The organism is Pseudomonas sp. AC172 (assembly GCF_979258595.1).
Genome location: NZ_OZ409868.1, coordinates 3,595,340 through 3,640,000 on the forward strand (window position 1 = coordinate 3,595,340; position 44,661 = coordinate 3,640,000).

Sequence of the window (44,661 nt, forward strand, 5' to 3'; positions counted from 1 at the left end):
GCGTGATGAAACGCTTTGCCCTGACCGCTATGGTCGGTGTGGGTCTGGTGGGGTGCGCTGCGGAGCCAGTGCAACTGCAGCAAAACCGCAGCTACATTCTGGAGTGGATCGGTGAGCGGCCGTTGATGGATTACAGCCATCTGACCGTGACCCTTGGCGATGATGGCCGCGCCTATGGCAACGGTGGCTGCAACCATTGGTTCGCGCCGTATACGCTGGACGGTGACAAGCTGACCTTCGGCAAGATCGGCAAGACCCGCAAGCTCTGTGCACCAGCGCTGATGGAACAGGAACAACGCTTTCTGCAGGCGCTGGAACATGTCGAGCGCTGGGACATCTCGCCGATCGAGCAGATGCGCTTCTGGCCGGCTGAAGGCAAGCCGTTGCGCTGGTGGCTGGAAGAAGGTTGATTTGTTCGTCCGCCAAAGCCCTCATCGGAACGCCGCCCGCCTGACCCTCTCCCAGGGGGAGAGGGGACTGAATGGGGGATATTGGAGAAGTACACCGACCTGAACGGCCATCGCCGAATCCATAATCGATCGAGGCCCGCTCTGGCGACTGCCTAAATGAGCGGATCTGGCTTTGGTGAATCCATAATCGACTGGTTTTTTCAGGTCGATGTAACTCGCCAGACACCTCGGTCGGCTCCCTCTCCCCCTGGGAGAGGGCTGGGGTGAGGGGCTTTTGACGTTACTGGGTCGCCTGTAGAGCCTCAAGCTTGGCCATCACCCCCGCCGCGGTCTGCTCCCCCATCAACTGCTCACGCACCTTGCCCTTGTTGTCGATGATGTACGTCACCGGCAGCGCCTCACTGCGCGGCAACTCGAACAGTTCCGCCGGATCCTGCGCCAGCACGGTGAACTTGATGCCGAGCTTCTCGCTGGCGTCTTTCAGTTCCACACCCTGCACATTGTCGAAGTTCACCCCGAACACCCCAACGTTCTTGCTCTTCAGTTCATCAGCCAAATGATTGAGTTCCGGGATTTCAGTCCGGCACGGGCCGCACCATTCGGCCCAGTAGTTGAGCACCACCCATTGTTTGTCCAAGCGCTCGGACGCAACCTTCTGGCCGTTCTGGTCAATACCGTAATCATTGCCGCAGCCCCCCAGCATCAACGCCCCGAATATCGTCAATGCCGCTGCCAATCGCCGTGTCATGTCGTGTTCCTTGTGAAAATTTGAAGGCGCCTGCGACCCATTGCCTCCGAAGGTTCTGGATTGCGCGCTGCACAGTTAGAATAGCCGCCACTTTACGCCAGAAGCGACCCGCCATGACCGATCTGACGCTTTATCACAATCCGCGCTGCTCGAAATCCCGCGGCGCGCTGGAGTTGCTTGAAGCCCGCGGCCTGACCCCGAACGTCGTGCGTTACCTCGAAACCCCGCTGAATGCGGCGCAAATCAAGGCCCTGCTCGGCAAGCTCGGGATCAGCGCACGCCAGTTGCTGCGCACCGGGGAAGATGAATACAAAATGCTTCAGCTGGCTGACGAAAGCCTCAGCGAAGCGCAATTGATCGACGCCATCGCCCAGCATCCAAAACTGATGGAGCGGCCGATTCTTGAAGTCGGTGACAAAGCCGTCATCGGTCGTCCGCCGGAAAATATCCTGGAGTTGTTGCCGTGAGATCGCCGTACATTCTGGTGCTGTATTACAGCCGCAACGGCTCGACCAACGAGATGGCCCGGCAGATTGCCCGCGGTGTCGAGCAGGCCGGTCTCGAAGCGCGTTTGCGCACCGTGCCGGCAATCTCTACCGAGTGCGAAGCCGTGGCCCCGGCCATACCGGACGAAGGCGCGCTCTACGCCACTCTCGATGATTTGAAGAACTGCGCCGGCCTCGCCCTCGGCAGCCCGACGCGTTTCGGCAACATGGCCGCACCGCTGAAATACTTCCTCGATGGCACCAGCAATCTGTGGCTGACCGGCGCCCTCGTCGGCAAACCGGCGGGTGTATTCACGTCCACCGCCAGCCTGCATGGCGGTCAGGAAACCACGCTGCTGTCGATGATGCTGCCATTGCTGCACCACGGCATGCTCATCACCGGCCTGCCGTACAGCGAGTCGGCGTTGCTGGAAACCCAGGGCGGCGGTACGCCTTACGGTGCCAGTCATCACGCTGGGGCTGACGGTAAAAAAGGCCTCGATCAGCACGAAGTGGCGCTGTGTCGCGCACTGGGTCTGCGGCTGGCGAAAACCGCTCAGAAACTGGTGGGCTGATATGGCGAAGAAGCCGAAGATTCTGCCGAGTGTCGAGTGGCTTGAACCGCGCGTGAAAGCGATGCGGGCGCTCAGCCTGCTGAGTTTTTTCGGGCTGGCCGGTCTGCTCGCGGCCTACTATCTGCTATTCGCCGATCTGCACGGCGCGCGGCCATGGGTGATTCTGCTGGTCGAGCTGATCCCGTGGATTGTTCTCGCACCGGCGATGATCATGGGTAGCGCACGTGGCCATTCGTGGATGTGTTTTGTGGTGAATCTGTATTTCATCAAAGGCGCACTGGCGGCGTATGACCCGAGCCGGCAGTGGTTTGGCGTGCTGGAAATGGTCGCGAGTCTGGCGGTGTTCTGCTCGGCGCTGTTGTATGTGCGGTGGCGGTATCAGTTGAATCGCAAACTGGCAGGTGAAGGCGAAATCTCCGTCGCCTGACAGACCGCCATCGCTGGCAAGCCAGCTCCCACAGTTTTTTGCGTCGATCACAGAATTGTGTTTCAACAGCGATCCTGTGGGAGCTGGCTTGCCAGCGATTCGGGCAACTCGGTTTCAATGATTGACGGTGTAAGCGAGCATCATCGAAATCTGGCTCATCGCCCGCCCACCGCTCTGCTCATGCCACTGGTTGAACGCATCCTGCACAATCGCCAGATCGCGCAGACTGGTCGGCACCTTGTCGACGATCTTCTGCGCGTTCAGCGCCGCGACCACGTCGTAGCTCGGCACAAAGGTATCCTTGCCGACCATGCGCAAAAACCGTGGCGCCGACAGCCCGCCCAATTGATGACCGTGCTTTTTCAGGTACGTCCACAGACCGACGATATCGGTCACCGGCCAGTCGGCGATCAATGCACCGAAACTGCCCTTCTCTTTCTCGACATCAAGAATGAACTGCGCGTTGCGCGGCACGCTCTTGAGCTTGCCCAGGTGGCGGATGATCCGCGCGTCCTGCATCAGACGCTCAAGGTGTTCGGCACTCATCAGCACGACTTTTTCCGGGTCGAACTTGAAAAACACTTCTTCGAAGGCCGGCCACTTGGCGTCGACCAGGCTGTGCTTGAGGCCGGCGCGAAATACGCGCAAAGCCATGGTCGAGAGGTAGCGGTCGTCGCTGATCTTGCGCAGTTGCGCCGGAGTCTTGGGAACGGGCAAATGGGCTTCCAGTTCAGCCGCCGAACCGAAGCGGTTCAGACAGTATTCGTGCAGCCACTTGTAATCGCGCATGCCCTCTCCCGGGAAATGAAAATGAAATTCTATCTTTGAACACAAAGCACTGTGGGAGCGAGCTTGCTCGCGAAAGCGGTATGTCATTCAACATTGATGTCGGCTGACACGACGCCTTCGCGAGCAAGCTCGCTCCCACATGAATCGGGTTTACAGGTTTACGACGTTAACGAAGCGCGAAGCCGCGGTCTCGTCGATCTTCAGGCTGGTGAAGTCGAACAGGTTGCGGTCGGCCAGTTGCGACGGGATCACATTCTGCAGACTGCGGAAGATGCTTTCGGTTCGGCCCGGGGTCTTGCGTTCCCAATCCTGCAGCATTTCCTTGACCACCTGACGCTGCAGGTTTTCCTGCGAACCACAGAGGTTGCACGGGATGATCGGGAACTCTTTCAAATCCGAGTAAGCCTGAATGTCTTTCTCGTTGCAGTACGCCAGTGGACGGATCACCACGTTGCGGCCGTCATCGGCGCGCAGCTTCGGCGGCATGGCCTTGAGGCTGCCATTGAAGAACATGTTGAGGAAGAACGTCTCGACGATGTCGTCGCGGTGATGACCGAGGGCCATTTTGGTCGCGCCGATTTCGTCGGCAAAGGTGTACAGCGTGCCGCGACGCAGACGCGAACACAGCGAGCAGGTGGTCTTGCCTTCCGGGATCAGTTCCTTGACCACCGAATAGGTGTCTTTCTCGACGATGTGATACTCGACACCCAGCTCTTTCAGATAGGCCGGCAGCACATGCTCGGGGAAGCCCGGCTGCTTCTGGTCCATGTTCACCGCGACGATCTCGAACTTGATCGGTGCAACCTTCTGCAGGTGCAGCAGCACATCGAGCATGGTGTAACTGTCCTTGCCGCCGGACAGGCAGACCATGACCTTGTCGCCGTCTTCGATCATGTTGAAATCGGCGACCGCTTCGCCGGCCAGACGGCGCAGACGCTTTTGCAGTTTGTTCTGGTTGACCGTAAGAGTGCCCATGACGCGAAATCCGTGAGGTGTGACGAAAGGCCGGCATTTTACGCAAAAACCCCGGGGTTGTGGGCACAGGTTGTCGTCGTAAGGCAACGGCACTTTTACAGACCCCGAGGCGATTACCCGCCCTGTTTACAGCGCGATTTGCTCTAAGCCCCCAATACCTGTGCGGGTAAGACCTTTCTATACTGCGACATAAGGTCGCACACAATCTGAAGACCTGTATTTGCTCGGCCACCTTGGCCCGTAGGCGCTCCGTTGGGGGGCGATGGCAATAACAAGAGGAGTGACTGGCATGATCCATCACGTAGTGGGACTCTTTACCCACCCCGATCAGGAATGGAAGGAAATTCGTGGCGACCAAGAGGAAAGCATCAGCCACATGTACCTCACCCACACGCTGATCCTGGCGGCGATCCCCGCCATCTCGGCGTTTATCGGCACCACTCAGGTTGGCTGGGTGATCGGCAACCGCGCACCGGTGATGCTCACCGTAGAAAGCGCGATCTGGATGACCGTCATGTCGTACCTGGCGATGCTCGGCGGCGTCGCGGTGATGGGGGCGTTCGTGCACTGGATGGCGCGCACCTATGACGCCAATCCAAGCCTGGCCCGGTGCGTGGCGTTTGCCACCTACACCGCAACACCGTTGTTTGTTGGCGGGCTGGCGGCGCTGTATCCGCATATGTGGCTGGGGATGATCGTCGGTACGGCGGCCATCTGCTACACGGTGTATCTGTTGTATGTGGGGCTGCCGACGTTCATGAACATTCCGTCGGACGAAGGTTTTCTGTTTTCAAGCTCGGTGCTGGCGGTGGGTCTGGTGGTGCTGGTCGCCATCATGGCGTTCACCGTAATTGTCTGGGGGCTGGGCGTAGGTCCCGTTTATACGAACTGACTCGACAAGCTGAATACAGGCCGCCGCAAGGCGGCCTTGTCGTTTGGAGAATGACCATTCGGCAGCTTGGCGATTCGCAAGCGCACAGGGTTGCGGCATACTCGACGCCTCTGGAGATCCATCAAGCATGCCCGAGCAACTCAATACCCGCGTCGAAGATTGTTACCAACTCGCTGAATCCTTTTTCAAACGCTCATTCCCTCGTCCTGTTGTCAGCCTCAAGCTGCGCGGGCAAAAAGCCGGTGTCGCGCATCTGCACGAGAACCTGCTGCGCTTCAATCCGCAGCTGTACCGGGAAAACGCCGAACACTTTCTCAAGCAAACCGTGGCCCACGAAGTTGCGCACCTGATTGCCCATCAGTTGTTTGGCGACCGCATCCAGCCCCATGGCGAGGAATGGCAATTGATCATGCGCGGCGTTTACGAACTGCCGCCGGATCGCTGCCACACCTATGCAATCAAGCGGCGCAGCGTGACCCGCTATATCTACAAATGCCCGTGCGCCGACAGTGATTTCCCGTTTTCGGCGCAGCGCCATGGCCTGGTGCGGCAGGGGCGGCGGTATTTGTGTCGGCGCTGCCGGAGTACCTTGGTGTTCAGTGGCGAGATGCGCGTCGAATAGTCAGCTTGTGTTGCCCTGACTGGCCCCATCGCTGGCAAGCCAGCTCCCACAGGTTCAGTGAGCACCTCGAAAACTGTGGGAGCTGGCTTGCCAGCGATGAGGCCAGAACAGGCACTAGAGAATGACTTTGGCAGAACGCAATTCAGCAATCCGCTCAGCCCCAAACCCCAACTCCGCCAACACCTCATCCGTATGCTGCCCCAACCCCGCGCCCACATGCCGCGGTGCCGGCAACGCTTCAGAAAACTTCAACGGACATGCCATCTGCGCTTGGGTCGAACCATCCCCACGCGGCACTTGCGTCACCAGTTCACGCGCCAGCAGCTGTGGATGGCGCACCGCCTCTGCCAAATTCAACACCGGCTCGACACACGCATCGATCCCGGCAAACAACTCGCACAGTTCAACAAAGTCATGCTTTTCAAACTCGACCGTCAGCGCGTATTTCAACTGTCGCTGCTGTTCAGGCTTGGGCGATAAACCCAGCGCCGCCAACTCCGGCCGCCCCAGCGCAGCACACAACTGCTGCATAAACGCCGGCTCCAAACTGCCCACTGACATCCAGCGCCCATCCCGCGAGCGGTAGTAGTCGTAAAAACTGCCACCGTTGAGCATCTGATCTTCCCATTCAGGTTCTTCACCGCACGCAAGATACCCGGCCCCCGCCATGGCATTTAGGCTGAACGCGCAATCAGTCATGCTCACATCCAGATGCGTGCCCTGCCCGCTCTGCTGCCGCGCAATCACCGCCGCCAGCAGGCCGATCACGCCGTGCAACGAACCACCGGCGACATCCGCCACTTGCATGCCCAGCGGCAACGGCCCGCTGTCAGCGCGGCCGGTGTAGCTGGAAAGCCCGGCCAGTGCCAGATAGTTGATGTCATGCCCGGCGCGATCCTTGTACGGCCCGGTCTGGCCGTAACCGGTGATCGACACATAGATCAGTTTCGGGTTGATCGCCTTCAGCGCTTCATAGCCCAGGCCCAGGCGCTCCATCACACCGGGGCGAAACTGCTCGAGGAGAATGTCGTGATCGGCCAGCAGTTGCTTGACCACTTCCAGCGCTTCGGGCTGTTTCAGGTCCAGCGCCAGGCTGCGCTTATTGCGATTGAGGTAAGCGTGACTGGCCGATACTCCGCCATCATGCGGCGGCAATACCCGCAGCAGATCCATGCGCGTCGGTGACTCGATGCGCAGCACTTGAGCCCCCATGTCCGCCAGCAACAGCGAGGCGAATGGCCCCGGCAGCAATGTCGAGAAATCGAGGATTTTCAGTGAGGCCAGCGGTGCGGACATGGGCGAACTCCTTGGGCGATGCACTCAGCCTAGGCAGCGATGCCGCGCACGGCAATCACCGGAAATGTCAGCGGGTGTGACCGTTACGCTCAAATCGCAGGCAAGAAAAAACCCGCCGGAGCGGGTTTTTCATGAAGCGAGGGTTACTTGACGCTGCTAGGCGTCGGGCCTTCAGCCACACCCAGGTCATCTTCCGGACGGGTATCAGCGATACCACGACCGCCCGAAGCCAACTCGGTTTGCAGCGTGTCTGTGTCCAGCTCTTTCACCCACTTGGCAACCACGATGGTCGCTACAGCGTTACCAACGAGGTTGGTCAGTGCGCGCGCTTCGGACATGAAGCGGTCGATACCGAGGATCAGCGCCAGGCCGGCCACCGGCAGGTGACCTACTGCCGACAGGGTCGCGGCCAGCACGATGAAGCCCGAACCGGTTACACCGGCAGCGCCTTTGGAGGACAGCAGCAACACCACCAGCAGGGTGATCTGGTGAGTGATGTCCATGTGCGTGTCGGTGGCCTGAGCAATGAACACAGCAGCCATGGTCAGGTAGATCGCGGTACCGTCGAGGTTGAACGAGTAACCGGTCGGGATCACCAGACCCACTACCGATTTCTTCGCGCCCAGACGTTCCATCTTGATCAGCATGCGTGGCAGTACCGATTCCGACGAGGAGGTGCCGAGGACGATCAGCAGCTCTTCACGGATGTAACGAATCATCTTCAGCACGCTGAAACCGTGCATGCGGGCGATGCCGCCGAGCACGATCAGCACGAACAGCAGACAGGTGATGTAGAAGCAGATCATCAGTTGACCCAGCTGCACCAGCGAGCCGACACCGTAAGCACCGATGGTGAAGGCCATGGCACCGAAGGCACCGATTGGCGCGAGCTTCATGATCATGTTGATGATGTTGAACATTACGTGGGCGAAGCGATCGATGAAGTCGAGGATCGGCTTGCCGTAGGCGCCCAGGCGATGCAGGGCGAAACCGAAGATCACCGAGAACATCAGCACTTGCAGGATGTCACCGGTGGCGAACGCGCCGACGATAGTGGTCGGGATCACGTTGAGCAGGAAACCGACAACGCTTTGGTCAGCGCCAGCCGCCACGTATGACGCGACTTTCGAAGCGTCGAGGGTGGCAACGTCGATGTGCATGCCGTTGCCCGGTTGCACGATGTTGACCACGACCAGACCGACCAGCAGCGCGATGGTCGAAACGATTTCGAAATACAGGAGTGCGTAACCGCCGGTCTTGCCGACCGATTTCATGTTCTGCATGCCAGCGATACCGCTGACCACGGTGCAGAAGATGATCGGGGCGATGATCATTTTGATCAGTTTGATGAACCCGTCACCCAGTGGCTTTACCGCGACACCGAACTGCGGGTAGTAATGACCAAGCGCAATACCGATGATGATTGCGATGATCACCTGGAAATACAGGGATTTGTACAGTGGCTGACGAGTCGTCATTGCAGGTTTCCTCAAGAGCCTCGCGTGACAACATCCATCTGTTGACCGCGAAACCTGAATTGCGAACCCTCCTGCACTGGAGGGATTTGTTGTTGGAGCAGCATTTTCCATCAGGGCGAAACGCACGCTTCTGTGGCTTGTATCGCAAACGTCGTGCCACTTTGGTGCGATTGCCTGCAAGCCTTTTGATATCAGGGATTACAGGTGCATGGATGTCACCATTCGGTTACTCAAGTGTGGCGGATTTCCGCCAACTCGCCGCTTCTCGTCCTACAATTTGGCGGAAATCCGCCTTGTCGATGCGTCCAGCCCGCCGCTACCATCCGGCGCCTGAGGAAGGATCTGCCGCTTATGCGCGAACGCACCATCGCCAGTCATTTTGCCCGTGCCGCCCTCGGTGGCGCACGCCGCGTGGGTTTCGATTACTCGGGCCTGCTGCTGCAACTGGGCATCAGCCCGGAACTGCTCGACGAGCCCCGCGCACGCATTGCTCCGGAACAATTCACCCGGTTGATTCAGGGCCTGTGGCTGGCGCTGGACGACGAATACCTGGGTTTTGGCAACGCCCCGAGCAAGCCCGGCAGTTTCGCCATGATGTGCCACGCCTCGATTCACTGCCGCAATCTGGAGAAGGCACTGCAACGCGGTTTATTGTTTTATAGCCTATTCCCTGAGGCCCCGCGCCTGAGCCTGACGCGCGAAGACGAATGGGTGCGTTTGAGCCTCGACGATTCGCAGATGTGGGACCCGGATCACTTTCTCACCGAAAGTCTGCTGGTGATCTGGCATCGCCTGGGCAGTTGGCTGATCGGGCAGCGGATTCGCCTCGAACAAGCGACCTTCAGTTATCCGCGTCCCGAACATGGTGCCGAATACGACCTGCTGTTCCCCTGCCCGCTGACCTTTGGCACCGATCAAAGCAGCCTTTTGTTCCACAGCCGCTATCTGTCTATGCCGCTGTTGCAGGACGAACGCACCCTCAAACACTTCCTCGAACGCTCCCCTGCCGACCTGCTCTCACGCCCGGACGACGGTGACAGCCTGAGCAGCCGCCTGCGTCGTTTGCTCAGTCGCGACATTGCGAACTGGCCGGATCTGGAAGCGGTCGCAGCGCATATGCACATCAGCCCGCAAACGCTGCGCCGGCATTTGCGGGAGGAAGGTACGAGTTTTCAGGAGTTGAAGGATCAGTTGCGGCGGGATATCGCCATTTATCATTTGGGCCGGGCGGATCTGTCGTTGCAGCAGATTGCCGAGCAGTTGGGGTTTTCCGAACCGTCGGCGTTTCACCGGGCATTCAAGAAGTGGACGGGGCTGACGCCGGGGGCCTATCGGGCGCAGGAGCAGTGAGGCGCTGAATCAAAAGCCCCTCACCCTAACCCTCTCCCCGAGAAGAGGGGGCTGATTGGGGGATGTTCAGAGTTTCCGCCGACCTTACAGCTCTTCGCTGAATCCATATTCGACTAAAATCGCTCAAGTCGATCATTTTCCAAAGACACTTCGGTCAGTCCCCTCTACCTCGGGGCGGTCCGACGTTTCGGAAGGGTTAGGGTGAGGGCAGCTTTTGATCACACCGCCGGAAAATGAATCCTGAACGCCGCCCCACCCATCGGCGAATCACCCAGCGCGAGTTTGGCGTTGTAGCTTTCAATAATGTCCTTGACCACCGCCAACCCGATCCCCTGCCCCGGATGCTGGGCATCCAGGCGTTCGCCGCGCTCGAGAATCCGCGCGCGCTGATCCGGTGGCACACCGGGGCCGTCGTCTTCGACGCACAATTCAATCCCGGCCAGGGTCTCGCGCACGCTGATGCGCACCTCGCCCAGACACAGGCGATAAGCGTTCTCCAGCAAGTTGCCCATCATCTCCAGCAACGCGCCTTGCTCGATTGGCACATAGCAATGCTCGGGCAGATCAAATGCCACGCGCACATGCTTGTCGCGGTAAACCTTGTCCAGTGTGTCGCACAGGCTTTTGAGTACCGGTTGCAAGCGCACCTGATGGCGCACCAGACCGCTTTTGCGCAAACTGGCCCGCTGCAATTGGTAGCTGATCTGCTGGCTCATGCGCTCGATCTGGCTTTGCAGCACCCAGGCCTGATCGCGTTCTTCGGGACGTTGAGCCATGTCCTCGCTAACACCCTGCAACACCGCCAACGGCGTTTTCAAGCTGTGCGCCAGATCATCGAGAGAATCGCGATAACGACTGCGTTGCTGGCGCTCGCTATGCAGCAAACGGTTGAGCGAGCCGGTCAGGCGCAGCAGTTCGCGCGGATGTTGCTCAGTCAGACTTTCACGGGTGCCGCCCTCGATTTCGTCGAGTTCCTGACTGAGCCGGCGCAAGGCTTTGAGGCCCCATGTCAGGCCGATCCACAACAGCGCCAACAGCACGAGTAACGCGGCACCGAAGCCCAGATAGAGATTTTCACGCAGGCCCTCGAGGGTGGTTTCGTATTCGCGTACCGGTTGCAGGGCGACGATGCTGAACGCCGCGCTTTTGCCCCCGAGCAGTTTGACTTCAACGTCGTAGACGAAGAACTCCTGGCCATTGGTTTCACGAATCCGTGCGAACTCGTTACCGAGGCCGTCGTAGCGCGGCTTGTAGTTGATCTGTTCTTCCTGGGTAGCTTTCGAGCGCCAGACCAGGTGCCCTTCGCGGTCGTAGATATAGCCGAGCAAACGGAAGTCGGTGAGATTGAAACGTTCATCCGGCAACTGATTGGGCATCACCAGCCGACCGTTTTCGATGCGCGCGGCAGAGATCAGCGTAGTGACGTCCGAGGCCAGGCGCTGTTCGATCGAATCCTGCAACGCGAGGCTGAACGCGCCTTGCATCGCCGGGAGCAAGGCGAGCATGAACAACACCGCCAACGTGGTGGCGGCGAGCATCAAGCGAACGCGAAGGGAACGAATCAAGTGCAGCGCTCATTGAACAGGTAGCCGAGACCGCGCACGGTGTCGATCGGTTTGAACCCGGCCGGGCCTTCGAGTTTGCGGCGCAGACGGCCGACCAGCACTTCGATGACATTCGGATCACGCTCGTCGTCATCCGGGTAGAGCTGCTCCATCAAACGATCCTTGGGCACCACTTGCTGATGATGACGCATCAGGTATTCAAGGATGCGGTACTCGTACGCGGTCAGCGCCAACGGTTGCTCATCGAGGGTAGCCTGTTTGCGATTGAGATCGAGCAGCAGCGGCCCGGCGACGATGGTCGACTGAGTGAAACCGCTGGAGCGGCGCAGCAAGGCATTCAGGCGCGCGTCGAGTTCTTCGAACTGGAACGGCTTGACTACGTAATCGTCGGCGCCGGCGGCGAGGCCTTCGACCTTGTCCTGCCAGTTGCCGCGCGCGGTGAGGATTAGGATCGGGAAGGTCTTGCCCCCCGCGCGCAACTGGCGGATCAAGTCGAGACCGCCCATGCCCGGCAGGCCGAGATCGATCACCGCCAGGTCGAAGTTGAACTGTCCGGTCTGGTACAGCGCCTCTTCGGCATTGGCCACGGACTCGACCACGTGACCGCTTTCCGTCAGGCGAGTTTGCAGGTGATGACGCAACAGCGCTTCATCTTCGACGACCAACAGTTTCATGACCTTCTCCTAATCACTTGAAATCTCCACAACCACCTGTGGGAGCGAGCTTGCTCGCGAAGGCGGCTATTCAGTCAACGAGGTGTTGAATGAAACATCGCTTTCGCGAGCAAGCTCGCTCCCACAGGGTTCCAAGGCGATTCGCTCCTTAGAAATTGTAGTTGGCCGACAGATAAGTCTGGGCGCTGCTGGTCAAGTCCAGCGAGCCTTGCTTGCTGCCGCCGCTCTCTTTCATTTCAGTGCTGGCGTTGCTGCGCAGGTAACGGTAACCGAGTTCGACCGAGGTGTTCTGCGAGACTTGCTGCAACACACCGAACTGGCCGCCAACCGCATAACCGATGTCACTGTCGCGGCTGTAGCTCGGCGAATCCTGAGTCAGTTTGGTCAGACCGGCCGTTGCACCGCCGAACAACTTGGTGCTGCCGCCCACCGGGTAGAACAGATCGTAGCTGCCCAACAGGTTTTCCTGACGCAGTTTAATGCCATTGTGCGAGCCCGACACGTTGTCGTAGGTGGCGTAGTAGCGACCCTGGCTGTTTTGCTGACCCAGGCGTACGCCATAGGTGTTGTTACCGTCGATGGCGCCGGTAGCGTTCGGGTGGTCGAGGTTGTTGTTCAGCGAGTTGGATTTGTTGATCTTGTCACTGGTCTGGCCGAAGGTCAGGCCGGCGAAGTTCGAAGTGGTGTCGGCCTGGGCCGCGATACTGGCGCTCATTACGGTCAATGCCAGCAACAGTTTGTTAAAACGAGTCATGGGTATTTCCTCTTTCACAGTGCTGTTTGGGTATGGCGCAAGGTTACTGACCTTCCCCTGTACCGCCCCTGAACCGTCTCTGAACCTGACCTGAACCAAATGAACTAGGCTGATTTGACCTTTTATTGTCAGGAGACCCGACCATGCGCCTGTTCCTCGCCCTAACGTTGCTGGCTGTCAGCAGCCTTGCTCAGGCTGCGATCAAGACTGAAGAAATCCCCTATCAGAGCGCCGACGGCACGAAACTGATCGGCTACTACGCCTATGACGACGCCATCAGAGGCAAACGCCCGGGCGTCGTCGTTGTGCACGAATGGTGGGGCCTGAACGATTACGCCAAACGCCGCGCACGCGATCTCGCCGCACTCGGCTACAGCGCGTTGGCGATCGATATGTACGGCGAAGGCAAGAACACCGAGCACCCGAAAGATGCGATGGCGTTCATGCAGGCCGCGACTCAGGATGCGGCGGCTTCCAGCAAGCGCTTCGAGGCCGGGCTGAACTTGCTGAAGAAGCAGCCGCAAACCGACGTCAACAAAATCGCCGCCATCGGTTACTGCTTCGGCGGTGGCGTGGTGCTCAACGCCGCGCGGCAAGGTGAGCCATTGGCGGGTGTGGTGAGTTTCCACGGTGCACTGGCGACCAAAACCCCAGCGACGCCCGGCAGTGTAAAGGCGAAGATTCTGGTCGAGCACGGCGCGCTGGACAGCATGGTCACGCCGGACAATGTCACCGCGTTCAAGGCGGAAATGGACAAGGCCGGGGCTGACTATAAATTTGTCAGCCTGGAGGGCGCCAAGCATGGCTTCACCAATCCGGATGCCGATCGCCTGAGCCATGGCGAGCACGGTGGCCCGGACATCGGGTACAACAAGGCAGCGGATGAAAAATCCTGGGCGGACATGAAAGCGTTCTTGCAGAAAATCTTCAGCTGATCAGCGACACCGCGGCGCGGCCTTCGCGAGCAGGCTCGCTCCCACACTGGATCTAAGTTGCCCATAAGATCCCCTGTGGGAGCGAGCCTGCTCGCGAAAGCTTCACCGCCAATCTCGACCTTGGCCCGACTAACCGGCAAAATGCCCGCCATGAATCTCACCCCCGCCCTGCCCGCCTGCTGCACCGCACTCGACAGCCACTGGCCGTTGCCGACGGTGTTGCCCGACACTGTGCTGCTCAGCACTCACTTCGATCCGGCTCAACTGCTTGGCGATGACTTTCGCCGTAGCGCCATTGAGCCGCCGCCGAGCATTCAGCGTTCGGTGGCCAAGCGTCAGGCGGAATTTCTCGCCGGGCGGATTTGCGCCCGCGCGGCGTTGCAGCAACTGGAAGGCAGCAGCGTGGTGCCGGCGATTGGCGAAGACCGCGCGCCGATATGGCCCGCACATATCTGCGGCTCGATCACCCACAGCACCGGCCGTGCGGCGGCAATTGTCGCCAACAAGCAACACTGGCGCGGTTTGGGCATGGATCTGGAAAACCTGCTGAATACCGAACGCGCCGAGCGCCTGGCCGGGGAGATTCTGACGCCACCTGAAATGCAGCGCATGAAGGCCGCCTCGCGGGATCAATTGGCGTTGTGGGTGACGCTGACGTTTTCGGTGAAAGAAAGCTTGTTCAAGGCGCTGTACCCGATTGTGCAGCAGCGCTTTTATTTCGAGCACGCTGAAGTGGTGGAGTGGGCTGAGGCGGGTCAGGTGCGATTGCGTTTGTTGACGGACTTGTCGGCCGAGTGGCGTAACGGCACTGAACTGGAGGCGCAGTTCGGGGTGCAGGATGGGCAGTTGTTGAGTCTGGTCAGCATCAAGGCCTGAAATCATCAGCGTCTGTTCAGGCCTCTTCGCGAGCAGGCTCGCTCCCACATTTTGAAATGCATTCCCCCTGTGGGAGCGAGCTTGCTCGCGAAGGCGGCATCACAGCCACCACAAGAATTACCGACGCTCCTGATTCCTCGGCCAACTCAGACTAAAGCACGCCCCACCCAGACTCTTGCTCTTGCCAATAATCGCCCGGCCGTCATGCCAGTGGATGATCCGCCGCACGATCGACAAGCCCAGACCATGCCCGCCCGACGCTCGTGTACGGCTGTCGTCCAGACGCAGAAACGGCGTAAAAATCCGCTCCCACGCCACTTCCGGCACGCCCGGGCCGTCATCCTCGACGTCGACGCGGCAACGCAATTGCCCGACCTGATAACTCACCGTCACCTTCGAGCGTGCATGGCGCATGGCGTTGCTCACCAGATTCTGCAATGCCCGGTGCAGGTAACGTGGCTCGGCTTCGACCCAGGCATCATCGTTATCCGCAGCAGACAGGCACAAACCACGCTGCACGGTGACCTCGGCGCGCAACGGCGCCAGCTCCTCGATCACCTGATTGACCAATGCGTCCAGATCAATGCGCTGAAACGTCAGCGCCGGTGAACCTTGTTCCAGCCGCGCATAGGTGAGCATTTCATCGACCAGCTTATCGAGGTCTTCGATGTCGTGATCCATGCCTTCGCGGTACTTCTCCAGCGCTTGCGGCGTGGTCGCCGAGCCGATCATTTCCAGACCGAAACGCAGGCGCGCCACCGGCGTGCGTAATTCATGGGACACCGCGCGCACCAGTTCTCGCTGGATCGCCAGCAACTGTTGCAAGTGCTCGGCCATACCGTTGAACGCTGACGCCAGGCGCCCCACCGAGTCGGCACCGCGCGCCGGCACACGGGTTTCCAGGCTGCCCTTGGCAATCCGCGTGGCCGCTGCTTCGAGGCCGCGTAAACGGCGTTCGAGCTGACGCACCAGCAAATAAACAATCAGGCCGATCAGAGTCAGGCCGAGCGCCGCAATCAGCACCAGCCATTCCGGCGGGTACGGGTTCATCTGATACAGCGGGCCGATCTCCAGCACCCACGGCGTACCGACCATGCCGGCAAACACGCGGATCGAATCGCCACCCTTGCCCAGCGCCATCACCGTGTCGCCTTCGGCCACGCGGCGGCTCTGGTCTTCGTCCATGTCGGCGTCATTCACCGTGACCAGGCGCAGATCGAAACCGAAACCCTTTTCTTCCTTTATCTGCGCGAGGCGCTTGGGCTGCTCGCCGACCGGTACGCGCACCAGTTCATCGGCCAACAGGTAAATGGTCGCGCGGGCCAGTTGCTCGCTGATCTGTTGCACTTCGCCAGTGAGGACCAACTGCTCTTTGTCGCTGACAATTCGATAGACTTTCGCTGCGTGCGGTCCGGTCTGCTCGACCAGCGCCTGGCCACGCTGCACGCGGGTGCGCTGGGACAGATCAAGATCGGTCTCGGCAAACTTTTTCAATGCCAGCGGAATCCCCAGCAAACGCTCCCACACCATCAGCGCACGATGGCGCTCGGTTTCGTTCATCGGTTGCAGGTTGCCGGCCATCAGCGAGAACGTGCCGTGGGCCAGACGCTCGCGGTATTGCTCGCTACGCACCTGATTGAGCAGATTCAGCGCCAGCACGCCGAGTACCGCCACCAGAATCAGCGCCGCGCACATGCCGCCGTAGATGCGCAGGAAGATCGAGTTCACAGCGGCAGGTCTATGCAGGCTTCAGGAACGAACAGATAACCTTTGCTGCGAATGGTCTTGATCAGGCGCGGATGGTCGGGGTCGTCGCCAATTTTCGGGCGAATGCGCGAAATGCGCACATCGATCGAACGGTCCTGACCGTCATAGCCGATGCCGCGCAGTGCAGTGAAGATTTCTTCGCGGGACAGAATTCGCCCGGCGTTGGATACCAGCAGCCAGAGCAGATCGAATTCGGCGCTGGTCAGTTCGATGCCATTGTCACTCAGCCATGCCTCGCGCAAGGCGTCGTCGACCACCAAGGGGCCAAATTGCAGACGACGGGATTTCCCGGCGACCGGTTCAGGCGTGTCGCTACGGCGCAGCAACGCCTGGATGCGCGCCAGCAACAGACGTGGCCGCACCGGTTTGCACACGTAATCGTCGGCACCGAGGTCGAGCCCCTGGATCTGATCGGCATCGTCGGTGCGCGCGGTGAGCATCAGAATCGGCCCGTCATACTGATTGCGCACTTTGCGGCAGATGCTCAGGCCATCTTCGCCGGGCAGCATCAGGTCAAGGATCACCAGATCCGGCTGCTCTTTGATGATCCGTGCCGCCGCCAGCGCACCGTTGCCTTCGATGTCCACGCACAATCCATTGGCTTGCAGGTAGTCACGCGTCAGTTCGGCCAGTCGCTGGTCATCCTCGACGATCAATACCTGAAAGGCTTGTTGCTCCACCGGTGACCTCTGCTTTCTATTGTTATTAATGAAGGAAGAACATCTGACTCGACACAATTCCCTGTGGGAGCGAGCCTGCTCGCGATAGCAGTGGGTCAGTCGACATCACTTTTAGATGTGCCGCCATCATCGCGAGCAGGCTCACTCCTACATTTTTCGGAATCCTCCCGTGTTTTTGTCATGTTTCGGGAGGATAAGAATGCCTGCACACGGGCCGATTGTATAAACGGCGTACAGCCAGAACACAAGTCGGTAAATGCGTTCGGAGAAGGCAGTTTTTTGTGATAGGGTTCGCGCCCTTAAAAAACCGCTGAAGCGTTTTTCCCGGTGAAAAAACGGAGACAAACGGTCTAGCTCAGCAGGTTCGCGGCCTACACGCTCGTTCCTCGTTTCACACACAATTTACGCACAGGTTTATCCACAGGTAGTACGTTGCAACACCCCTCAAAACGCATTATCTTGTAGCACGGCGAAAAAAAACCCCTACATATAGGGTTTTTGACTTAAACGCCCAACCACATTTCAGACCTGAAACTCAAGCGATTTATTGCCGGTTTCCGGTTGAACCAAGCAAGTTTTTCAAAGCCCAAACCGCACTTGCGGATGGCACCGTTTTTTACCTCGCAGCGGCGAGAACGGTACGGGTGTTGCAGTCATTACTGTCACCTGGGAAGGAATCCGGTTCGAGCCCTGGCTCGTAGCCAAAAACTTCGGCAAGGATGCGGCTTCATCAGCCTTTTTTCCTACTGTCCCGAAGTTGTTATACCCGACGCCCGTCGGCTGTAGTGCTTCTGGACAGAACGGTGGGCACCATGATGGTGCCCAAACAAACATAGAGAATGTGGAGACCACCCCCCATGCAAACCGACACAACTCGCGAGAACCCGCAGGGCACCTTGCCGCAGGCCGCTGATTCGAATTCGGATCTGGCAGCCACCGCGCCTGGTCAACTGCGCGTGATCAAGCGCAATGGCACTGTCGTTCCTTACACCGATGACAAGATCACCGTCGCTATCACCAAAGCGTTCCTCGCAGTTGAAGGCGGCACCGCTGCCGCTTCGTCGCGAATCCATGACACTGTTGCGCGCCTGACCGAACAAGTCACCGCGACCTTCAAGCGTCGCATGCCATCGGGCGGCACCATCCACATCGAAGAAATCCAGGACCAGGTCGAACTGGCCCTGATGCGTGCCGGTGAGCAGAAAGTCGCTCGCGACTACGTGATCTACCGTGACGGTCGTTCGAAAGAACGCGCTGCCCACGCCCCGGCCGAAGAAGCGGTCAACGCTCACCCGTCGATCCGTATCACCCGTGCCGATGGCAGCCTGGCGCCGCTGGACATGGGTCGCCTGAACACCATCGTCACCGAAGCCTGCGAAGGCCTGGAAGAAGTCGACGGCGACCTGATTCAGCGCGAAACCCTGAAAAACCTCTACGACGGCGTGGCCCTGACCGACGTCAACACCGCCCTGGTGATGACCGCCCGTACTCTGGTTGAGCGCGAGCCGAACTACTCGTTCGTGACCGCCCGCCTGCTGATGGACACCCTGCGTGCCGAAGGCCTGGGTTTCCTCGGTGTGGCCGAAAGCGCTACTCACCACGAGATGGTCGACCTGTACGCCAAGGCGCTGCCGGCTTACATCGCCAAAGGTATCGAGTTCGAACTGCTGAACCCTGTGCTGGCCTCCTTCGACCTGGAAAAACTGGGCAAGGCGATCAACCACGAGCGCGATCAGCAATTCACCTACCTGGGCCTGCAAACCCTGTACGACCGTTACTTCATCCACAAGGATGGCGTGCGTTTCGAACTGCCGCAGATCTTCTTCATGCGCGTGGCCATGGGCCTGGCAATCGAAGAGAAGCAGAAAGAAGACCGGGCGATCGAGTTCTACAACCTGCTGTCGTCCTTCGACTACATGTCGTCGACGCCGACCCTGTTCAACGCCGGCACCCTGCGTCCACAGCTGTCGAGCTGCTACCTGACCACCGTGCCGGATGACCTGTCGGGCATCTACCACGCGATCCACGACAATGCCATGTTGTCGAAATTCGCTGGCGGCCTGGGCAACGACTGGACGCCGGTGCGTGCACTGGGTTCGTACATCAAGGGCACCAACGGCAAGTCGCAAGGCGTGGTTCCGTTCCTCAAGGTAGTGAACGACACCGCTGTAGCCGTTAACCAGGGTGGCAAGCGCAAAGGCGCTGTATGTGCCTACCTGGAAACCTGGCACATGGACATCGAAGAGTTCATCGAACTGCGCAAGAACACCGGTGATGATCGTCGTCGTACCCACGACATGAACACCGCCAACTGGATCCCTGACCTGTTCATGAAGCGTGTCTTCGACGACGGCAAGTGGACCCTGTTCTCGCCATCCGAAGTACCGGACCTGCACGACCTGACCGGTAAAGCTTTCGAAGAGCGTTACGAGTACTACGAAGCGCTGACCGAATACCCGGGCAAGGTCAAACTGTTCAAGACCATTCAGGCCAAAGACCTGTGGCGCAAAATGCTCTCCATGCTGTTTGAAACCGGCCATCCTTGGCTGACCTTCAAAGACCCGTGCAACCTGCGCAGCCCGCAGCAGCACGTCGGCGTGGTTCACAGCTCGAACCTGTGCACCGAAATCACCTTGAACACCAACAAGGACGAGATCGCCGTTTGCAACCTGGGCTCGATCAACCTGCCGAACCACATCGTCAACGGCAAGCTGGACACCGCCAAGCTGGAACGCACCGTGAACACCGCAGTACGCATGCTCGATAACGTTATCGACATCAACTACTACTCGGTGCCACAAGCGAAGAACTCCAACTTCAAGCACCGTCCGGTCGGTCTGGGCATCATGGGCTTCCAGGACGCGTTGTACCTGCAGCACATCCCTTACGGTTCCGACGCTGCCGTCGAGTTCGCCGACAAGTCGATGGAAGCGGTCAGCTACTACGCGATCCAGGCTTCCTGCGACCTGGCTGATGAGCGCGGTGCGTACGAGACGTTCCAGGGTTCGCTGTGGTCCAAAGGCATCCTGCCGCTGGATTCGCAACAGATCCTGATCGAGCAACGTGGCCAGAAGTACATCGACGTTGACCTGAACGAAACCCTCGACTGGGCACCGGTTCGTGCCCGTGTACAGAAAGGCATTCGTAACTCCAACATCATGGCCATCGCACCGACCGCGACCATCGCCAACATCACTGGCGTCTCGCAGTCGATCGAACCGACCTACCAGAACCTGTATGTGAAATCGAACCTGTCGGGCGAATTCACCGTGATCAACCCGTACCTGGTTCGCGACCTCAAGGCTCGCGGTCTGTGGGACTCGGTCATGATCAACGACCTGAAGTACTACGACGGTTCGGTTCAGCAGATCGAGCGCATCCCGCAAGAACTCAAAGAGCTCTACGCGACCGCGTTCGAAGTGGACACCAAGTGGATCGTTGACGCGGCCAGCCGTCGTCAGAAGTGGATCGACCAAGCCCAGTCGCTGAACCTGTACATCGCTGGTGCATCGGGCAAGAAGCTCGACGTGACCTACCGCATGGCCTGGTACCGTGGTCTGAAAACCACTTACTACCTCCGTGCCCTGGCCGCGACCAGCACCGAGAAGTCGACCATCAACACCGGCAAGCTGAACGCTGTTTCCAGCGGCGGCAACCACGGCGACGATTCGGTTCTGGCAGCTCCTGCCGGTCCTGCTCCAGTGCCAAAGGCTTGCGCCATTGACGAGCCGGATTGCGAAGCTTGCCAATAAGCTGAGCTGAGTCAGGCGTTGCGAGACGCCTGATATTCTCCGGGCAAAAGAAACCCCCGACAGACTTCTGGTGTGTCGGGGGTTTTCTTTTGTCTGGAGTAAATATTGAAGCAAAAAAAAACGGCGAAACCCGGTTACAGGTTTCGCCGCTCATTGTGGTTTCAGTGCCTCATCAGACCATAAAGGACTCGGCCATCGCCTGCCCCACTACCGGAATGGTGAACGTATCACCATTGGCGGTAGCGAAGGTTTCGATGGTGTTCGAGCCTGCATACCAGTCCGCAAGAATCACCGCATTGTTCTGCTTACCGGCATTCCACTCCACAGCATTGAAGATGTAGGCATTGGTGCCGTCGGTCTTGATGATCACATCGGCATACGACTTGATATTCTGCAACTCGACTCTATCGCTGCCCTGAGCACCATCGTCCTTGATCATGACATTGGTCGAAGACAACACCTTGTAGGTATCGCTGCCCTCACCACCATAGGCATAACCACCGCCGGACATGATCAAGGTATCCGAACCGGCACCGCCAAACAGCTGATACTCAGGCCCATTCCCAACCAGCCAGTCACTGCCGTCATCACCGTAGGCAAGACCGGCGTAAACGGTAATGTCGTCGTTACCGGCATCGCCATGCAGAATGCTGCCGACATCGTTGTTGGCGCTGAACATACTGTCGTTGCCGTTGCCGCCAAACAGTTGATCCGCCTCGGCCGGACCGCTGCGATCTGGGCCGTTGATGGCGTAAGGTTCGTAGTTGCCGCCATAAATCGAATCGTTGCCGTCCCCGCCGTAGATCAGGTCATTCCCTGCTCCACCATAGAGGGTGTTCCAGGCAGCGTTCCCGGTCAGAGTGTCGTTGAATGACGAGCCGTGCAGCCCCTCGATATTGACCAGTACATCGCCGCTCGCATCACCGCCAGTGACCGTGTTGGCCAGCAGGTCGATCTGCACCGCTGCCGAGCTGCCGATGTACCAGGCTTCATCGGAAATACCTGCACCGCCGTCGATAAAGTCAGAGCCCTTGCCACCAATAAACGTCTCGGCGCCGGCACCTCCGATCAAAGTATCGTTGAATGCAGTGCCTTCCCAGTTTTCGATGTTGGTGTAGGTGTCGCCTGCTGCGGCACCGGTCAATGGCTGAGTGAGGTCAAGCGTGATGGCTGAGCTTTCGAAGGCGAAGCTCACCGTGTCGCGCCCGAAAGCACCGTCAAAATTGTTGATTTGATCATTACCGATGAAGGTGTCGTCGCGTCCCGAGCCGACGAACTTCTCGATGCTCTGGAAGGTATCGCCCTTGGCTATAGCGGTGTGCTCGCCAGTTTTGAGATTGATGACCACGCCTACCGGCCCGACGTCGTTATAGCTGACCGTATCGAAACCATCGCCACCGATAAACGTGTCGCCGCCATCGCCCCCCATCAAAATGTCGTCCCCGGCCCCACCCGTGATGACGTTATCGAGCGCATTGCCTCGCGCCTGGAACATCCCGGTACCGGTATAGGTCAAGCGCTCGATCCCGGCATTCATGAGGTAGTAAGACTGATTGGTGCGCACTTCATCATTACCGCCACCAGCCAGTTCGATGATCGCGCCATAGTTTGCGTTGTTGAGGACGTAAACATCGTCGCCCAAACCGCCTTGCACAGTGAAACCGGTCGAGTTGGCATTGGCGATAAATACGTCGTTATAAGCCGAGCCGATGATGGTTTCGATGCCGTAAAAGATGTCTCCCTCGGCATCGCCACCCGTGCCCATGCCGGAGCCGACACCGGCAGCACCCAATGTCAGCGTCACACCCTGGGTGGATTGCGAGTAATCCGCCACATCAATGCCCGTAGCACCGTCGAACTTGTCGGCACCCGCGCCGGCGATAAATGTATCGGCGTACTGCGTGCCGCGAATCAGTTCGATATCGGTGAAGGTGTCACCTGCGGCGATGCCGCTGTATACGCCCGTCTTGAAATTGAGCGTCACCGCCACCGTGCTGTCGTCATAACTGACGGTGTCCGTACCGGCACCACCGATAAAGTTGTCGGCACCCGCACCGCCCAGCAAGGTATCGTTGCCCGCGCCACCGGTGATGATGTTGTCGCTGGCATTACCGCGACCGGTGAAGTTACCCGTGCCGGTGTAAGTCAGGCGCTCGACGTTGTTGTGCAGCCCCATGCTGAGCTGGTTGGTACGCACTTCGTCGTCGCCGCCGCCCTGCGCTTCGACGATTACCGCCGAGGCACCGGCGTTGACGATGTACACGTCATTGCCCGCACCACCCTGTAGGGTGAAGGAGCCGGACGTGGATGTGGTGAACACATCGTCATACGCCGAACCGATCACCTTCTCGATTGCCGAGAACGAATCTCCCTCAGCATCACCACCGGTCCCGGTGCCGGTTCCGGAGACCAGCGTCAGGTTGATGGCAGCACCCGACTGCGAATAGTCGACGACGTCCATGTTGTCCGGGCCGGCCGTACCGCCGTCGAACTTGTCGGCAGCGGCGCCGGCCATGAACGTGTCACTGTATCTGGAGCCGCGAATGACTTCGATACCCTCAAAGGTATCGCCAGCAGCAATGCCCGTGTGAATACCGGTTTTCTGGTTGATCGTCACGCCTACGGTGGAGTCGTCGTAGGAGACGGTATCGAGGCCCGCGCCACCGATGAAGACGTCCGCACCCGCACCGCCCATGAGTACGTCGTTGCCAACGCCACCGGAGATGATGTTGTTGCCCGCATTGCCTGTACCGGTGAAGTTACCGGTGCCGGTATAGGTCAGGCGTTCGACTTCGGCACTCAAGGTCATGGTGCTCAGCGAGGTGCGTATTTCGTCGTCACCACCACCGGCCAATTCGATGACCGACTGATTGGGCGAGCCGTTGATGATGTACAGATCGTTACCCGCCCCGCCCTGGAACAGGGAGGCTGCGGAGCCGCTGACAAACACATCGTCGAAACCCGAACCGACGACTTTCTCGATATTGGTAAAGGTATCGCCCTGCGCGTCGCCGCCCTGGCCACTGCCGGCGCCGAGCGTGGTAAGGGTGATGTTCACGGCCTGCGCCGACAACGAGTAATCGACGGTATCGACGCCACCCGCGGTGCCGCCATCAAAGATGTTGGCCTGCGCGTCACTGAAGAACGTGTCACCGTTCTTGCTGCCACGAATGATTTCGATACCGGAGAAGGTATCGCCTGCAGCGAAGCCTGTGTGTACACCGGTTTTCAGGTTGACCGTGACACCCGCAGCAAGGCTGTCCTCATAGCTGGCAACGTCGATACCGGCGCCGCCAATCAATTTGTCGGCACCTGCACCGCCGAGGAGCACATCGTTGCCTGCGCCGCCGGTGATGATGTTGTCGCCAGCGTTGCCAGTACCGGTAAAATTACCCGTGCCGGTATAGGTCAAGCGCTCGACTTCGCCGCTCATGCCCATACTGGTCTGGTTGGTACGGATTTCATCATCACCACCACCGGCGGCTTCACCGATGCCACCTGTCCAAGGACCATTGATGATGTAGACATCGTTGCCGGCGCCACCACCGACGCTCGTGCTGCCGGAGTTCATGGTAAAGACGTCATCGAATGCAGTGCCGATAACCGCTTCCATGTTGCTGAAGGTATCACCCTGCGCATCGCCGCCCAGACCGGTGCCGTTGACGCCGGTCAACGTCAGGTTGATCGCCTGCTCGGAGGTGGCATAGTTCAAGGTGTCATAACCGCCCGCACCATCAAACGAGGTGGCCGTGGCGTCGGCGACAAAATTGTCGGTGTAACTGGTACCACGAAATGCCTCGATACCGTTGAACGTATCACCCGCCGCCAGACTGGTGTGAACCCCGGTTTTCAGGTTGATCGTCACACCGACGCCCTGGTTGGCATCTTCGTAGCTGGCCGTGTCGAAACCTGCGCCGCCAATCAACTGGTCGGCACCCGCACCACCGATCAGCACGTCGTTGCCAACGCCGCCAGTGATGATGTTGTTGCCTGTACTGCCGATACCAGTGAAGTTGCCGGTGCCGGTATACGTCAGGCGCTCGATTTCGCCACTCATGCTTATTTTGATCTGATTGGTTCGAATCTCATCATCGCCGCCACCGGCGCCTTCACCGATCCCTCCCGCCCAGGGACCATTGATGATGTAGACGTCGTTACCGGCACCACCACTGACGCTTGTGCTACCAGAGTTGAGGGTAAAAACGTCATCGAATGCAGTGCCGACAACTGCTTCCAGGTTGCTGAAACTATCACCCTGCGCATCACCGCCCAGACCGGTGCCATTGACGCCGGTCAGAGTCAGGTTGATCGCCTGCTCGGAGGTGGCATAACTCAAGGTGTCGTAGCCGCCCGCACCATCAAACGAGGTGGCCGTGGCGTCGGCGACAAAATTGTCGGTGTAACTGGTACCACGAAATGCCTCGATACCGTTGAACGTATCACCCGCCGCCAGACTGGTGTGAACCCCGGTTTTCAGGTTGATCGTCACACCGACGCCCTGGTTGGCATCTTCGTAGCTGGCCGTGTCGAAACCTGCGCCGCCAATCAACTGGTCGGCACCCGCACCACCGATCAGCACGTCGTTGCCAACGCCGCCAGTGATGATGTTGTTGCCTGTACTGCCGATACCAGTGAAGTTGCCGGTGCCGGTATACGTCAGGCGCTCGATTTCGCCACTCATGCTTATTTTGATCTGATTGGTTCGAATCTCATCATCGCCGCCACCGGCGCCTTCACCGATGCCACCAGTCCAGGGACCATTGATGATGTAGACGTCGTTACCGGCACCACCATAGACGCTCGTGCTGCCAGAGTTCAGGGTAAAGACGTCATCGAACGCGGTACCGATAACTACGTCCATGTTACTGAAGGCATCACCCTGCGCATCACCGCCCAAACCGGTACCATTGACGCCGGTCAGCGTCAGGTTGATAGCCTGCTCGGAGGTGGCGTAGCTCAAGGTGTCGTAGCCGATCACACCATCAAACGTGTTGGCCGAGGCGTCGGCGACAAAGTTGTCGGTGTAACTGGTACCGCGAAACGCCTCAATACCGTTGAACGTATCGCCCGCCGCAAGACCGGAGTTAACGCCGGTCTTCAGGTTGATCGTCACGCCGACTCCCTGATTGGCGTCTTCGTAGCTGGCGGTGTCGAAACCTGCGCCACCAATGAGCTGATCAGCCCCTTCGCCACCAATGAGAAGGTCGTTGCCATCCCCACCATTCAAAACGTCATCGCCCGCCAAACCACGTATTTGATCATCGCCGATGGTACCTACCAGCGAATCTGCACCATTGGACCCATAAATTACCGCCATTACATCTTCCTTGTGTGAGTGTGCTTGTGTTGGAAACCGCGTTGAATCGCCTGGTGCTGGGCTCACCCTCTCTGATGCACGTAAGGCTTGATTGCAAAAAGGCTTGAGCATTGTGAAAAATCCGACCGCTTTGGGCTGGGGCGGTAATGCTCGACACGATCAGAAAAATCACCCCGCACGACATCGACCGCGCAGATGTTGCTGCGTGAACCCGACAACACGAGAATTGATTTCAATCGGTTTGAATGAGGGGGCACTGACAGGGCAACCGGCACTGCCCGGGCAGTGCCGGCATATACGGCCCGGCCGGAGGCGTCGAGCGCTGGCACCGCAATCGGCGCACTGACGTAATCATGACTGTTCAAGTGATGCATCCCTGGTGACTACTGATGGCTTCCAAGCCACCGGACCTTAGGCCCGGCTTGCAAACAGGCGGAGTGAATGAAAGTTTGACGCGCACGCCACCGCTTCCCGAGAGTGCAAGTTCCACACCACAGCGACCGACAAACGGTAAAAACCTGAACATACGTCCCAAATAACACGCATAAAAAAACCGACGCATTGGCGCGTCGGTTTTCAGTGCAGCTCTCAGATCACATCAAGTCATCTGAATGATGGTCTGCATGATGGTGCTCTGAGTGGAGATGGTCTTGGCGTTCGCCTGATAGTTGCTCTGGCCTTTGATCAGGTCCACCAGCTCGTTGGTCAGGTTAACGTTCGACTCTTCCAGCGAGTTGGAAGCAATCGAACCCAAAGTACCGGTTTCCGGAGCGTCGTAGCCCGGGATACCCGAAGCGAACGTCTCTTTCCAGCTAGTGCCACCGATAGCCTGCAGGCCTTGTTCGTTGGTGAAGCTGGCCAGCGCAACCTGGCCGATGGCCTTGCTCTGGTTGTTGCTGAAGTTGGCAAACAAAGTACCGGTGCCGTCGATGGTCAGGTTGGTGATCTGGCCAGTGGCGTAACCGTCCTGAGTCGGGATCGAACGCGCGGTATCAGCGTTGTACTGAGTGGTCTTGGCCATGGAGATGGTCACGCCAGCCGGGTTGGCGGCTGCGCCGTTAGGTACAAAGTTACCGTTGACCACGTTGCCCGGCTTCCAATTGGCCAGCTTCAAGTCGCTGCTGATGATCGGATTGGCCGGATCCGCCGGGTTAGGTGTGCTGACCTGGGTCAGATTGCCCGAACTGTCAAACGTCAGTGTCGAAGCAGTTGGAGGCGTCGTGAGCGGATTGCTACCGGTTGCATCCGGATTACGCCCGTCCACCAGGGTGTAAACCTTCCAGGTGTTTTCGCCGGTCTTCACCATATACTGGTCCATAACATGCGAGTTGCCCTGCGTGTCATAGATCGGAGTGCTGAAGCTCTTCGTGTACGTCTCAAGCTTGCTCGGATCGAACTTGCCGGCCGCCACTGCGTCGTTGATCACCGGCGCAGTCGAGTTCAAGTTGATGCTCGAAGTCACCAGGGAAGTCGATTTCGGCGCCAGGTTCGAAGTGTCGATTTTCAGGTCGGTCAATACGCCGTTGATGATCTTGCCGTTGGCGTCCACACCGTAACCCTGCAGGCGCGAGGTGTAGTCGGTGTTGGTGATGTAACCGGCGTTGTCGACCTTGAACGTACCGGCACGGGTGTAGGACACCGAGCCGTTGTTGCTCATGGTGAAGAAGCCCGAACCGTTGATGCCCATGTCCAGCACGTTACCGGTGTTGTTGATGTCACCCTGGGTGAACTGCTGGGAAACGTTGGCCAGGCGCACGCCGTTACCGATCACTTTGCTGCCGCTACCCAGGCGAGTGGCCGAGTAGACGTCTTCGAATTCTGCACGGGACGACTTGAAACCGGCGGTCGCGACGTTGGCGATGTTGTTGCCGGTCACGTCCAGTTGCTTGTTGGCTGCATAGAGACCGCTAAGGCCGATATTGAAAGACATATTCCACTCCTTTGTGCCGGTTAGTCGGCTCTATATACCAATGGTTTGTACTTTGGACAGGGCAACAGTGCCCTTGCCGGACAGGTTGAGCATCAGCTCGCCGCCGGTCTGGCTGATCGTCACGCTGGTGACGGTGGCCGGCAGGTAGGTCGCCATATCGGTCGAGGTGCCATTGATCGATGCGTTGGCCTTGACGGTATAGGTACCGGTCTTGACCACATTGCCGTCCTTGTCCTTGCCGTCCCAGGTGAAGCTCGCGGCGCCTGCGGCGCGACTGCCCAGATCGATGGTGCGAACGACCGTGCCGCTGCTGTCGGTGATGCTGACGGTGCCGCCGGCAATCGACGACGGAACGGTGACCGAACCGGTCATGCCTTTGCTCGGATCGTCGAGCTGAACCGAGTTGGTCTGCACGATGACGTTGCGGCCAACCAGCGACGATGCCTGCAAGGCTTGCGACGAGTTGTAGTTGCCAGCAAGGCCACTCACGGTGGAGTTCAGCGTAGTGATGCCTTCCAGGCTACTGAACTGCGCCAACTGGGCAACGAATGCGCTGTTGTCCTGCGGATCGAGCGGGTTCTGGTTTTTCAGCTGGGTGACCAGCAATTGCAGGAACGCGTCCTTGCCCAGGGCCTGGCCGCCGGTGGCGCTGTTGGTCGCCGAAGCAATGCCACCTGTGGTCGAACCAGTCTTTTTCGACGAGTTCGCCAGGATGTCATTCATGCTCAAGCTGCTGGTGGTATCGGAAACACTCATGGCAGTCGCCCCTTATTACTGACCGAGGGTCAGTACCTTCTGCATCATGGTTTTGGCGGTGTTCATCATTTCGGCGTTGGTCTGGAAGGACCGGCTCGCGGAAATCATGTCAGCCATTTCTTCCACCACATTGACGTTCGGGTAGTAGACGTAGCCTTTAGCGTCGGCCGCCGGATGGTTCGGCTCGTAGCGCGCTTCAAGGTTGCTCTGGTCTTCGACCACTCCGAGCACCTGTACGCCTTGACCGGCTGCGTCCTGGCTCTGGAACAGCGAATTGCTGCCACTGTTCTGGCCGCCCTGGAACATGGTGGCGAATACCGGGTGACGGGCGCGATAGGTCTGGTCGATGCTCGACGAGACGGTTTCGGCGTTGGCGATGTTCGAAGCCACGGTGTTCAGGCGCGTGGTCTGTGCGCTCATGCCGCTGCCGGCAATGTTGAAAACGCTGGACAGGGACATGGATTACTCTCCGCGCAGGGCTGACACCAGCCCTTTGAATTTGCTGTTGAGCAGGGTGAAGCTGGCCTGGAAGCCGACAGCGTTTTCCGCGTAGTTCGACTGTTCCAGTTGGGCATCCACGGTGTTCTGGTCGATCGAAGGTTGCATCGGCGTGCGATACATCAGCGATTCGTCGCCGTTGCCCAGGCCTTCAGCTTCGATGTGACGGCTGTTGGTCATGTTCAGGGCGATGGTGCCGTTCGCATTTTTCTGGGTCTGTGCTTCAAGCACTTTGGAGAAGTCCAGATCCCGAGCCTTGTAGTTCGGGGTGTCGGCGTTGGCGATGTTGTTGGCCAGCACTTCGGCACGCTGGGCGCGGAAGCCCAATGCCTTTTCGTGAATGCCGAGCGCTTTATCGAAGCTGATGCTCATGTCGGGAACCTTCAGGTGACCGGTTTTTCGTAACTGAGCTATAGCAAGCCGCGTGCCAATGCGAAAAAACCCCGTAAACCGGGGCTTTGCGAGAGGCCGGCAAAGCGGCAATGCCAGAAAAGCGGCAACCGGTTTCCGCCGAATGCCGCTTTTCTGCCGCTTGCCGTTCCCTCTCTATCACCGCCGGACAACTGTGGGAGCGAGCTTGCTCGCGAAGGCGGAGTGTCAGCCAATGCAAATGCAGAATGTGACGGCCTCTTCGCGAGCAAGCTCGCTCCCACAGGGATTTTTGGTGTTAAGGAGAATTTCCGCAGGCACAAAAAAAACGGCAGGCCTTTGCGGGCCTGCCGTTTTTTGTATTGCCGATGCAATCATTTCGCCTGGTAAATGATCCCCGGGCTGCACTGCACCATCTGGTAATGGTCTGGCAAACCGTTCAGCGCTTCGGAAGCGCCAAGGAACAGATAACCGCCCGGCTTCAACGTGCTGTGAATGCGCAACAGGATGTCTTTCTTCACTTCGGCAGAGAAGTAGATCAACACGTTACGGCAGAACACGATGTCGAACTTGCCCAGCGCGGCATAGCTGTCGAGCAGATTGAACGAGCGGAACTCCACGCGGTTCTTGATCGGCGCCTTGATCACCCAACGCCCCGGCCCTTTTGGGTCGAAGTAACGCTGCAGACGTTCCGGCGACAAACCGCGACCGATCGCCAGGCTGTCGTATTCGCCCGTCTTGCAGTTGGTCAGCATAAGGCCGGACAAATCAGTGGCAACGATCTGCACACCCATCTTCAACTGGCCAAGGTTGGTGCGTTCGAACTCGTCGATCGACATCGACAGCGAGTACGGCTCCTGGCCCGACGAGCAGGCGGCCGACCAGATCCGCAGACGCTGGTTGGGGCTGGCCTTGATCGCTTCAGGCAGCACCTTGTTCTTCAAGACTTCAAACGGATAGGTATCCCGAAACCACAGGGTTTCGTTGGTCGTCATGGCATCGACCACCTGCTCGCGCAAACCGCTGCGCGGCTGGGTCTGGATGCGCTGAACCAGCTCACCCAGGGATTTGATGCCTTGCTGCTCCATCAGTTTGTTGAGACGGCTCGAGACCAGGTACTGCTTGTTTTCACCGAGCAAAATGCCACAGGCTTTTTCCAGGAAGACCCGGAACTGTTCGAAATCCAAATTACCCGTAGACAATGATGCCGCCTCTTAAATCGTGTTGACCGCCAGGGACAAAACGCCCCTAGCTGATATCTGCTGCTTTGATCCGGTCGACTACCCGGGATGCCAGGTCATCAGGGCGGAATTTGGCCAGAAAGTCATCAGCACCGACTTTCTTGACCATCGCCTGATTGAATACCCCGGACAACGAAGTATGCAGGATGATATGAAGCTTTTGCATGCGCGGGTCAGCGCGAATCTCGGCCGTCAAAGTGTATCCGTCCATCTCCGGCATCTCGATGTCGGAGATCATCATCAGAAACTCTTCTTCCGGCTTCTTGCCCTCGTCGACCAACTTGCGCAGGTAATCCAGCGCTTGCTTGCCGTCGTTCAGCGCGACCACTTCGACGCCGATCGTCTGCAGGCAACGCGTGACCTGCTTGCGCGCCACCGATGAGTCATCGACCGTCAAGACACGCAACGACAATGCCTTGGTCTGCGTCTCGACATCGACCACGCCCACCGAAATCGCTTCCGGTGTCGGCGCAACTTCCGCCAGCACTTTCTCGACGTCGATGATTTCGACTAACTGATTGTCCACCCGAGTCACAGCGGTCAGGTAATGATCGCGACCCGTGCCCTTGGGCGGTGGATGAATCTCTTCCCAGTTCATGTTGACGATGCGCTCCACCGAGCGGACCAGGAAACCCTGGGTCTTGGTGTTGTACTCCGTGATGATCACAAACGGGTTGTTCTTGTCTTTCAACGCTCCGGAACCGGTGGCCATTGCCAGATCAAGGATCGGAATGGTCGCCCCCCGGATATTTGCCACCCCGCACACGACAGGACTGGACTTGGGCATCAACGTCAGCGACGGGCATTGCAACACTTCCCGCACCTTGAACACGTTGATTCCATAGAGCTGCTGACCGTCAAGACGGAACAACAACAGCTCCAGGCGATTCTGCCCTACCAGTTGCGTGCGCTGGTTCACCGAATCCATTACACCAGCCATGCCCAGACTCCTACACCAACGCCAAGTGTTGTTGCGACGCACATTCATTGCTAAACGGCACGGCGCTTGCTTTTTAACTCGTATGAACGCTCAAACGACATTTTTCCGACACCTGACATCCCGCGCTCGCAAAAGCCTTTGCGCGATGTCAGCCGTCTGCTGCTTTTTCGCTGGCAGCCCTGCCATTGCTGATGCGGTTACCTTGCCTGACATGCTTATCGGCGTCACTCAGGGCTTTCTTGAGTTCACCGTAGAAGACTATCTGGCTACCAGTCAAACGGAAGGCCGCTACGAAATCGAAGTAAACCAGCTCGACCCCCGTATGCGCATGCCTATGTGCGACAAGGAATTGACAGCGACTTTGGAGAGCCCTGCACGTCCGTTGGGCCGGGTTACCGTGAAGGTTCGCTGTGAAGGCGCCTCGCCCTGGACCGTATTCGTGCCCGCTCAAGTCCGCCTGTTTCGCGAGATTGTGACCACCACGCGTCCGCTCAAACGTGCGGGGATTATCGAACCACAGGACGTGACTCTGCGTGAGCGCGACGTGAGCACGATCAACCAAGGCTTTCTGACCTCGGTAGACGAAGCGATCGGGCAGAAATTAACCCGACCAACGGTAGCCGATCAGGTCATTACCCTGGTTCATCTGGAACAGGCCGAAGTCATTCGCAAGGGCGATCAAGTAGTCATCACTGCGCGCAGCGGCACGCTCGCCGTGCGCATGCCCGGTGAAGCGCTGACCAATGGCGGTTTGAAAGAACAGATCCGCGTGAAAAACCTCAACTCGCAACGGGTCATCAAGGCGCAAGTCACCGCGCCCGGCCAAGTGGAAGTCGCGATGTAGAAAACTGGCGCTGACCCCGGCTGTTCCCTAAACTGTGCCGCAGCAGGACACGCGCCGGCGCATGCAAGGCTCATTGCAAATGAGCCTAAAGTTTTCCAGGGGATGGCCGAAAACATGGCAAGCGTCCAAATTCCCAGAGGTTTTTATCATGGTCATCGATTTCAGCCGTTTGAACAGCTCCTCGTCACTTACGGGCAGTACACGTACCAGCAACGCCAAGGAAACCGCCGAAACCGGCACCTCCGCGCCGCTGAATACCCAGGCCGAACCGGCCAGTACCGCAAAAAGCGGGGAATCGGTACACCTCAGCAATGAGGCTCAACAGTTGCAGAAGGTCACTGACAAGCTGCGCGATCAACCTGCTGTCGACAAAGCCCGTGTGGCCGAGTTGAAAGCCGCGATTGCCGATGGCAGCTATAAAGTCGACAGCAACCGTGTAGCCAGCAAACTGCTCAACTTCGAAGCCCAGCGCTAGGCCTTTGCCGGCGCGAGGCTTTTGGACGCTTAACACCCAAGGCCAGCCATGCACGACACTAATTTATTGCAACTGATCAACGACGACTTTGCTCCAGCTCAACAATTGCTGGAGTTGTTGCAAACCGAATCTCTCGCTTTGCACGGTCGCGACATGCCCCTGCTGGAAGAAATTCTGGCGCACAAACAGGCATTGATCATTCTGCTTGAACAGCATGGCCGCAAACGCAGCGAAATCCTCGCCAGCCTCAACTTGCCGACCGACCGCAGCGGCCTTGCGCAACTGGCTGGCCAGTCGAGCATTGGCGAGCAGTTGTTGACGCAAGGCGACGCATTGACCGATCTGATCGCTCAATGCCAGGCCGCCAACGTCAAGAATGGCCAGTCGATCCAGATCCAGCAGGCCGCCACGGCCAATCAGCTGAAGATCCTCACCGGTGGTGAAGCGCCAGCGCTTTATAACGCCAGCGGTACTTTTGCCAAGCCCGCCGTACCGCGTCCGCTCAGCCAGGCATGAGCCGTTGATGCGCCAGCCCTATCAACCCGCGAAACATGCTGGCAAAATGCTGGCTAGTCGTCATATTTTGTCTGGAGATTGATAAACCGTGTCCAACGCCCTCAGCGCGGATGATGCTCCGCAGCCCCCTAAGGTGCTCACCACGCCACTGGAAATCTCCAGCAACCTGCGCCAGCTGCAAGAAAGCCACGATCCGCTGATCATCACCTTTCACGAGCGCAGCCAGCGCTTCCAGAGCTACCTGATCAAAGTCGACCGCGACAGCGCTTCGATCGCTCTGGACGAGATGATCCCGCGAGATGGCGAACGCTTCCTGCTCGCCGGCGAGCCGTTCAAGGTCGAAGGTTTTCATGAAGGCGTGCGCATTGCCTGGGAATGCACCGGCACGCTGAATATCGAGGAATCGGAAGGTGACCGCTTCTACACCGGCGAGCTGCCGACCGAAGTGGTTTACCACCAGCGCCGCAATGCCTTTCGCGCCGCACTGAAACTGACCGATCTGGTCAGCGTTGAACTGGGCGGCGAAAAGCTCAAGGCGCCGATCAACGGCAAACTGCTGGATATCTCCGCGACCGGCTGCAAGCTGCGTTTCGAAGGCGATATCACCGATCGCCTGCAACTGGGTCAAGTCTATGACCGTCTGATCGCGCCGCCGCTGTTCGGCAACCAGCCAACTTCCGTCGAACTACGCTACTTGCACTTCGAAGAAAAACTCAACATTACTTTTGCCGGCCTGCGTTTCCACAATATCAGTGGTCAGGCAGCGCGCAACGTTGAGCGTTTCGTTTATCAGTTGCAACGTGAGGCACGCCGTTTCGACAAAGACGATATGTGATTCGTAACGGCCAATAAAAAGGGCAGTCCCTGGCGGGACTGCCCTTTTTTATGCGCGGCATTTTTTGTTCAGTTCAAGGTCTGCCGCCACTGAGATCTGGCGCGGGCTTGTCGCTGCCGCTATCCGTTTCAGTTTCTGTCGCAGGCTCTGGTTGCGTATCGGGTTCAGGCTCCGGTTCGGGAGCCGGCGGCGCTTGCACAGGGTCCTGCACCATCTGCTCCTGGACCACCTGTTCGTCTACTCGAGGGTCGAGGGCGGCCACCAGCGGTGAGCTGGACATGCTGTCGGGCATGGCCACGTGATGCAGCGGCGCATCGTCGACCTGATGCAGATTGGTTACGGCTTTCGGCCGGATCCGCCACACCAGCACCAGCGCGAAGAAACTGAAAAACGCATACAAACTCTGGCTGCCGAACAACTTCATCAATACGCCCGCAAGCAACGGCCCGATGCTCGCGCCGACCCCGTAGGTCACCAACAACATCGCGGTCAGCGACACCCGGCGATCACCCTCGACATGGTCGTTGGAGAATGCCACCGCCAGCGGATACAGACAGAACTGCACCAGCGAACAGAGAAAGCCAACCCCGAACAACACTTCCAGCGGCACTTGCGGCAGCACCGCCAACGGCAACGCCGCCACCGCCAGGAACCCGGCAAAGCAGCGAATCAGCAGCGCCCGGTCGTAACGATCGGACAACCAGCCCAGCGGCCACTGCACCAGCAGCCCGGCAAAAATGCAGCTACCCATGAACAGACCGACCTGCTCGGTCGACAGCCCTTGTTGCGAGGCATACAGCGGCGCCAGACCATAGAACGAACCGATGATCAAACCGGCACCGAGCACCGTACTCAGCGACTGCGGCACCCGCTTGATAAAGAAGCGCGGTTCCATCGGCGCCGGATGCAGTGGCGCCGGGTGAATCCTTCGAGTCAATGTCACAGGCACCAGACACAGCGCGAAGCACAGCGCGACCAGCATCAGCAATTCCAGACCCAGCCCCGGATGCATGACCAGAATCAGTTGACCGAGCACCAGGCCAAGGTACGAAGCGATCATATAACCGCTGAACACCAGGCCACGCTGATTGGCGTCCGCCTGCTCGTTGAGCCAGCTCTCGATCACCATGTACTGGCACATCATGCCCAGACCGACGATGGTCCGCAGCACCAGCCACGCCGGTAGCCAATCGACCAGTCCATGGCCCAACACTGCCGCCCCGACAATCCCGGCACACGCAGAATAAGCGCGGATATGCCCGACCCGGGCAATCAACCGGTGGCCGATCTTGCCGCCCAGCACCAGGCCGAAATAGTTGGCCGCCATCAGCGCACCGACCCAGAGCCCGTCGACATTGTCAGCGGCCAGACGCAAGGCCAGATAAGTGGATAGAAGGCCCGAGCCGATCAACATCATCAGCGAGGCGAAATACAGCGCTCGAAAGGATTTCCAGATTTGGCGCATCGGCGTTCCGAGCGGCTCCTTGCAGTAAAGACCGGACTATCAAAACGATAGTCCGGCGGCGACAGTTCGTCAGGCCTGGGCTGCTAGAACACGCCGTTCCCAGGGAGTGATTTCATCAAAGAAGCTGGTCAACTCCATGGTCTTCGAAGCGATGTAGCCTTCGATGAACTCCTGTCCGAACAGTTCCCTCGCCAATTGGCTACGTTTCAGACGTTCGAGCGCGGCATGCAAAGTACACGGCAGCGAGAGGTTGTCCGGCACTTCGAACTCGCCCTGAATCGCCTCGGTCGGTTCCAGTTCATGCTCGATACCATGCAAACCGGCAGCCAGACTGGCGGCGATCGCCAGATACGGATTGGCGTCGGCACCCGGCAGACGATTTTCCACTCGACGAGCAACCGGCGAACTGGCCGGAATTCTCAGCCCGGCGGCACGGTTGTCGTGGGACCAGCACGCGTTGTTGGGCGATGCATAGGGATGGCACAGGCGCTGATAGGAATTCACATTGGGTGCAAACAGTGCGGTGAAATCGGCCATGCCTGCCTGTTGACCGCCGATGAAGTGGCGGAACATCGCCGTCGCCTCTCCGTCCGCATCGCTGAAGACATTCTTGCCGCTGCCGATCTCGACGATGCTCTGGTGAATGTGCATCGAACTGCCCGGCGTGTGCGCCAGTGGTTTGGCCATGCAGACCACGGTCAGGCCATGCTTGAGCGCGACTTCCTTGAGCAAGTGTTTGAAGAGGAATGTCTGGTCGGCGAGCAAGAGCGGATCACCGTGCAGCAGATTGATCTCGAACTGGCTGACGCCCATCTCGTGCATGAAGGTATCGCGCGGCAGACCGAGAGCCGCCATGCATTTATAGACTTCGCTGAAGAACGGGCGCAGGCCGTTATTGGAGCTGACGCTGAACGCCGACATACCATCCTCGCGACGACCGTCGAGGCCAACGGGAGGACGGAACGGTTGCGTCGGATCGGTGTTCGGCGCGAAGACAAAGAATTCCAGCTCGGTCGCCACCACCGGCGCCAGGCCGTGCGCGGCATAACGGGCAATGATCTTTTTGAGCTGACCACGGGTCGACAGGTTGGAGCTTTCGCCGCTCAGTTCATCGGCGTCGCAAATGGCCAGGGCACGCGGTTCGTCACTCCATGGCAAGCGATGGATCTGAGTCGGTTCGGCAATCAGTGCGAGATCACCGTCATCGCTGCCGTAAAACCGCGCTGCCGGATAACCGCCCATGATGCATTGCAGCAGCACGCCCCGCGCCAGTTGCAAACGCCGCCCTTCGAGGAAACCCTCGGCGGTCATCACTTTGCCTCGCGGCACGCCATTCAAATCCGGCGTGACACATTCAATCTCATCAATGCCCGTCAATCGCTGCGCGAGTGAACGCTGGCCATCGGTTGTCATGACGCAATCCTTGTTATTGTGCGAGCCGCGAACGGCGAATCGTACAAAATAGGCTTCGGCTGTTCGGAATATCAAGCAGCGTCAAACAAAAACCTGTGTCACGGCAGATAAAGGCTGAACACCCCGCCGCCAAGCGGCCCGCCATTGCGTATTTCGGTGCGCCCTTCGACACCGTTGCGCTGATGCAGCGCCGCGATGCGATTGGCGAAATACAAACCGAGCCCTGTGCTGCCGCTGCTGTGATTGATGCCCTGCACGTAATCGGCCTGACGCTCGAGCATCCCGGCCGGATAACCGTCACCGTCGTCGTTGATGCTCAGCACCAGTTGCCCAGCTTCGTCACCGACGGTGATCAGTAACGATTCGCGTGCATAACGAATCGCATTGTTGATGCAGTTACCGAGCACCGAGGCAATCAGTTCGCGGTCGAAGAAACCCAACGGACTCAGCGGATCGACCTCGTAGGTGGCGATGATCCCGCGACTCGCGAACACCTCTTGATGCGCCGCCAGTTGCGCCTCGATAAAGTCGTCGAGTTCGTGATAGGCCGGTTGCAGCGGCATCTGGTTGACGCCGAGCTTATACAGCCCGAGCAACTGCACCAGCATGCCGTTAAGGTGGGCAAACTCGAAGTCGATCACGCCCTGCTCCGAACCTTCGCGTTGCGCCTCAGGCAAGCGCGCCAGCCATTGGCTGTGGGCTTGCATGAGCATGGCCAGCGAGTTCTTCATGTCGTGGACGGTGGAGGCGATCACCGTGGAAAAATCCAGCGCCTGCTTGTCGTTGCTCATTCGCCAAACGCCTTGCTTTTCAGCTTCTGATAACGCGCATGACGCGCGTCGGTGTCGGGCATCAGGCCAACCATTTTCAGGCAGGCCCGACATTCTTCCAGCTCCGCCGACGGCACCGAGGTGTCAGTGCCGTGTAGCAGCGACTGGGCCATGTTCAGCGCGATACTGATGTTCTTCGGTTGCATCTTCAGCGCCTTGCGGAAGACCTCGCGGGCCTCCACCAGATTACCGGTCTTGTACACGCGCACGCCCTGACGGTTGAGGTCGGCAGCGGCGTTGCTGGAGCTGAGAATTGTCGGGTCATCGGTGAGCTTGGCGATGTCTTTCATCACCGCCGGATCATCACCGTAGATCTCCGCGCAGCTCTTGAGCATCGAGGTGCCCGCCTCGGCCTGACCGAGCATCTGCAATTGCTTGGCAACCAGCAATGCCGCTTCCGGGCTCATGAATTGCTCCATGCCGTCGAGGCGCATCAACGCTTGTTCGGTGAGCTTGTCGGCGGTCTCGGCATCATTGAGCAGCAGGCTGGTTGCCTTCATCAGTCGCGCGCGAATCTGCAGGCCGGGGTCGCTCGGGTTCTCCTTGGCCACGGCGCTAAGGGTGGTGTTGATCTCCAGCCGCGTGCGCGTGTCGAGACCGCGCTCACTGCCCTTGCTGATTAACGCGTGAGCCAAGCCGAGATTACTTTCCGGATCCTTGAACCGCGACTGCGCGCCTTGCGCCACCGCTTGACGATAGGCGCGCGAAGCCGTGTCGAAATCTTCGTTGGCCATCGCCAGTTTGCCGAGCAAGGCTTGGCGACGCACCGCCAGCGGCGACAGGCGAATCGCCTCTTCCAGCACACGTTGTGCGCCTTTGGTGTCGCCCTCGGCAACCAACACGTCGGCCATGCCGTCGTACAACGACGGCATCATCGGAAACACTTTCAGCGCCTTCTCATAGACGCCTTTGGCTTGCGCCACTTGGCCACGCTTGAACAGCAGCTTGCCCAATCCGGCAAACGCCCACGGCAATGGTCGGTCGGCGATGATGCTGTCGTACAGGCGTTCCAGCGCTTCGTTCTGGTTCATGTCGCGCAGCGCATCGGCGCGATAGCGCAGGCACAGCGGCGAATAACGAATGTCCTGCTTGCACAGGGCGATGCAAGCGTTGAGCACCTCGACCGGTTTGCCGCGATCAAGGGCTTGCAGAATCGGTTTGAGCAACGTCTTGCGCTGCTCCAGACGCTCCAGACGCTGGGCCAGACCGGAGCGGTTGAATGGTTTGGTCAGGTACGCATCCGGCTCATGCTCAAGGGCACTGAGCACCATCGCCTGACTGGTCTCGGCGGTGACCATGACAAACACTGCTTCATGGCTGATGAGCTTTTCCAGCATCAGGTCTTCGAGTACCTGCTGACCATTCTTCTTGCCGTCGCCGAGATGGAAATCCTGCAGGATGAAATCGTAGGACTTCTGTGCGCACATCTTCAGCGCCTGCTCACCGGTGTCGGCCGTATCGACGTCCTTGACCCCAAGCTCGCGCAGCATCGAACGCACGGAACTGCGGAAATCCGAGAAATCATCGACGATCAGAAAACTCTTTTGGTGATACGACAGCATCGAAGATTTCCAGGCAATTGAAGTGAGGGCAATTTCAGGCGCGCAGATGATAGCTGGCGACCAAATGCTATCAAGCGATTTCGCGCGACTTTTAAGTCACCGAATGGGTTATCGGCCAGAAGTGCTGTTCCCTGAAGCCAGCGCTTCAAGATTCCTCGCCCAGCGATTAACCTGCGCGCCGGTTCAACTTTCCCCTACAAGGTTTACATCGTGTACATCAAAGGACGCTGCATCACGTCTGTCTGCGCGCTGCTGTTTATACAGCAGGCAATGGCGGCTGGAATGGATTGCACAAAAGCGGCGAATGCCGTTGAAAACACTGTTTGCGCGAACAAGTCGCTGTATGAACTGGATGCGCAGATGGGCGTGGTTTATCGGGATTTATTCAAAGCCTCTGCCCCCGCACAAGCTGAACTGAAGCGCACTCAACGGCTGTGGTTAAAAGCCCGCAATGAATGCGCCGAAGACGTTTTCGTGCCTGAGCCAGCATTATCGCGAGCGCCTGCGAGCGTTACGCTCGCAGTGGCAGGCAGCGGTTGCCTATCAACCGGATGACCTCGATGAACTGGCGCTGGACGACCTGCAAAAGCGCATTCAAGCCGCCAGTAAAGATGATCCAGAGTTTGCGCTGGACAGGGCACTCGCCGCGCTCGCCGTCAAAACGACTGCCGGCGGTTTTGACGGCGATGCCAATGAAGATGACTCTTCGATAACGCACTTTCCGACAGCGCAGCCCAAAGGCGTTACTGCCAATGAATGGCGAGCGTTGAGCGCTTCGCGGATCACTGACGCGGCCGAGACCGGCCTGACCTTATCCCTTCCAAAGAACCGCTCTGCCCTATTCCGGCTACCGGCGCCGGTGAAAACGATTACTACAGCGTTGGCCCGGCGCGTGCCCCACGAAAACTTTCCTGCGGACAAAACAAAACCCCAACTGCTTTCGCAATTGGGGTTTCGGAATTTAATCTTGACGATGACCTACTCTCACATGGGGAAACCCCACACTACCATCGGCGATGCATCGTTTCACTGCTGAGTTCGGGATGGGATCAGGTGGTTCCAACGCTCTATGGTCGTCAAGAAATTCGGGTACTGAGTCGTGACCAGATGGCCTCGCTTCAGCAAATTGGGTATGTGATAGTTTTCGGTGTTTTGTGAGCCTTTCGAACTTTCGGTTCGTTTCGTCTTCACACACCGCAATCTGGTCTCGCTCGCTTTTCAGCTCGGAGCATGCAAATTGCTTGGGTGTTATATGGTCAAGCCTCACGGGCAATTAGTATTGGTTAGCTCAACGCCTCACAGCGCTTACACACCCAACCTATCAACGTCGTAGTCTTCGACGGCCCTTCAGGGAACTCAAGGTTCCAGTGAGATCTCATCTTGAGGCAAGTTTCCCGCTTAGATGCTTTCAGCGGTTATCTTTCCCGAACATAGCTACCCGGCAATGCCACTGGCGTGACAACCGGAACACCAGAGGTTCGTCCACTCCGGTCCTCTCGTACTAGGAGCAGCCCCTCTCAAATCTCAAACGTCCACGGCAGATAGGGACCGAACTGTCTCACGACGTTCTAAACCCAGCTCGCGTACCACTTTAAATGGCGAACAGCCATACCCTTGGGACCGGCTTCAGCCCCAGGATGTGATGAGCCGACATCGAGGTGCCAAACACCGCCGTCGATATGAACTCTTGGGCGGTATCAGCCTGTTATCCCCGGAGTACCTTTTATCCGTTGAGCGATGGCCCTTCCATACAGAACCACCGGATCACTAAGACCTACTTTCGTACCTGCTCGACGTGTCTGTCTCGCAGTCAAGCGCGCTTTTGCCTTTATACTCTACGACCGATTTCCGACCGGTCTGAGCGCACCTTCGTACTCCTCCGTTACTCTTTAGGAGGAGACCGCCCCAGTCAAACTACCCACCATACACTGTCCTCGATCCGGATAACGGACCTGAGTTAGAACCTCAAAGTTGCCAGGGTGGTATTTCAAGGATGGCTCCACGCGAACTGGCGTCCACGCTTCAAAGCCTCCCACCTATCCTACACAAGCAAATTCAAAGTCCAGTGCAAAGCTATAGTAAAGGTTCACGGGGTCTTTCCGTCTAGCCGCGGATACACTGCATCTTCACAGCGATTTCAATTTCACTGAGTCTCGGGTGGAGACAGCGCCGCCATCGTTACGCCATTCGTGCAGGTCGGAACTTACCCGACAAGGAATTTCGCTACCTTAGGACCGTTATAGTTACGGCCGCCGTTTACCGGGGCTTCGATCAAGAGCTTCGCGTTAGCTAACCCCATCAATTAACCTTCCGGCACCGGGCAGGCGTCACACCCTATACGTCCACTTTCGTGTTTGCAGAGTGCTGTGTTTTTAATAAACAGTCGCAGCGGCCTGGTATCTTCGACCGGCATGAGCTTACGGAGCAAGTCCTTCACCCTCACCGGCGCACCTTCTCCCGAAGTTACGGTGCCATTTTGCCTAGTTCCTTCACCCGAGTTCTCTCAAGCGCCTTGGTATTCTCTACCCAACCACCTGTGTCGGTTTGGGGTACGGTTCCTGGTTACCTGAAGCTTAGAAGCTTTTCTTGGAAGCATGGCATCAACCACTTCGTGTTCTAAAAGAACACTCGTCATCAGCTCTCGGCCTTAAGATCCCGGATTTACCTAAGATCTCAGCCTACCACCTTAAACTTGGACAACCAACGCCAAGCTGGCCTAGCCTTCTCCGTCCCTCCATCGCAATAACCAGAAGTACAGGAATATTAACCTGTTTTCCATCGACTACGCTTTTCAGCCTCGCCTTAGGGACCGACTAACCCTGCGTCGATTAACGTTGCGCAGGAAACCTTGGTCTTTCGGCGTGGGTGTTTTTCACACCCATTGTCGTTACTCATGTCAGCATTCGCACTTCTGATACCTCCAGCAAGCTTCTCAACTCACCTTCACAGGCTTACAGAACGCTCCTCTACCGCATCATCCGAAGATGATACCCGTAGCTTCGGTGTATGGTTTGAGCCCCGTTACATCTTCCGCGCAGGCCGACTCGACTAGTGAGCTATTACGCTTTCTTTAAAGGGTGGCTGCTTCTAAGCCAACCTCCTAGCTGTCTAAGCCTTCCCACATCGTTTCCCACTTAACCATAACTTTGGGACCTTAGCTGACGGTCTGGGTTGTTTCCCTTTTCACGACGGACGTTAGCACCCGCCGTGTGTCTCCCATGCTCGGCACTTGTAGGTATTCGGAGTTTGCATCGGTTTGGTAAGTCGGGATGACCCCCTAGCCGAAACAGTGCTCTACCCCCTACAGTGATACATGAGGCGCTACCTAAATAGCTTTCGAGGAGAACCAGCTATCTCCGAGCTTGATTAGCCTTTCACTCCGATCCACAGGTCATCCGCTAACTTTTCAACGGTAGTCGGTTCGGTCCTCCAGTTAGTGTTACCCAACCTTCAACCTGCCCATGGATAGATCGCCCGGTTTCGGGTCTATTCCCAGCGACTAGACGCCCTATTAAGACTCGCTTTCGCTACGCCTCCCCTATTCGGTTAAGCTCGCCACTGAAAATAAGTCGCTGACCCATTATACAAAAGGTACGCAGTCACAGAACAAAGTCTGCTCCCACTGCTTGTACGCATACGGTTTCAGGATCTATTTCACTCCCCTCTCCGGGGTTCTTTTCGCCTTTCCCTCACGGTACTAGTTCACTATCGGTCAGTCAGTAGTATTTAGCCTTGGAGGATGGTCCCCCCATATTCAGACAAAGTTTCTCGTGCTCCGTCCTACTCGATTTCATGACTAAGAGATTTTCGCGTACAGGGCTATCACCCACTATGGCCGCACTTTCCAGAGCGTTCCGCTAATCTCAAAGCCACTTAAGGGCTAGTCCCCGTTCGCTCGCCACTACTAAGGGAATCTCGGTTGATTTCTTTTCCTCAGGGTACTTAGATGTTTCAGTTCCCCTGGTTCGCCTCTTGCACCTATGTATTCAGTACAAGATAACCATCTTATGATGGCTGGGTTCCCCCATTCAGACATCTCCGGATCAAAGTCTGTTTGCCGACTCCCCGAAGCTTTTCGCAGGCTACCACGTCTTTCATCGCCTCTGACTGCCAAGGCATCCACCGTATGCGCTTCTTCACTTGACCATATAACCCCAAGCAATCTGGTTATACTGTGAAGACGACATTCGCCGAAAATTCGAATTTCTCAACTAAGAGAACTCACAAATTTTACCTTAGCCTGATCCGTTACCAGTGAAAGTAACGTTCAGTCTATCTTTCTATCACATACCCAAATTTTTAAAGAACGAACTAGTCAAAGACTAGAAATCAACATTCACCATCACCACGATGGAATGCTCATTTCTAAGCTTTATACAAGAGAAGCAGTAGTGGTGGAGCCAAACGGGATCGAACCGTTGACCTCCTGCGTGCAAGGCAGGCGCTCTCCCAGCTGAGCTATGGCCCCGTATTTCTACAGGCGTTTCCCACACAAAATTGGTGGGTCTGGGCAGATTCGAACTGCCGACCTCACCCTTATCAGGGGTGCGCTCTAACCAACTGAGCTACAGACCCAATTTCGGGCTGCTTCTTTCGTCTTCTTCAATGAATCAAGCAATT

General features: G+C 58.0%; 37 protein-coding genes, 2 tRNA genes and 2 rRNA genes (1 of these 41 running past the window's edge). 16 read left to right on the top strand and 25 right to left on the bottom strand.

The window, feature by feature from the left end:
• Positions 1–6: the 3' end of a hypothetical protein gene (locus tag ACZ0A4_RS16185; protein WP_093442198.1), read on the top strand. Its footprint begins 429 nt before the window's first position; the window shows 6 of its 435 coding nt (coding positions 430–435); the start codon falls outside the window, past its left edge; the stop codon is at positions 4–6.
• The gene (locus ACZ0A4_RS16190; protein WP_123453349.1) at positions 6–410 is read left to right on the top strand and encodes an META domain-containing protein; all 405 of its coding nucleotides are present in this window, start codon (positions 6–8) and stop codon (positions 408–410) included. Before ACZ0A4_RS16185 ends, ACZ0A4_RS16190 begins: the two co-directional genes overlap by 1 nt.
• 280 nt (positions 411–690) lie before the next feature.
• On the opposite strand, the gene ACZ0A4_RS16195 is transcribed toward ACZ0A4_RS16190, so the two are convergent.
• On the bottom strand, positions 691–1,158 hold the full coding sequence (locus ACZ0A4_RS16195; protein ID WP_463575562.1) for a TlpA disulfide reductase family protein: 468 nt from the start codon (positions 1,156–1,158) through the stop codon (positions 691–693).
• A gap of 113 nt (positions 1,159–1,271) precedes the next feature.
• On the opposite strand from ACZ0A4_RS16195, the gene arsC reads away from it, so the two are divergent.
• Genes arsC through ACZ0A4_RS16210 form a run of 3 tightly spaced genes read left to right on the top strand, consistent with a single transcriptional unit; the run spans position 1,272 to position 2,645 of the window.
• Positions 1,272–1,625, top strand: coding sequence for an arsenate reductase (glutaredoxin) (arsC, locus tag ACZ0A4_RS16200; RefSeq protein ID WP_093442189.1), 354 nt, complete (start codon positions 1,272–1,274; stop codon positions 1,623–1,625).
• Entirely contained in the window at positions 1,622–2,218 is a 597-nt protein-coding gene (gene wrbA, locus ACZ0A4_RS16205; RefSeq protein WP_463575563.1) for an NAD(P)H:quinone oxidoreductase, read from the top strand. Before arsC ends, wrbA begins: the two co-directional genes overlap by 4 nt.
• A gap of 1 nt (position 2,219) precedes the next feature.
• Complete coding sequence (locus tag ACZ0A4_RS16210; RefSeq protein ID WP_463575564.1) at positions 2,220–2,645, top strand: DUF2069 domain-containing protein; 426 nt, start codon at positions 2,220–2,222, stop codon at positions 2,643–2,645.
• Between the two features lie 114 nt (positions 2,646–2,759).
• Here the strand turns inward: ACZ0A4_RS16210 and ACZ0A4_RS16215 are convergent, their stop codons facing one another.
• Complete coding sequence (locus ACZ0A4_RS16215; protein ID WP_095123040.1) at positions 2,760–3,434, bottom strand: DNA-3-methyladenine glycosylase I; 675 nt, start codon at positions 3,432–3,434, stop codon at positions 2,760–2,762.
• A 150-nt stretch (positions 3,435–3,584) separates the two neighbouring features.
• Positions 3,585–4,409, bottom strand: a complete 825-nt coding sequence (gene ttcA / locus ACZ0A4_RS16220) for a tRNA 2-thiocytidine(32) synthetase TtcA (protein WP_007917513.1) — start codon at positions 4,407–4,409, stop codon at positions 3,585–3,587.
• 289 nt (positions 4,410–4,698) lie between these two features.
• On the opposite strand from ttcA, the gene ACZ0A4_RS16225 reads away from it, so the two are divergent.
• Positions 4,699–5,301 (top strand): Yip1 family protein, encoded by a 603-nt coding sequence (locus ACZ0A4_RS16225; protein ID WP_053122787.1) that lies wholly within the window; start codon positions 4,699–4,701, stop codon positions 5,299–5,301.
• 127 nt (positions 5,302–5,428) lie between these two features.
• Positions 5,429–5,923, top strand: a complete 495-nt coding sequence (locus ACZ0A4_RS16230) for a SprT family zinc-dependent metalloprotease (RefSeq protein WP_405123065.1) — start codon at positions 5,429–5,431, stop codon at positions 5,921–5,923.
• 114 nt (positions 5,924–6,037) lie between these two features.
• On the opposite strand, the gene ACZ0A4_RS16235 is transcribed toward ACZ0A4_RS16230, so the two are convergent.
• Positions 6,038–7,219: a CaiB/BaiF CoA transferase family protein gene (locus ACZ0A4_RS16235; RefSeq protein WP_463575568.1), complete on the bottom strand. Its 1,182-nt coding sequence runs from the start codon at positions 7,217–7,219 to the stop codon at positions 6,038–6,040.
• Positions 7,220–7,362: 143 nt separating this feature from the next.
• Complete coding sequence (locus ACZ0A4_RS16240) at positions 7,363–8,697, bottom strand: dicarboxylate/amino acid:cation symporter (protein ID WP_175553469.1); 1,335 nt, start codon at positions 8,695–8,697, stop codon at positions 7,363–7,365.
• A gap of 351 nt (positions 8,698–9,048) precedes the next feature.
• Here ACZ0A4_RS16240 and ACZ0A4_RS16245 point away from each other — a divergent pair, with 351 nt between their 5' ends.
• Positions 9,049–10,047, top strand: coding sequence for an AraC family transcriptional regulator (locus ACZ0A4_RS16245; protein WP_463575570.1), 999 nt, complete (start codon positions 9,049–9,051; stop codon positions 10,045–10,047).
• A 218-nt stretch (positions 10,048–10,265) separates the two neighbouring features.
• Here the strand turns inward: ACZ0A4_RS16245 and ACZ0A4_RS16250 are convergent, their stop codons facing one another.
• The 3 genes from ACZ0A4_RS16250 to ACZ0A4_RS16260 form a co-directional block, all read right to left on the bottom strand.
• Complete coding sequence (locus ACZ0A4_RS16250) at positions 10,266–11,612, bottom strand: ATP-binding protein (protein WP_016987433.1); 1,347 nt, start codon at positions 11,610–11,612, stop codon at positions 10,266–10,268.
• Entirely contained in the window at positions 11,609–12,286 is a 678-nt protein-coding gene (locus ACZ0A4_RS16255) for a response regulator transcription factor (protein WP_016987432.1), read from the bottom strand. Before ACZ0A4_RS16255 ends, ACZ0A4_RS16250 begins: the two co-directional genes overlap by 4 nt.
• A gap of 148 nt (positions 12,287–12,434) precedes the next feature.
• Positions 12,435–13,040: a membrane protein gene (locus ACZ0A4_RS16260; protein ID WP_038367429.1), complete on the bottom strand. Its 606-nt coding sequence runs from the start codon at positions 13,038–13,040 to the stop codon at positions 12,435–12,437.
• 143 nt (positions 13,041–13,183) lie between these two features.
• Between ACZ0A4_RS16260 and ACZ0A4_RS16265 the strand changes: the two genes are divergently transcribed.
• Both ACZ0A4_RS16265 and ACZ0A4_RS16270 read left to right on the top strand, forming a co-directional pair.
• Positions 13,184–13,975, top strand: a complete 792-nt coding sequence (locus tag ACZ0A4_RS16265; RefSeq protein ID WP_463575573.1) for a dienelactone hydrolase family protein — start codon at positions 13,184–13,186, stop codon at positions 13,973–13,975.
• A gap of 150 nt (positions 13,976–14,125) precedes the next feature.
• Positions 14,126–14,851, top strand: a complete 726-nt coding sequence (locus ACZ0A4_RS16270; RefSeq protein WP_463575574.1) for a 4'-phosphopantetheinyl transferase family protein — start codon at positions 14,126–14,128, stop codon at positions 14,849–14,851.
• Between the two features lie 117 nt (positions 14,852–14,968).
• On the opposite strand, the gene ACZ0A4_RS16275 is transcribed toward ACZ0A4_RS16270, so the two are convergent.
• Positions 14,969–16,579 (bottom strand): ATP-binding protein, encoded by a 1,611-nt coding sequence (locus ACZ0A4_RS16275; protein WP_463575576.1) that lies wholly within the window; start codon positions 16,577–16,579, stop codon positions 14,969–14,971.
• Entirely contained in the window at positions 16,576–17,298 is a 723-nt protein-coding gene (locus ACZ0A4_RS16280) for a response regulator (protein ID WP_463575578.1), read from the bottom strand. The genes ACZ0A4_RS16275 and ACZ0A4_RS16280 overlap by 4 nt, the downstream gene beginning before the upstream one ends.
• Positions 17,299–18,155: 857 nt before the next feature.
• On the opposite strand from ACZ0A4_RS16280, the gene ACZ0A4_RS16285 reads away from it, so the two are divergent.
• On the top strand, positions 18,156–21,050 hold the full coding sequence (locus ACZ0A4_RS16285) for a ribonucleoside-diphosphate reductase subunit alpha (protein WP_454565312.1): 2,895 nt from the start codon (positions 18,156–18,158) through the stop codon (positions 21,048–21,050).
• A 172-nt stretch (positions 21,051–21,222) separates the two neighbouring features.
• Here the strand turns inward: ACZ0A4_RS16285 and ACZ0A4_RS16290 are convergent, their stop codons facing one another.
• From ACZ0A4_RS16290 to ACZ0A4_RS16320, 7 genes are all read right to left on the bottom strand, one after another.
• Complete coding sequence (locus tag ACZ0A4_RS16290; RefSeq protein ID WP_463575580.1) at positions 21,223–26,367, bottom strand: beta strand repeat-containing protein; 5,145 nt, start codon at positions 26,365–26,367, stop codon at positions 21,223–21,225.
• Positions 26,368–26,965: 598 nt separating this feature from the next.
• On the bottom strand, positions 26,966–28,297 hold the full coding sequence (gene flgE / locus ACZ0A4_RS16295; protein ID WP_463575581.1) for a flagellar hook protein FlgE: 1,332 nt from the start codon (positions 28,295–28,297) through the stop codon (positions 26,966–26,968).
• A 30-nt stretch (positions 28,298–28,327) separates the two neighbouring features.
• Complete coding sequence (gene flgD / locus ACZ0A4_RS16300; protein ID WP_463575582.1) at positions 28,328–29,053, bottom strand: flagellar hook assembly protein FlgD; 726 nt, start codon at positions 29,051–29,053, stop codon at positions 28,328–28,330.
• Between the two features lie 15 nt (positions 29,054–29,068).
• Positions 29,069–29,512: a flagellar basal body rod protein FlgC gene (gene flgC / locus ACZ0A4_RS16305; protein WP_003227217.1), complete on the bottom strand. Its 444-nt coding sequence runs from the start codon at positions 29,510–29,512 to the stop codon at positions 29,069–29,071.
• A 3-nt stretch (positions 29,513–29,515) separates the two neighbouring features.
• Positions 29,516–29,923: a flagellar basal body rod protein FlgB gene (gene flgB, locus ACZ0A4_RS16310; RefSeq protein ID WP_007917581.1), complete on the bottom strand. Its 408-nt coding sequence runs from the start codon at positions 29,921–29,923 to the stop codon at positions 29,516–29,518.
• 371 nt (positions 29,924–30,294) lie between these two features.
• Positions 30,295–31,122 carry a protein-glutamate O-methyltransferase CheR gene (gene cheR, locus ACZ0A4_RS16315; RefSeq protein WP_016983976.1) on the bottom strand — a complete coding sequence of 276 codons (828 nt, stop codon included), beginning with the start codon at positions 31,120–31,122 and terminating at the stop codon, positions 30,295–30,297.
• A 46-nt stretch (positions 31,123–31,168) separates the two neighbouring features.
• On the bottom strand, positions 31,169–32,101 hold the full coding sequence (locus ACZ0A4_RS16320) for a chemotaxis protein CheV (protein WP_141129900.1): 933 nt from the start codon (positions 32,099–32,101) through the stop codon (positions 31,169–31,171).
• A gap of 82 nt (positions 32,102–32,183) precedes the next feature.
• On the opposite strand from ACZ0A4_RS16320, the gene flgA reads away from it, so the two are divergent.
• From flgA to ACZ0A4_RS16340, 4 genes are all read left to right on the top strand, one after another.
• Complete coding sequence (gene flgA / locus ACZ0A4_RS16325; RefSeq protein ID WP_463577572.1) at positions 32,184–32,945, top strand: flagellar basal body P-ring formation chaperone FlgA; 762 nt, start codon at positions 32,184–32,186, stop codon at positions 32,943–32,945.
• 148 nt (positions 32,946–33,093) lie between these two features.
• On the top strand, positions 33,094–33,420 hold the full coding sequence (gene flgM / locus ACZ0A4_RS16330) for a flagellar biosynthesis anti-sigma factor FlgM (protein WP_077574151.1): 327 nt from the start codon (positions 33,094–33,096) through the stop codon (positions 33,418–33,420).
• 48 nt (positions 33,421–33,468) lie between these two features.
• A complete protein-coding gene (locus ACZ0A4_RS16335; protein WP_141129898.1) occupies positions 33,469–33,936 on the top strand; it encodes a flagella synthesis protein FlgN in 468 nt (155 codons plus the stop codon).
• 88 nt (positions 33,937–34,024) lie between these two features.
• The gene (locus ACZ0A4_RS16340) at positions 34,025–34,771 is read left to right on the top strand and encodes a flagellar brake protein (RefSeq protein WP_077574153.1); all 747 of its coding nucleotides are present in this window, start codon (positions 34,025–34,027) and stop codon (positions 34,769–34,771) included.
• A gap of 73 nt (positions 34,772–34,844) precedes the next feature.
• Here the strand turns inward: ACZ0A4_RS16340 and ACZ0A4_RS16345 are convergent, their stop codons facing one another.
• From ACZ0A4_RS16345 to ACZ0A4_RS16360, 4 genes are all read right to left on the bottom strand, one after another.
• Complete coding sequence (locus ACZ0A4_RS16345) at positions 34,845–36,236, bottom strand: MFS transporter (RefSeq protein WP_463575584.1); 1,392 nt, start codon at positions 36,234–36,236, stop codon at positions 34,845–34,847.
• Between the two features lie 69 nt (positions 36,237–36,305).
• The gene (locus tag ACZ0A4_RS16350; protein ID WP_463577574.1) at positions 36,306–37,547 is read right to left on the bottom strand and encodes a glutamine synthetase family protein; all 1,242 of its coding nucleotides are present in this window, start codon (positions 37,545–37,547) and stop codon (positions 36,306–36,308) included.
• Between the two features lie 200 nt (positions 37,548–37,747).
• Complete coding sequence (locus ACZ0A4_RS16355; protein WP_463575585.1) at positions 37,748–38,440, bottom strand: sensor histidine kinase; 693 nt, start codon at positions 38,438–38,440, stop codon at positions 37,748–37,750.
• Positions 38,437–40,041, bottom strand: coding sequence for a response regulator (locus tag ACZ0A4_RS16360; protein ID WP_463575586.1), 1,605 nt, complete (start codon positions 40,039–40,041; stop codon positions 38,437–38,439). Before ACZ0A4_RS16360 ends, ACZ0A4_RS16355 begins: the two co-directional genes overlap by 4 nt.
• Positions 40,042–40,251: 210 nt before the next feature.
• Here ACZ0A4_RS16360 and ACZ0A4_RS16365 point away from each other — a divergent pair, with 210 nt between their 5' ends.
• On the top strand, positions 40,252–40,596 hold the full coding sequence (locus ACZ0A4_RS16365) for a lysozyme inhibitor LprI family protein (protein WP_463575587.1): 345 nt from the start codon (positions 40,252–40,254) through the stop codon (positions 40,594–40,596).
• Between the two features lie 410 nt (positions 40,597–41,006).
• On the opposite strand, the gene rrf is transcribed toward ACZ0A4_RS16365, so the two are convergent.
• From rrf to ACZ0A4_RS16385, 4 genes are all read right to left on the bottom strand, one after another.
• A 5S ribosomal RNA gene (rrf, locus tag ACZ0A4_RS16370) occupies positions 41,007–41,122 on the bottom strand.
• Between the two features lie 171 nt (positions 41,123–41,293).
• Positions 41,294–44,187, bottom strand: a 23S ribosomal RNA gene (locus ACZ0A4_RS16375).
• A 246-nt stretch (positions 44,188–44,433) separates the two neighbouring features.
• A tRNA-Ala gene (locus ACZ0A4_RS16380) sits at positions 44,434–44,509 on the bottom strand.
• Positions 44,510–44,539: 30 nt separating this feature from the next.
• Positions 44,540–44,616 (bottom strand) — tRNA-Ile (locus ACZ0A4_RS16385).
• Positions 44,617–44,661 lie beyond the last annotated feature (45 nt).

Bases quoted from the DNA above. Each gene is read 5' to 3' on its own strand.
- ACZ0A4_RS16345 (WP_463575584.1), bottom strand. From the start codon at position 36,236: ATGCGCCAAATCTGGAAATCCTTTCGAGCGCTGTATTTCGCCTCGCTG.
- flgA (WP_463577572.1), top strand. From the start codon at position 32,184: ATGAACGCTCAAACGACATTTTTCCGACACCTGACATCCCGCGCTCGC.
- ACZ0A4_RS16240 (WP_175553469.1), bottom strand. From the start codon at position 8,697: ATGACGACTCGTCAGCCACTGTACAAATCCCTGTATTTCCAGGTGATC.
- flgD (WP_463575582.1), bottom strand. From the start codon at position 29,053: ATGAGTGTTTCCGATACCACCAGCAGCTTGAGCATGAATGACATCCTG.
- flgB (WP_007917581.1), bottom strand. From the start codon at position 29,923: ATGAGCATCAGCTTCGATAAAGCGCTCGGCATTCACGAAAAGGCATTG.
- ACZ0A4_RS16350 (WP_463577574.1), bottom strand. From the start codon at position 37,547: ATGACCGCCGAGGGTTTCCTCGAAGGGCGGCGTTTGCAACTGGCGCGG.
- ACZ0A4_RS16355 (WP_463575585.1), bottom strand. From the start codon at position 38,440: ATGAGCAACGACAAGCAGGCGCTGGATTTTTCCACGGTGATCGCCTCC.
- ACZ0A4_RS16335 (WP_141129898.1), top strand. From the start codon at position 33,469: ATGCACGACACTAATTTATTGCAACTGATCAACGACGACTTTGCTCCA.
- ACZ0A4_RS16230 (WP_405123065.1), top strand. From the start codon at position 5,429: ATGCCCGAGCAACTCAATACCCGCGTCGAAGATTGTTACCAACTCGCT.
- ACZ0A4_RS16255 (WP_016987432.1), bottom strand. From the start codon at position 12,286: ATGAAACTGTTGGTCGTCGAAGATGAAGCGCTGTTGCGTCATCACCTG.
- ACZ0A4_RS16195 (WP_463575562.1), bottom strand. From the start codon at position 1,158: ATGACACGGCGATTGGCAGCGGCATTGACGATATTCGGGGCGTTGATG.
- ttcA (WP_007917513.1), bottom strand. From the start codon at position 4,409: ATGGGCACTCTTACGGTCAACCAGAACAAACTGCAAAAGCGTCTGCGC.
- ACZ0A4_RS16265 (WP_463575573.1), top strand. From the start codon at position 13,184: ATGCGCCTGTTCCTCGCCCTAACGTTGCTGGCTGTCAGCAGCCTTGCT.
- flgE (WP_463575581.1), bottom strand. From the start codon at position 28,297: ATGTCTTTCAATATCGGCCTTAGCGGTCTCTATGCAGCCAACAAGCAA.
- ACZ0A4_RS16215 (WP_095123040.1), bottom strand. From the start codon at position 3,434: ATGCGCGATTACAAGTGGCTGCACGAATACTGTCTGAACCGCTTCGGT.
- ACZ0A4_RS16245 (WP_463575570.1), top strand. From the start codon at position 9,049: ATGCGCGAACGCACCATCGCCAGTCATTTTGCCCGTGCCGCCCTCGGT.
- ACZ0A4_RS16290 (WP_463575580.1), bottom strand. From the start codon at position 26,367: ATGGCGGTAATTTATGGGTCCAATGGTGCAGATTCGCTGGTAGGTACC.
- ACZ0A4_RS16210 (WP_463575564.1), top strand. From the start codon at position 2,220: ATGGCGAAGAAGCCGAAGATTCTGCCGAGTGTCGAGTGGCTTGAACCG.
- ACZ0A4_RS16235 (WP_463575568.1), bottom strand. From the start codon at position 7,219: ATGTCCGCACCGCTGGCCTCACTGAAAATCCTCGATTTCTCGACATTG.
- ACZ0A4_RS16320 (WP_141129900.1), bottom strand. From the start codon at position 32,101: ATGGCTGGTGTAATGGATTCGGTGAACCAGCGCACGCAACTGGTAGGG.
- ACZ0A4_RS16260 (WP_038367429.1), bottom strand. From the start codon at position 13,040: ATGACTCGTTTTAACAAACTGTTGCTGGCATTGACCGTAATGAGCGCC.
- ACZ0A4_RS16190 (WP_123453349.1), top strand. From the start codon at position 6: ATGAAACGCTTTGCCCTGACCGCTATGGTCGGTGTGGGTCTGGTGGGG.
- ACZ0A4_RS16225 (WP_053122787.1), top strand. From the start codon at position 4,699: ATGATCCATCACGTAGTGGGACTCTTTACCCACCCCGATCAGGAATGG.
- ACZ0A4_RS16270 (WP_463575574.1), top strand. From the start codon at position 14,126: ATGAATCTCACCCCCGCCCTGCCCGCCTGCTGCACCGCACTCGACAGC.
- flgC (WP_003227217.1), bottom strand. From the start codon at position 29,512: ATGTCCCTGTCCAGCGTTTTCAACATTGCCGGCAGCGGCATGAGCGCA.
- ACZ0A4_RS16285 (WP_454565312.1), top strand. From the start codon at position 18,156: ATGCAAACCGACACAACTCGCGAGAACCCGCAGGGCACCTTGCCGCAG.
- ACZ0A4_RS16360 (WP_463575586.1), bottom strand. From the start codon at position 40,041: ATGCTGTCGTATCACCAAAAGAGTTTTCTGATCGTCGATGATTTCTCG.
- arsC (WP_093442189.1), top strand. From the start codon at position 1,272: ATGACCGATCTGACGCTTTATCACAATCCGCGCTGCTCGAAATCCCGC.
- flgM (WP_077574151.1), top strand. From the start codon at position 33,094: ATGGTCATCGATTTCAGCCGTTTGAACAGCTCCTCGTCACTTACGGGC.